The 57671-nt window shown below is 62.5% G+C and carries 46 protein-coding genes and 1 pseudogene (1 of these 47 cut by a window edge); 29 read left to right on the top strand and 18 right to left on the bottom strand.

Translation table 11 applies throughout. The features are described 5' to 3' along the window. The 3 genes from BB029_RS18400 to BB029_RS18390 all read left to right on the top strand — a co-directional run. Nucleotides 1–1001: the 3' portion of a sensor histidine kinase gene (locus BB029_RS18400; protein ID WP_065940264.1), read on the top strand. 343 nt of this gene lie to the left of the window's left edge; only the last 1001 of its 1344 coding nucleotides appear in the window; its start codon lies beyond the left edge, outside the window; its stop codon occupies nt 999–1001. A gap of 97 nt (nt 1002–1098) precedes the next feature. Then, nucleotides 1099–3324 carry a TonB-dependent siderophore receptor gene (locus BB029_RS18395; protein ID WP_065940263.1) on the top strand — a complete coding sequence of 742 codons (2226 nt, stop codon included), beginning with the start codon at nt 1099–1101 and terminating at the stop codon, nt 3322–3324. After that, entirely contained in the window at nt 3324–4187 is an 864-nt protein-coding gene (locus BB029_RS18390) for an alpha/beta hydrolase (protein ID WP_065940262.1), read from the top strand. Before BB029_RS18395 ends, BB029_RS18390 begins: the two co-directional genes overlap by 1 nt. A 6-nt stretch (nt 4188–4193) precedes the next feature. On the opposite strand, the gene BB029_RS18385 is transcribed toward BB029_RS18390, so the two are convergent. The 9 genes from BB029_RS18385 to BB029_RS18345 form a co-directional block, all read right to left on the bottom strand. Beyond that, nucleotides 4194–6707, bottom strand: coding sequence for a fimbria/pilus outer membrane usher protein (locus tag BB029_RS18385; RefSeq protein ID WP_065940261.1), 2514 nt, complete (start codon nt 6705–6707; stop codon nt 4194–4196). Between the two features lie 85 nt (nt 6708–6792). Next, a complete protein-coding gene (locus tag BB029_RS18380; protein WP_065940260.1) occupies nt 6793–7533 on the bottom strand; it encodes a molecular chaperone in 741 nt (246 codons plus the stop codon). A 77-nt stretch (nt 7534–7610) separates the two neighbouring features. Continuing rightward, on the bottom strand, nt 7611–8216 hold the full coding sequence (locus BB029_RS18375) for a fimbrial protein (RefSeq protein ID WP_065940259.1): 606 nt from the start codon (nt 8214–8216) through the stop codon (nt 7611–7613). 196 nt (nt 8217–8412) lie between these two features. Continuing rightward, a complete protein-coding gene (locus tag BB029_RS18370; protein WP_065940258.1) occupies nt 8413–9060 on the bottom strand; it encodes a response regulator in 648 nt (215 codons plus the stop codon). A 23-nt stretch (nt 9061–9083) separates the two neighbouring features. Beyond that, nucleotides 9084–12257 carry a hybrid sensor histidine kinase/response regulator gene (locus tag BB029_RS18365; protein WP_065940257.1) on the bottom strand — a complete coding sequence of 1058 codons (3174 nt, stop codon included), beginning with the start codon at nt 12255–12257 and terminating at the stop codon, nt 9084–9086. A gap of 83 nt (nt 12258–12340) precedes the next feature. Then, entirely contained in the window at nt 12341–13534 is a 1194-nt protein-coding gene (locus BB029_RS18360; protein ID WP_027607483.1) for an EAL domain-containing protein, read from the bottom strand. Beyond that, the gene (locus BB029_RS18355; protein WP_065940256.1) at nt 13521–16319 is read right to left on the bottom strand and encodes an ATP-binding protein; all 2799 of its coding nucleotides are present in this window, start codon (nt 16317–16319) and stop codon (nt 13521–13523) included. Before BB029_RS18355 ends, BB029_RS18360 begins: the two co-directional genes overlap by 14 nt. A 57-nt stretch (nt 16320–16376) precedes the next feature. Then, a complete protein-coding gene (locus BB029_RS18350; protein WP_027607485.1) occupies nt 16377–17360 on the bottom strand; it encodes a fimbrial protein in 984 nt (327 codons plus the stop codon). A 23-nt stretch (nt 17361–17383) separates the two neighbouring features. Beyond that, nucleotides 17384–18070, bottom strand: coding sequence for a molecular chaperone (locus tag BB029_RS18345; protein WP_227451420.1), 687 nt, complete (start codon nt 18068–18070; stop codon nt 17384–17386). A 203-nt stretch (nt 18071–18273) separates the two neighbouring features. Here BB029_RS18345 and BB029_RS18340 point away from each other — a divergent pair, with 203 nt between their 5' ends. Beyond that, nucleotides 18274–18810, top strand: a complete 537-nt coding sequence (locus BB029_RS18340; RefSeq protein WP_065940255.1) for a chemotaxis protein CheY — start codon at nt 18274–18276, stop codon at nt 18808–18810. A 10-nt stretch (nt 18811–18820) separates the two neighbouring features. Here BB029_RS18340 and BB029_RS18335 read toward each other — a convergent pair whose 3' ends face one another. From BB029_RS18335 to BB029_RS18325, 3 genes are all read right to left on the bottom strand, one after another. Beyond that, on the bottom strand, nt 18821–20152 hold the full coding sequence (locus BB029_RS18335) for an OprD family porin (RefSeq protein ID WP_065940254.1): 1332 nt from the start codon (nt 20150–20152) through the stop codon (nt 18821–18823). 63 nt (nt 20153–20215) lie between these two features. Continuing rightward, nucleotides 20216–21766, bottom strand: coding sequence for an MFS transporter (locus tag BB029_RS18330; protein ID WP_065940253.1), 1551 nt, complete (start codon nt 21764–21766; stop codon nt 20216–20218). A gap of 9 nt (nt 21767–21775) precedes the next feature. Beyond that, nucleotides 21776–22984: an aspartate transaminase gene (locus BB029_RS18325; protein ID WP_065940252.1), complete on the bottom strand. Its 1209-nt coding sequence runs from the start codon at nt 22982–22984 to the stop codon at nt 21776–21778. Nucleotides 22985–23363: 379 nt separating this feature from the next. On the opposite strand from BB029_RS18325, the gene nac reads away from it, so the two are divergent. The 12 genes from nac to BB029_RS18265 all read left to right on the top strand — a co-directional run bounded on the left by nac (nt 23364) and on the right by BB029_RS18265 (nt 33018). Then, nucleotides 23364–24269: a nitrogen assimilation transcriptional regulator NAC gene (nac, locus tag BB029_RS18320; RefSeq protein WP_027608096.1), complete on the top strand. Its 906-nt coding sequence runs from the start codon at nt 23364–23366 to the stop codon at nt 24267–24269. Between the two features lie 114 nt (nt 24270–24383). Next, entirely contained in the window at nt 24384–24797 is a 414-nt protein-coding gene (locus BB029_RS18315; protein WP_065940251.1) for an acetyl-CoA carboxylase biotin carboxyl carrier protein subunit, read from the top strand. Nucleotides 24798–24830: 33 nt separating this feature from the next. Next, nucleotides 24831–26183 (top strand): acetyl-CoA carboxylase biotin carboxylase subunit, encoded by a 1353-nt coding sequence (accC, locus tag BB029_RS18310; RefSeq protein WP_065940250.1) that lies wholly within the window; start codon nt 24831–24833, stop codon nt 26181–26183. Continuing rightward, nucleotides 26180–26836, top strand: a complete 657-nt coding sequence (gene pxpB / locus BB029_RS18305) for a 5-oxoprolinase subunit PxpB (protein ID WP_065940249.1) — start codon at nt 26180–26182, stop codon at nt 26834–26836. Before accC ends, pxpB begins: the two co-directional genes overlap by 4 nt. Then, complete coding sequence (locus BB029_RS18300; RefSeq protein ID WP_065940248.1) at nt 26833–27807, top strand: biotin-dependent carboxyltransferase family protein; 975 nt, start codon at nt 26833–26835, stop codon at nt 27805–27807. Before pxpB ends, BB029_RS18300 begins: the two co-directional genes overlap by 4 nt. After that, nucleotides 27804–28196 (top strand): hypothetical protein, encoded by a 393-nt coding sequence (locus tag BB029_RS18295; RefSeq protein ID WP_065940247.1) that lies wholly within the window; start codon nt 27804–27806, stop codon nt 28194–28196. The genes BB029_RS18300 and BB029_RS18295 overlap by 4 nt, the downstream gene beginning before the upstream one ends. Continuing rightward, entirely contained in the window at nt 28193–28966 is a 774-nt protein-coding gene (locus BB029_RS18290; protein WP_065940246.1) for a LamB/YcsF family protein, read from the top strand. Before BB029_RS18295 ends, BB029_RS18290 begins: the two co-directional genes overlap by 4 nt. A gap of 93 nt (nt 28967–29059) precedes the next feature. After that, on the top strand, nt 29060–29812 hold the full coding sequence (locus BB029_RS18285; protein ID WP_053138772.1) for an SDR family oxidoreductase: 753 nt from the start codon (nt 29060–29062) through the stop codon (nt 29810–29812). Nucleotides 29813–29921: 109 nt separating this feature from the next. Then, nucleotides 29922–30623, top strand: coding sequence for an amino acid ABC transporter permease (locus BB029_RS18280; protein WP_065940245.1), 702 nt, complete (start codon nt 29922–29924; stop codon nt 30621–30623). Between the two features lie 6 nt (nt 30624–30629). Continuing rightward, nucleotides 30630–31373: an amino acid ABC transporter permease gene (locus tag BB029_RS18275; protein ID WP_053138766.1), complete on the top strand. Its 744-nt coding sequence runs from the start codon at nt 30630–30632 to the stop codon at nt 31371–31373. Nucleotides 31374–31396: 23 nt separating this feature from the next. Beyond that, complete coding sequence (locus tag BB029_RS18270) at nt 31397–32125, top strand: amino acid ABC transporter ATP-binding protein (RefSeq protein ID WP_169899070.1); 729 nt, start codon at nt 31397–31399, stop codon at nt 32123–32125. 59 nt (nt 32126–32184) lie between these two features. After that, on the top strand, nt 32185–33018 hold the full coding sequence (locus BB029_RS18265; RefSeq protein WP_065940244.1) for an ABC transporter substrate-binding protein: 834 nt from the start codon (nt 32185–32187) through the stop codon (nt 33016–33018). Between the two features lie 54 nt (nt 33019–33072). Here the strand turns inward: BB029_RS18265 and BB029_RS18260 are convergent, their stop codons facing one another. Both BB029_RS18260 and BB029_RS18255 read right to left on the bottom strand, forming a co-directional pair. Next, nucleotides 33073–34281: a DUF1835 domain-containing protein gene (locus tag BB029_RS18260; protein WP_065940243.1), complete on the bottom strand. Its 1209-nt coding sequence runs from the start codon at nt 34279–34281 to the stop codon at nt 33073–33075. Nucleotides 34282–34591: 310 nt separating this feature from the next. Further along, a complete protein-coding gene (locus BB029_RS18255; RefSeq protein ID WP_027606138.1) occupies nt 34592–35668 on the bottom strand; it encodes an aldo/keto reductase in 1077 nt (358 codons plus the stop codon). 131 nt (nt 35669–35799) lie between these two features. Here BB029_RS18255 and BB029_RS18250 point away from each other — a divergent pair, with 131 nt between their 5' ends. The 6 genes and pseudogenes from BB029_RS18250 to BB029_RS18225 all read left to right on the top strand — a co-directional run bounded on the left by BB029_RS18250 (nt 35800) and on the right by BB029_RS18225 (nt 41320). Then, nucleotides 35800–36477, top strand: a complete 678-nt coding sequence (locus BB029_RS18250; protein WP_065940242.1) for an ATP-binding cassette domain-containing protein — start codon at nt 35800–35802, stop codon at nt 36475–36477. Then, on the top strand, nt 36474–37268 hold the full coding sequence (fetB, locus tag BB029_RS18245) for an iron export ABC transporter permease subunit FetB (protein WP_065940241.1): 795 nt from the start codon (nt 36474–36476) through the stop codon (nt 37266–37268). The genes BB029_RS18250 and fetB overlap by 4 nt, the downstream gene beginning before the upstream one ends. A gap of 327 nt (nt 37269–37595) precedes the next feature. Beyond that, nucleotides 37596–38579, top strand: a pseudogene (locus BB029_RS18240) (cysteine synthase family protein). After that, nucleotides 38566–39132 (top strand): phosphoribosyltransferase family protein, encoded by a 567-nt coding sequence (locus BB029_RS18235; RefSeq protein WP_065940240.1) that lies wholly within the window; start codon nt 38566–38568, stop codon nt 39130–39132. The pseudogene BB029_RS18240 and the gene BB029_RS18235 overlap by 14 nt, the downstream one beginning before the upstream one ends. A gap of 65 nt (nt 39133–39197) precedes the next feature. Beyond that, on the top strand, nt 39198–40070 hold the full coding sequence (locus BB029_RS18230) for an EamA family transporter (RefSeq protein ID WP_256558397.1): 873 nt from the start codon (nt 39198–39200) through the stop codon (nt 40068–40070). Then, on the top strand, nt 40067–41320 hold the full coding sequence (locus BB029_RS18225) for an ATP-grasp domain-containing protein (protein ID WP_053138743.1): 1254 nt from the start codon (nt 40067–40069) through the stop codon (nt 41318–41320). Before BB029_RS18230 ends, BB029_RS18225 begins: the two co-directional genes overlap by 4 nt. Nucleotides 41321–41323: 3 nt before the next feature. Here the strand turns inward: BB029_RS18225 and BB029_RS18220 are convergent, their stop codons facing one another. Beyond that, nucleotides 41324–42376, bottom strand: coding sequence for an L-idonate 5-dehydrogenase (locus tag BB029_RS18220; RefSeq protein ID WP_065940238.1), 1053 nt, complete (start codon nt 42374–42376; stop codon nt 41324–41326). Nucleotides 42377–42390: 14 nt separating this feature from the next. Then, nucleotides 42391–43164, bottom strand: a complete 774-nt coding sequence (locus tag BB029_RS18215) for a glucose 1-dehydrogenase (RefSeq protein ID WP_065940237.1) — start codon at nt 43162–43164, stop codon at nt 42391–42393. 135 nt (nt 43165–43299) lie between these two features. On the opposite strand from BB029_RS18215, the gene BB029_RS18210 reads away from it, so the two are divergent. The 6 genes from BB029_RS18210 (at nt 43300) to BB029_RS18185 (ending at nt 48459) form a co-directional block, all read left to right on the top strand. Beyond that, on the top strand, nt 43300–44172 hold the full coding sequence (locus BB029_RS18210) for a LysR family transcriptional regulator (RefSeq protein ID WP_065940236.1): 873 nt from the start codon (nt 43300–43302) through the stop codon (nt 44170–44172). Between the two features lie 104 nt (nt 44173–44276). Next, nucleotides 44277–44909: a glutathione S-transferase family protein gene (locus BB029_RS18205; RefSeq protein WP_065940235.1), complete on the top strand. Its 633-nt coding sequence runs from the start codon at nt 44277–44279 to the stop codon at nt 44907–44909. 18 nt (nt 44910–44927) lie between these two features. After that, a complete protein-coding gene (locus BB029_RS18200; protein WP_065940234.1) occupies nt 44928–45848 on the top strand; it encodes a LysR family transcriptional regulator in 921 nt (306 codons plus the stop codon). Then, nucleotides 45848–46732, top strand: coding sequence for a LysR family transcriptional regulator (locus BB029_RS18195; protein WP_065940233.1), 885 nt, complete (start codon nt 45848–45850; stop codon nt 46730–46732). Before BB029_RS18200 ends, BB029_RS18195 begins: the two co-directional genes overlap by 1 nt. 79 nt (nt 46733–46811) lie before the next feature. Next, nucleotides 46812–47744 (top strand): pyridoxamine 5'-phosphate oxidase family protein, encoded by a 933-nt coding sequence (locus BB029_RS18190; RefSeq protein WP_065940232.1) that lies wholly within the window; start codon nt 46812–46814, stop codon nt 47742–47744. A gap of 310 nt (nt 47745–48054) precedes the next feature. Beyond that, the gene (locus BB029_RS18185; RefSeq protein ID WP_065940231.1) at nt 48055–48459 is read left to right on the top strand and encodes a RidA family protein; all 405 of its coding nucleotides are present in this window, start codon (nt 48055–48057) and stop codon (nt 48457–48459) included. A 57-nt stretch (nt 48460–48516) separates the two neighbouring features. Here the strand turns inward: BB029_RS18185 and BB029_RS18180 are convergent, their stop codons facing one another. After that, a complete protein-coding gene (locus BB029_RS18180; RefSeq protein WP_065940230.1) occupies nt 48517–49938 on the bottom strand; it encodes an efflux transporter outer membrane subunit in 1422 nt (473 codons plus the stop codon). Next, nucleotides 49938–50732 (bottom strand): helix-turn-helix transcriptional regulator, encoded by a 795-nt coding sequence (locus BB029_RS18175; RefSeq protein ID WP_065940229.1) that lies wholly within the window; start codon nt 50730–50732, stop codon nt 49938–49940. Before BB029_RS18175 ends, BB029_RS18180 begins: the two co-directional genes overlap by 1 nt. A 489-nt stretch (nt 50733–51221) precedes the next feature. Between BB029_RS18175 and BB029_RS18170 the strand changes: the two genes are divergently transcribed. Continuing rightward, nucleotides 51222–57485 carry a non-ribosomal peptide synthetase gene (locus tag BB029_RS18170; RefSeq protein ID WP_065940228.1) on the top strand — a complete coding sequence of 2088 codons (6264 nt, stop codon included), beginning with the start codon at nt 51222–51224 and terminating at the stop codon, nt 57483–57485. The last annotated feature ends 186 nt before the right edge of the window (nt 57486–57671 follow it).

Genomic DNA, 57671 nt, shown 5'->3' with positions numbered 1-57671 from the left:
TGAGCAAGCGCCTGGACGATGAATTGCCATACGTCAGCATCGCCTTCCCCCAGCACCCCGAGCGCGGGCGGCTGGTGATGCAATTGCCGGAGCGCCTGTTGCCACCGGGCCTGACGCCCTGGACCCATGTGTTGAGCCACGGCGTGGTACCGGTGCTGTTGGCGCTGGGCCTGGGGTTGCTGCTGTATCGCCATTTGGTACAGCCGTTGAACGAACTGCGTGAGCGCGCCAACGCCTTGAGTGCCGGCGACCTCGAGCCCCTGGCCAGCAGCCGCGTGACCCAGCGCCCGGACGAATTGGGCGAGCTGGCACGCGCCTACGAACACATGGCGGGGCGCCTGCGCCAGAGCCTGCACCAGCAACGGCAATTGCTGCGCACCCTGTCCCATGAAATCCGCACACCGTTGGCACGCTTGAAGATCGCCAGTGAAAGCGGCCTGTCGCCGGCTCAGCTGGAGCAGCGCCTGGGACGGGAAGTGGAGGAGATGCGCCGGCTGGTGGACGACTCCCTCAACCTGGCCTGGCTCGACACCGAAAAACCGCGCCTGGAAGCTGAAACGGTGGTGGTGGCCTCGGTGTGGGAAGCGCTGGTGCAGGACGCGCATTTCGAAACCGGCTGGCCCCTGGATGCGCTGGTCTGCGAGCTGGACAGCGCCTGCCAGGTGCACGTGCACCTCAACAGCTTTGCCCAGGCTCTGGAAAATATCCTGCGCAATGCCATCCGCCACTCACCGCAACACGCCGTGGTGCGCTTGAGCGGCGAGCGTGACGGCGACAGCTGGTGGCTGGTGATCGAAGACCAGGGGCCGGGTGTGGCCGAAGGCGATCTTGAGCGCATCTTCGAAGCCTACCTGCGCCTGGATGGCACGGTGGGCAGCGGTTTCGGCCTGGGCCTGAGCATCGCCCGGCGCGCCATCGAACTGCAGCACGGCCGGCTGTGGGCCAGCCAGGGCACTCAAGGTCTGCGCATGAACCTGCGCCTGCCCGCGGCGAATGTTTAGAAAGTTAATGTTCTTTACTCGCAATTGCATCTGATTATCATCGGCGATCTTTGATGGCCCACCGCTATCGGTCGGGCTGACGTTTGGAGATCCGCGCATGTTCCGCTTGTCCCTGCTTGCCGTGAGTATTTGCAGCCTGTTGCCCGCCAGCAGTTTCGCGGTTGAAACCGAAGCCCCCGCGCAGATGGAGCTGCCGACCCAGACGGTACTGGGCACCGCACAGGAAGAGATCAAGCAGATGCCCGGCGTGTCGATCATCACCGCCGAAGACATCAAGAAACGCCCCCCGGCCAATGACCTCTCGGAGATCATCCGCACCATGCCTGGCGTCAACCTCACCGGTAACTCCAGCAGCGGCCAGCGCGGCAACAACCGCCAGATCGACATCCGCGGCATGGGCCCGGAAAACACCCTGATCCTGGTGGACGGCAAGCCGGTCAGCAGCCGTAACTCGGTGCGTTACGGCTGGCGTGGCGAGCGCGACAGCCGTGGTGACAGCAACTGGGTGCCGGCTGACCAGATCGAGCGCATCGAAGTCATCCGTGGTCCGGCGGCGGCGCGTTACGGCAACGGCGCGGCAGGCGGCGTGGTGAATATCATCACCCGGCAACCGGGCAGCGAAACCCACGGCTCGGCGACGATCTACCACAACTTCGCCCAGCACACGGCCGAGGGTGAGACCGAGCGCATGAACTTCGGCCTCAACGGCCCGCTGACCGACACCCTCAGCTACCGCGTGTACGGCAACATCGCCAAGACCAATGCCGACGATGCCGATATCAACAGCGGCCATGAGTCCGTGCGCACCGGTAACCAGGTCGGCACCTTGCCGGCGGGGCGCGAAGGTGTACGCAACAAGGACGTCAACGGGCTGCTGAGCTGGCAGTTCACCCCCGAGCAGACGCTCGACCTGGAAGCGGGGTTCAGCCGCCAGGGCAATATCTATACCGGCGATACCCAGAACACCAACAGCAATGCGAATGTGAAGAGCATGCTGGGCCATGAGACCAACATCCTCTACCGTGAAACCTATTCGGCCACCCACCGTGGCGAGTGGGATTTCGGCAGCAGCCTGGCCTACCTGCAATACGAAAAGACCCGCAACAGCCGCATCAACGAAGGCCTGGCGGGCGGCACCGAAGGCATCTTCGCCAACACCGATTTCTACACCACTGTGCTGCGCGACCTGACCGCCCACGGCGAGGTCAACCTGCCGCTGCACGCCGGTTTCGAACAGGTGCTGACCCTGGGCACCGAGTGGGTCGAGTCGCGGCTCGACGACCCGAGCGCCAACACCCAGACCACCACTGCCGGCGGCAGTGTCGCAGGGCTGACCAGCACCAACCGCAGCAGTACCTCGTCGTCACGCATCTTCTCGGTGTTCGCCGAAGACAATATCGAGCTGCGCCCCGGTACGCGCCTGACGCCGGGCCTGCGCCTGGACCACCACGACATTGTCGGCGACAACTGGAGCCCCTCGCTGAACCTGTCCCAGGTGCTCACCGACACGCTGACCTTGAAGGCCGGCATTGCCCGTTCGTACAAGGCGCCGAACCTCTACCAGCTCAACCCCAACTACCTGCTGTACAGCAATGGCCAGGGTTGCTATGGCTCGACCAAGAGCTGCTACCTGCAAGGCAATGCCGATCTCGAGGCCGAAACCAGCGTCAACAAGGAGCTGGGGATCGAGTACCGCAATACTGCCGGGGTGGTCGCCGGCCTGACGTATTTTCGCAACGACTACAAGAACAAGATCGAGTCCGGCCTGACGCCGGTGGGCACCGCTTCGGGCGGTTCTGGCACCACGGCCAACGCCAATATCTTCCAATGGGAAAACGTGCCCAAGGCACTGGTTGAAGGGCTCGAAGGCAACCTCACGTTGCCGTTGGCCGAGTCGCTGACCTGGACCAACAACTTCACCTACATGCTGCAATCGAAAAACAAACAGACCGGCGATGTGCTCTCGGTCACGCCCAAGTACACCCTCAACTCCATGCTCGATTGGCAAGCCACCGAGGCTCTGTCCCTGCAGGCCAGCGTGGCCTGGTACGGCAAGCAGACCCCGAAAAAGTACGATTACCACGGCAACCGTGTCACCGGCACCGGCAACAATCAACTGTCGCCCTATGCCATTGCCGGTGTGAGCGGCACCTACGCCATCAGCCAGCATCTGAGCGTTACCGCTGGCGTCGATAACGTTTTCGACAAACGCCTGTGGCGCGAGGGCAACGCCCAGGGGGTGAACAACATCGAAGGCGCGGGGGCGGCGACCTATAACCAGTCCGGCCGCACCCTGTACACCAGCCTGACGGCGTCGTTCTGATGGGGCGCGCGATCTTCCTTGCCTTGCTTGTCGCCCAGGGCGCCCATGCCAGGCCGGCACCGGACCAGTTGATGGACGCGCCGGTATTGCGCGAAGCCAGCGCCTATCGTTTCAGCACCCTGGAACTGGACTCCGCCGATGGTGCGCGGCACTACCGCATCTGGCTGGGGCAACCGCCCAAGGTCAGTGCCGCCAACCCTGTGGCGTACCTGCTGGATGGCAACGCGGCGATGGCGGCATTGGATACCGAGCTGTTGAATCGCCTGTCCCACCACCCGACGCCACCGGTGCTGGTGGCGGTGGGGTACGCCACGCCACTGCGCATCGAACGCAATGCCCGCACCTTCGATTACACACCGCAGGTGGGCGAAGGCATGCAACGCGATCCACTGACGAATGTGCCCAGCGGTGGGGCCGATCAGTTCCTCGACCTGCTCACCCGGCAGATCCGGCCCTTGATCAACCAGCGCCTCGCCGTGCAGCCTGCGCGCCAAGTGCTGTGGGGGCATTCCTATGGTGGGCTGCTGGTGCTGCATACCCTGCTGACACGCCCGCAGGCCTTTGATGAGTATGCCGCCGCCAGCCCCTCGCTGTGGTGGAACAGTGGGGTGATCGAGGCCGAAGGGCTGGGCTTGCAACAACGGCTGCAGGGCCGGCGGCCGAGGCTGTTGCTGATGCGTGGCGACGCAGAACCCGCCGGTCCGACGAGGTCGGCCACGCCGCAGGATGATGCTGCGGCCAAGCGCTTGCTGGTCAGGCTGCAAAGCGTCGAGGGGCTGACTACCCGCTACCAGACCTTTCCCGGCCTTGGCCATGGCCCGATGTTACCCGCGTCGTTGCGCTATACCCTCGAACACCTGTAGGCGTCATCAATCGGGTTGGCACACCAACGGCTGTCGCTCGTAGTTCAACGCCTTGTTCTGTGGCGCCAGCACATAGCTCGCACGGCAACGCTGTTCGCCCCACTTGATGGTCAGGGTGCCCCGGTCCTGCTCAACCAGCGCCAGGGCATTGCCGTTCGGGTCGGCAATTGCCAGTTGCTTGCCGTTGGCATCTTCCAATGAGGCACCAAACGACAGCGGCTTTCGTTGCGCATCAAACAACTCGAACAACACTCGCCGTCCGGTGGTGCCACTGTAATGCGCGACGACCACGGCCCCCCGGCGCGGTACCAGTTGCTGGGTGGCGTTGGTGATCTCCACGTTGCCCCCCAGGTCGCGGGTGTCGAGGCTGATCCAGTTCACCCGATAAGGTTGCGCCGTCGGGATCACCGCATAGCCGTTGGATCCGGTTTCCACACCGCTGTAACTGCTGATCTTCGCCCCGGAGATGCCCGGCACTTGAGCCAGTGCGAAGGTCTCGCTGACCGTTTGCCCCAGGTTGATACCGCCGGCATGGGCCACCACCGAACCTGCGAGGTTGACGTTCTGCGAGGTGTAGCCCTGGCCCTGGCTGTAGCCGAGGCTGACGTCGGCCACGGCGGTACGGCTGTTGATATTCACCGAGCCGGAATCGCCGCTGGTATCGCTGTGGCCCGCCTGCACCGAATAGAACGTGTCGCTGGTGTCGGCGACATAGCCGTTGATCCCCGCCTGGGTGGTGGTGTCGCCGTGTTGCCGGCTGGTGGTGACAAAGGCGCGTGGCGCGCGCGCCTGGCTGCCCAGCGGGAATGAGACGGACAGGTTCAACTGCGTGTCGCTGCTGGGTTCGCCCCAGGTGACAATCTGCTTGGTGCGCGTCACGCCCAGGTTGTAGCTCAGGTCGCCCCAGTGGCTGGTGTAGCCGGCGGAAAAACTCTGCGAGCCGCCGCGATTCCAGTAGCGCTGGTCGCTGGCATTCACGTACAGGCTGCCGAACGCACTGTTGCGTCCCAGGCTCTGGTTGATGGTCAGGTCGGTGCGGGTTTTTGAATGCCCGGTGCGAACGCGCACGTCTTCGCTGATGTCCTCCACGTGGTCGGTGAGGGTGCGGTAGCCCTCGGTGGAGTAGCGGTAGGCGGCCAGGGTGAAGTTGGTGTCGGTGCCGGCGAAGGTCTTGGCATATAGCGCGCGCACGCTGCTGCCCTGGGTGGTTTGCCCGCGTGCCTTGCTGGACGAGTGGGTGGCGTCCAGGGAGAACGCGCCCAGTGAGGTGTTCTTGCCGGCGCCGACCGACACGGCGTTGTAGTCCTCGCTGGCCTGCAAACCGACGATGCCGCTGAGGTTGCTGGTCAAGCCGTACGCCAGCGTGCCACTGAGAAAACGCGGGGTCGCCAGGCCGTCGGCGTTGCTCTTGAAGGTGCCCGCCGAAACGCTGTATTTGACTTGGCCTTCACGCACCATGATCGGCAGGCTGGAGAACGCCTGCATCGTCACGCGGCGGCTGCCGTCGGCTTCGGTCACGGTGATTTGCAGGTCGCCGTTGGAGCCGCTGGGGTAGATGTCGTTGATCTCGAACGGCCCTGGCGCGACGTTGGCGGTGTAGAGGATGTAGTCGTTCTGGCGAATTTCCACGGTCGCGTTGGTTTGCGCCACACCCCGGATCACGGGCGCATAGCCGCGTTCGCTGTCGGCGCGCATGCCTTCATCGGAGGCCAGTTTCAGGCCGCGATAGCGCACGCTGTCAAACAGGTCGGTGTCGGAGAAAATTTCACCGGCGCTGAACTGACCCTTGATCGCCGTCACATCATGCTGCAGGTAGGTGCGGTTGCTGGTGTAGGTGTTCGAGCGCCCGGTACCGCCACTCAGGTTCGATTCGTTGCGCAGACGCCAGGCGCCGAGGTTGATGCCGTTGCGCAGGCCGAGGTTATTGGCGATGCGGGTGTCGTAGTCGCCCGCAGTACGACTGCTGTTGAGCTGGTAGTTGATGAAGGCGGCGGGGACGCCTTCGTCCCACAGCTGCGGGTCGACATAGCCGCGCAAGCCACGTTGCATGGCCACTTGCGGAATGCTCGCCAGCAGGCGCAGGCGGCTGCTGTCATAGCGCACGTTGGCCTCTTCGATTATCTCGGCCAGGGCGTAGCAGTCCTGCGGGTGCTGCGGGTCGAGTTTGCCCTCGGCCTGCAAGCGGGCCAGGTCGATGCCCAATTGCTTGAGCAGGTCGAGGTTCAGGCAGGCTTCGACCCGACCGTTGTGGGGGTTGCGCTTGAAGTCGATATCGCGCCGGCCCACCAGCACCTCGTTGCTGTACAGGTCGACGCGGTAATTGCCCGGCAACACGCTGTTCGCGGAGAGCAACTGCTGCAGGTCGACGGTGGACTGTGCACCTTGCAGGAACGTGGTGTTGAAGCGCTCCGCAGGCTCATCGGCCATTGCCCAGGTCGGCAGGCAGGCGGCCATCGCGAGCGACAGTGTCTTCAACGTCAGTGCGCCGTGCGCGGGCCTGTTGCTGGAAAAAAAAGACATGCGAAGACCTGTGACATCCCGGGTTGGCGAACAGGCGGGCACGCAAACACGCACGCGAGGTGAGCCTGTGGATTAGAAAAGGGGCTTAGGGTTTGCGGCGTGATTCCGTGGCGTGCGCGGGGGCGGCAGCACCGACGGCCAGGGGCGCGGTGTATGCGTTCTGTGCACCGTAGTCATTGATGCTGGAAAACGACAACTGCACCGGCCCGCTGGCGGGCGTGGCGCCGAGGGGAAACTGTTTCTCCTCGCCGGGCGCGATCATGGTGGAGTCGCTGGCCAGTTGCGCCTGCACTTTGATGTCGGCCATGGACACGTGGTAGAGCGTCGGGTTTTTCACCCGCAGCAGGGTCTGCGCGCCATGTCTGGCCAGGCGCCACTCGAGCTGCGCTGGGGCCTGCAACGCACTGCCTGCGAGGCCGGCAGGGCGGTAGAAAATCTTGATGCGTTGGCGGATTGCCAGTTGCAGGGTGTTCTCGGCCTCGCTGGCCTTGGGGATCTCCTGCACGTTGAGCCACACCACCGACTCGCGGTCCGTGGGCATGCCGGCGCCCTCATACAGGATGCGCAGCAGTTGCTGTTCCTTGGCGAACACCCGCGCCAATGGTGGGGTGACGGCAAACGGTGCGCGGCTGCCGCTGGCATCGTTCATGTCGACCCAGGATTGCACCAACACGTCCTGGTTACCGTTGCGCACGGTGATATTGGCTTCCCTGTGGTCGCCATCGAATACGATACGGGTGGCATTCAGTGAAATGCTGGCGGCGGCCTGGGTAGCCATAAGCATGCCCAGCAGCACCAGGCTCATGGCGATAGAACGAGGCGGCATGAGGGGTATCCGGTGTCATCAAAAAGGGAATGGCGAGGCCGCATGGCCTCGCGCGTTCGGTGCACGGGGCGCCGGGGTTATTCGTATTGCAGGATGAACGGCAGGGTTGCATCACCGCGACCGGCGGTGGACGCACCGGCGGCACCGGTGGTGACGTAGGCCGCCGCGAAGCTCAGGGTGGCGTCGCCGCCTTCAGTGCCTTGACCGTGCATGGTGCTTTCGATGCGTGCGGTGGCTGGCGAGCTCAGATCGATCAGCGTGCCTTTGCTGTCCAGGAGGGCGATACCGACGTTTTGCGCGGTGGCCGAACCCGGGTTCAGGGCCAGTACGTTCTTGCCGGTCACCAGGCCCGAACCGCCGTTGTTGGCGTCAAAGATCATCGCCACCTTGGTGCCCTGGTTGCAGTTGACGTTCAGGTTGAAGTCTTTGGCGGTAACGCGACCTGCGGTTGGGTTTTCCGCGGTGCCCATGTCCTTGATCGAGACGTTGCCCATGTCGACCGAGATGGTGCGGTCGGAGTTGGCGCCGTCCACCGAGCAGGCGTCGTTGTTGATCACGCCGGTGAAGGTGATTTTGCCGCTGCCGCCCAGGGTAGGAGTAGGCGCTGCCGTATCGTCGGCGAACGCACTGCCGGATGCGGCGATAATGGCCGAGGCGATAACAGCCAGGGAAAACTTCTTCATGATGATGTCCGTTAGTGTTAGTTGGAGAATGTAAGTACTGAATTGCCAGGAAAGAGTAAAAGGCGAGGTCGTTAACCAGAATAAGACGATTCTTATAAGTCGAAACTCAGGCGCGCTGCTTACGCGTCAAGAACAGGCGAGGAGTCTGAAAATAAAGGGCGAAGCCATTGTCGGCGAATGGCTTGCGAGTGGTTCTTTAGTTGAAAATGTTACGCGCCAGGCAATAAGCGAGCAGGTCTTGGTCGCTGTTAACTTCAAGTTTGCGCATGGCCGATATCTTTTGTGCGCTGATGGTTTTTGAACTTCGATTCTGGCTGCGTGCAATATCACTGACACTCATGCCGGAGATAAACAAGCGCAGGATCTCGAACTCTTTGGGCGACAAGCTGGTAAAGCGCTCGTCGAAGTCGGTGAGGGTTTCGATCACTGATGTCTTGGGCGGTTCCAGGCTGCGATAGGCGCTCTGTTGGGCAATGGCCTGGAGTGCCAGTTGAATCTCGGTGTGCAACTGGCTTTTCTGGATGATGCCGACCACACCCAGCTCTTGCAGGCGGGTGAGAATCAGGTGGTTGGAAATCATCGTGAGGATCAGGACCTGCACCTGTGGGAAATGCCGTTTCAGGTATTCCACCAACTTCAGGCCATCGCCGTAGGGCGAGTCGCCCGGCATGTTGTAGTCGGTGATCACGATGTCGGCGCCCTGGCACTGCAGCAAATCGATCAGCCCGGCCGAACACACGGCCTCGCCGACCACTCGAAAGCGCGTGTCGCGTTCCACCAGCTCGCGAACGCCCAGCAACACGATCGGGTGATCGTCCGCGATTACCACGTTGAATTTTTTCATAAGGGGCCGTCCGTAGTACCGGTTCAAGTGAGTGAAGAGTGCCCGGGCTGGAGAGTCTCCAGGACGGCCGACAGTCGCTGCATGACCGCTTTCACCTTGAGCGTAAGGGCAGTGTCGAGGCTGCCACGGTTAAGTGCGCTTTCCAGTTCGATGCAGGCGTGGGCCAGGTCGAGCGCCTGGACGGCCCCCAGGGCGCCGGCCAGCGAATGCAGGCGTTGGCCAAGACCGTGGGCGTCGCGCTGGGCCAGGGCGGCGTCGATACCTTGCAAGTCCTGCTCCACGCTGCTGATGAACAGCGGGCGCATCTTCTCCGATAACTGCACGCTGTCGTTGAATGACGCGTTGGCTGGCGCAACCGGCGGCTTGACCTTGCACAGCTTGATCAACTGGCCACGCAAGGTTTGCAGGCTCAAGGGCTTGACGATCCAGGCGTTCATGCCCACCGCCAGGCAGCGCACGCCTTCCTCACGCATCGCATTGGCGGTCACGCCGATGATCGGCAACTGCGGGTCGTGCTCGCGCAGGGCCCTGGCCAGGTCATAGCCATTCATCAACGGCATATTCACGTCGGTCAGCACCAGGTCAAAGGCGTGCGGTTGCCACAAGTGCAGGGCCTGCTCGCCATTGGCGGCCAAGGACACCGAGCAACCGAGTGCTTCCAGCTGTTCCTTGATAATCGCCTGGTTGACCGGGTTGTCCTCGGCCACCAGGATATGCAACCCCAACTGCCCGGCACTTTGCAGGCGCGTCGCAGGCGGTTGCTCATGCTTGCCGTGTTGTGCCAGCGAGACCGTGGCGGCGATGGCACGTACATCGTACATATCCACCCTCCAACCCTGGGCCGTGTGCAGCGGCGGGCTGTGCGCACCTGGCAGGCACAGCACGCGCTGGCCGACCCAGGGCCGCGCGGGGTCGCTGGCGAACAGGTCCACCAGCACCGCGTGGCGGTTGTCCTGTTCCTGGGTGGGCGCCGCCAGCGCCGCCGCAATGCCCAGGCGGTTGAGCCAGTCACTCATTGACTGTGCCAGCTCGCGCACCGGTGCCTGCACATACACCGGCGTCGGGCTGGGCTCGATCAGCGGCAGGTTGGTCAAGGCACCGCCACACAGCGGCAGGCGCATTTTCAATGTGAAGCTGCTGCCCAGGCCCGGCTCGCTGACCACCCTGATCTCGCCGTCCATCATCTGTGCCAGCCACCGGCAGATCGGTAATCCCAGCCCTGCGCCGCCTTCGCTGGCGGTGTCCGGTGCCTGGTAAAACAGATCGAACAGCTTGGCCTGCTGCGCCTCGGGGATGCCCACGCCGGAGTCGGTGACTTGCCATTCCAGGTCAACGTGGTTGGCGTCCTGTGCCGTGACCCGGGCGCGGATGACCACGCGGCCGATGTCGGTGAACTTGATGGCGTTGCTCACCAGGTTATTGAGAATCTGGCGAATCCGCATCGGATCGCCCATGACGCAGTCCGGCAGTTGCGGGTCTATACAGCTGTAGAGCTGCAAACCCTTGCGCTGGGCGAAGGCGGCGTAGGTGTGCAGGGTGTCTTCGAGCATGTCCAGCGGGCAGAAATCCACGGCTTCTATCGCCATTTGCCCGGATTCGATTTTCGACACATCGAGCACATCGCTGATCAGTTGGAACAGCGTGCCGGATGAGCGCTGGATGGTCTGCAGGTAGGTTTTCTGGTGCGGGTCCAGGTCTGTCAGCCCGAGCAGTTCAAGGGTACCGAGCACGCCATACAGCGGTGTGCGGATTTCATGGCTCATGGTTGCCAGGAACAGGGTCTTGGCCTCGTTGGCCGCATCGGCGGCGCGGCGGGCGTCCTCCAGGGCCTGGGCGTCATCGATATGACGGGTGATGTCGTTGAACGCATACAGGCGCACGTCTTCGGCCTGGTAGCGGGTCGACACGAAGCCGATCTGCAGGTGCCGGCCTTCGATCTCCAGGTGCGTCTCGCCGCTCTCGGCGCCCTCAGGTGTACCGGCCATGGCCGCTACCAGGCGTGCGGTGCCCGGCCATTGCTGGGCGCGCTGGTTTTCGATAAGCACCTTGCCGTCGCTGCGGCGCACCACGCATAGGCCGGTGGGTGCGGTGTCGATGATCACGCGGCTGAACGCCACGCTTTCGGCAATGCGCTCGTGGGCCAGGCGCGCCGGGTTGATTACCTGGCGCCGATACCAGCGGCTGCCGCCCCAGCCGAGGGTGATCAGGCCGCCGAGAAACAACGCCAGGCTGCTCAGCGGCCACAGCGCAGAGTGGAAGAAGTGCGCGTAGTTCAGGCCATAGACCGCGCTCCAGGGCCGGTCACCGGCCTGGGTCATCTTGAATTCGAAGCCATCGGCGTTGAAGTGCACGCCATCGCTGAGCGATGCGTCGATGTCGGGCCCGGCCAGCCGCTGGCCGTCGGGGCCCATCAACGTGAGGCGATCGAATGCCGAGTGATCCAGGGCGCGCTGTACATCGTCGACCCGCGACAGGTCGAGCAAGGTGCCGACTACCGCCTGTTCCTGACCGCCAAGTGGCAGGCCGATATACGCCAGCAAATGTTCGGCGGCGGGACCGGCTTGCCAATACACACGGTTTTGTTCCAGGGGCTGGGGCGTCTGCTCCAGGCGTTGTTGCACTGCGTTGACCAGCGCCACCAGGTTGCCCGTGTCCTCTGTGCTTTCGCGGCGTTGGTAGCCCACGGACGGCACGGTAATGGTGTAGTTCGCCTGACGATTGAACAGGAAGGTTTGTGGTGCCTCGTAGGGCGAGGAGGACCAGAAGGCGCTGTAGTAGCTGGTCAGGTGGGCGCCCAGCGCGAAAATCTGCGGCCGGGCAGCGACATTGACCTGTTGCTCATCGAACTTGGCGCTGAAGGGCACCGAAAACGAATACTTCTGGCCTTCGTACAGCGTGCGGTGGTTGTCGACCATGCGGCTTTTCAGGCTGACCTGCACATGGGTGGCACGCAACAGTTCGGCCTGGATGCCCGGGTGGGTCAGGCTCTTGAGATAGGACTCCTGCTCCTGCAGGTTTTCCATCAGCCGCGCGAAGTGAAAGCGCGTGGCGCCGTAGCGGGTTTCGATCCCGCGTTGCAGTGACCAGTAGTTGGTCAGGACCAGCAGCAACGCGATGCCAATCAGCACCATCAGGCCTTTGTTCAGGCGCAATGAGCTGCGGGTGAAAGCTTCGAGGATCGCGTTGTTGTGCTTCATCAAGGGTTTCCGCGGTCGCAGGATAAATCGGCACTGGATGGAGCTTACTCCTTAATACGGGGTAAATAATCCGGGGCCGGCTGCTAGTGAGATGTCGCAGGGCCATCATTGTTCAGTAGTTGTTGAAATTGATCCGGCGACACCGCGTGGGAGATCAGAAAACCTTGCACCTGGTTGCAGTCGATCTTGCGCAGGAGCGCCAGTTGCTGGGGCGTCTCCACCCCTTCGGCGACCACGGTCAGGCCGAGTTTGCGGCCCAGCGCGATGATGCTCGCCAACGCCTGGGCAATGCCTTCGTTGTCATGGCTGCCCTGGACCAGCGCCTGGTCGATCTTGAGTTCGGTAAACGGCGTGGACACCAGGTTCAGGTACGAGCTGTAGCCCTTGCCGAAATCATCCTGGGACAGCCCGAACCCCTTGATGCGCAGGCGGCAGGCACCGGCATAGAAGTTACTGATGTCCTGCGGCACCGAGCACTCCATCAACTCGAAGCAGATCATCCCCGGGATGCCATCGTGGTGCAGCACGAACTCCAGCAAACGGTCCGCCAGGTCGTGGCTGTTGAGCAGGTGGGTGGGCAGGTTGATCGACACCGGGATTTCATAGCCACGCTGGCGCCAGTGTTCCTGGGCGTGGATCGCCTGCTTGAGCACCAGCCACAGTAGTCGTTCCTCCAGTTCGAAGGCCTTGATCGCCGGCAGGAAGGCACCCGGCAGCATCACGCCTTGCTCGGGGTGCATCCAGCGCACCAACGCTTCGGCGGCGACGATACGGCCGTTGGCCAGGGATTTTTTCGGTTGGAACCAGGCCTGGAACTGGCCGGCGCTCATGGCCTGGATCAGGCTGTGACGGTCGATGTCCACGTGCTCGGGCATTGCGGGGGAGGGCTTGCACACCCTGTTCCTGAGTTGTTCCACCAGGCTGCGCAATGCATCGGCGGCAACCGGTTTCGAGATCAGCCCGATCACCTCCACATCGAGGTTTTTTGCCACCAGGCTGGCCGCCATCAACATGCGTCGCGACGCAGCGCTCATGATCGCCAGCGCCGGCTTGCAGCGCAGGCTGGCCAGGCACTGGATAAACTGCACGCCGTCCATGCCGGGCATCAGCAGGTCGGTCAGTACCAGGTCGAAATCCCGCTGGCGCAGCTGCTCCAGCGCTTCTTTGCCATCCGCGGCGGTTTCGAGCATGAACTCCCCCAACTCACTGAGCAGGTGCTGCAGGTAGATGTGCTGCAGGGGATGATCCTCAACAATCAAAATACTAAGGGGCTTCATGGGTGATCCGTGCATAAGGCGCCAGGGAGTTGAATAGAGCCCGCAACGCAAAGGGTTTGACCAGGCAGTGGTTCATGCCGGCGGCCAGGCACAGGTCGGCCTCGCCGCGCATGGCGTTGGCGGTGGCCCCGATAATCGGCAACGGGCAGCCCTGGCGGCGCAGTTCGCGCGCCAATTCATAGCCGTTGATATGGGGCATGTTCACGTCCGTCAACACCACGTCGAAGTTGCCGGCGGTGTACAGCTGCAACGCTTCCTGACCATCGGCCGCCAGCTCCACGGTACAGCCGAGCTCTTCGAGTTGGTCACGCAGTATCAGCTGGTTGATGATGTTGTCCTCGGCCACCAGCAGGTGCAGGTTGAGTTTATTCAGGTCACGCTGGCGCGTGTGCTCATCGGCGCGGGCCACCCACAGCCCTTGCGCCTGGCTGACGGCCTGATGAATAGCACCCAGGTGGTTGAGGTTGACGTGCCAGGCACCGGCGTCGGCCTCCAGGGCCGTGCAGGCGTTGCTGCTGACGTGAATCACCGGGCCCGGCCACTCGGGCACCAGCAACGGGTCGATGCTGCCGGGGTGCACTTGCAGCAGCAGATGATTGTCCGCCAGGGTCGGCAGGCCGGTCTGGGCCCTGGCGCCCCAGCGACGCAGCCAGCCACTGACCGAGTTGGCCAACTCCGAAATCGGCGAGGCCACGTAGATAGTCTCGGCCAATAGGGGGGGCATGGGCGGGGTGGGAGCCTCTTCCAGCGGCAGGATCAGACTGAAACTGCTGCCCAGGCCGAGTTCGCTGACCATGCGGATATTGCCGTTCATCAACTCCGTCAGGCGTTGGCAGATCGGCAGGCCCAGGCCGGTGCCGGCGACCACATTGGTGTTGCCTTCACTCTGGTAGAACGGTTCGAAAATCATCGCCTGGTCTTCCTGAGCGATGCCTTTGCCGGTGTCCGAGACTTGCCACAACAGGCTGGAACGCTCGCCGTCGCGGCCCAGTACTTTGACCCGCAGCACCACGCGCCCGTAGTCGGTGAACTTCACCGCGTTGTTGAGCAGGTTGTTGAGTATCTGACGGATGCGCGTCACGTCGCCGATCAAGCGTTCCGGCAGCGTGGGATCAAAGCAGGCGTACAGTTGCAGGCCCTTGCCCTGGGCGGCTGCGGCGTAGCCCTGGATGATTTCGTGGACCAGGTCCAGGGGCGAGAATTCGCTCAACTCCAGGGCCAGTTGCCCGGCCTCGATCTTCGACACATCCAGCACGTCGCAGATCAACTGCAGCAGCGTCGAGGAGGAGCCTTCGATGGCATGCAGGTAGTCCTTCTGCTGGGCGTCCAGTTGCGTGCGCGCCAGCAATTCCAGGGTGCCGAGCACGCCATACAACGGTGTGCGGATTTCATGGCTCATGGTTGCCAGGAACAGGGTTTTGGCGGCGTTGGCGGCATCCGCCGATTGACGTGCTTCTTCCAGCGCCGCCTCGACTTGCTTGCGTGCGCTGATATCGCTGAACGCGCAAAACAGCACGTCCTCGCCGCGATAGCGGGTGGGGGCGCTGCTCAGGTACAGGTGGCGGCCGTCGATGGTTTCGAAGTAGTCACTGTGTTCGCTCGGTTCGCAGGCAAAGGCCTGCTCGATCCAGCCGGCGCGCAACGCCTCACGCTCCGGGCCGTGGCCCAGCCACTGTTGGGCCAGGGTGTTTTCCAGCACCACCTGGCCATCGGTGCGGCGCAGCACGCAGAGGGCAACGGGCGCGGTCTGGATCACGTCGCGGCCGAACGCCTCGCTTTCGATCAAGGCCTGGATGCGATGGATCGAAGGGATGATGAAGCGCTGGTCGACGCGGCGCATCACCAGCCAGATCAACGTCAGGCTGAACAGGCAGAACAGCAGCGAGCCGAGCAACTGTTTCCACAGGCCGGTGACCACCGCGCGCAGGTCGATGGAGTACATCAGTTGCCAGTCCGAGGACTTCAGATGCTTGCGGATCACCAGGTGGTCGGGCAGGAAACCACTGCCGACAAACCCGAAAAAATTGTCTTCCCTGGGCTTGAGGCGTTGCTGGCTCAGCTGTGAGTCGTGACTGTTGGTGAAGACCAGCATGCCCTGGGAGTTGAGCATCATGAATTCGCCGGCGCTCTGGTCGCTGAGGGTCTGGGACACTTCGCGGCTTTCCATTTCCAGGCCCAGCCAGCCGGAGCGGGGGTCGCGCTCATCCAGGCGAATGAAGATGTAGAGGTGCGAGTGCTGCTCGGTCTTGTCGCTGAGCCACAGCTCCTTGAGTGTGCCCGGGTCGCTGTTTTGCAGGGCCTTGAGGCGGTTGAGCATGCATTTGGAAATCGGCAGCACCTGCGCAGTGGAGTCGTACAGCCGCGTCACCTGTGGGGTCGGGCCGGTGTTCACGTAGAGCAGGTTGACCTGCTTGGCCTTGAGGTAATCGCGCATGCGCGTGGTCAGCCAGATGCTCCACTGGTTGCCTGGCGTGTCACCCAGTTGCAGGTGTTGTTCCTCCTCCGAGGGTGGATAGATCCTTGCCTGCTTGCGCACCGCGGACAGGCTGAGGCTTTCGAGCAGGGCCTCGCGGTTGGTGAAAAAAGTGTGGGCTTCGGCGATGGCGCTGCTCATGTAGCCGCGGCGCTGGGAGATGTCGTTGTTGAACGTCGACAGTAGAAAGGTATAGACCCCGCTCAGGATGCCGATCAGCAGTACGGTCGCAAAAATACGAAGCAGCCTTCTGGCTGCTTCGGGTCGGGAGAGGACGGGGTTGATCTGGAGCAGATAACTTTTCAATCGCATCGACGCACTTTAAACAGCACGGTGCACCGGGGGTATAAGACGATCCTTAAAACGGGCCTACTTGTAGTACATATCCACCACCACGGCGGCGTCGAAGGCACCCGGGATCGGTAAGGTGCGCCATTTCAGGTCGGCGCGGAATTCATCGTGGCTCTGGCCCAGCCCCATCAACTCTTGCAGCGTGAACCAGTTATTGAACGGCAATTGCTGTTGGCTCTCGGCGCGGGACAGCGCGATGCCCACCGAGCTGTTGTTATCCGGCACCAGCAAGCCATTGATCACACTGCCGCCCCCCGCCGTGCTGGCGAAGCGTGCGCTGATGGTGTAGGGCGTGTCGCAGCCCTTGCGCAGGTTCAGGCTGAAGTTGGCGCTGCTGGCCACTTCACCGATGGCAGCCTTGCGCGACGGTGTTGGGAAGTTGACCACGCTGGGGGTGATGGTCAACTCGGGGGTACAGGGCACGAAGCGGATATCGTTCATGCCGGTGACCACGTAGTTGAAATTGCTGTTGGGCCGCGAGTTGAGCCCGCGCACGCCGTCGAGCTGGAATACCCGGTAGGAGGTCAACGTACTGGCTTGCCCGCTGGGTGGCGTGGGGTCGTATTTCTCGATGAACACGCTGAAGTTGAGGGTAAAGCGCGCCTTGTCCCAGCCGACGCAATTGGCCAAGTTGCAGCCTCGATCGGAATAGAAGCCGGTACCGACCTTGCCGGTGCTTTGGGTAATCGGCTGGTTGTTGTAGCGAATGCCCACGCGAATACCCGTGCCGATACTCACGCCGGCCGGGTTGACGTAGAAATACACTTCTTCGCGGCCATGGCCGTAGTCGTCCTTGCAGATTACATCGGTCGAGCGCGGGCCCGACTCCCAGATGATGGTGCCGTTGGGCGCATCGGCGGCCACCGCCAGTGCAGTACCCAGTGCCTCCTGGGTGATGATCGAGTTGGTGCCGTCCTCACGGCAGGCCAGCGCGTGGCTGGTAGCCGGCAGGACCGCACAGGCCCACAGCAGCATCGGTAAGCAGTGTTTGGTGAGTGACATGGGGGCAGATACTCCGCGATCTATCACTTGAGCGCCGCGCTATGGCGGGCCTGCAAGCCGATATCGGTGATTTCGGTGAAGTGAAGGGAAGTGCCTTTGGCCAGACGTCTCGGTGCGGTGAGGGTTTTGCTCTCATGGGGTTTGAGCAGCAGGTAATCGCTGAGCGCCAGGCTGTCGGTCTGTACATTGACCAGCGACAGGTGAAACGCGCTGGGGTTACTGACGGTGATGGTCGGCCCGTCGTCGCTGCGCCATGACAATTGCCGCACCGCCTCGGCCGAGCCACCCTTGAGCGCGGGCGGCCGATAGAACAGCTTGAGCCGTTGGCGTATTGCGAACTGCACGCTGTTGGCGTCTTGCGCCTTGAGCGGAATTTCCATGACGTTGAGCCAGAACAACGACTCGCGATCGGCGGGCAAGCCTTCCCCGGCATACAGGATGCGCAGCCGGTGATGTTCCCCGGCGCCCAGTCGCACCAGCGGTTCAGGGGTGGCAAACGGCACGGGGCCTGCGGCTGAATCGTCCTCGCCGGTGACCCAGGTTTGCACCACGACGTCACGCGGTGCCTGATTGACCACGCTGATACTGGCGGCCTTGTCCTGGCCGAAGTAGATCAGGCGCGTGCCTTCGATCTTCAACGCAGCACGGGCGGGTGGCGGTGCGAGAGCCAGCAGCGCACAGGCCAGCATCGCCATTCTGAGTAGAAACATGAGCACAATTGAAATCCATGGGAGCGTGGGGACGCAGTCCATGGTAGGGAGAGGTGCGCACGGGGGCTTTCAGGCGATTCTTAAAAGTGTGCCGGTGTACCGGCTTAGCGTTTCAGAATCGCCTTAAAGTCAGGTTTGCCGCCCGACGGTTAACGTAGCGGCGTTGAATGATCGACGCTGATGCCCAACTGTCAGGTTTACCTATGTCCAATAAAGCGTTACGCCTTCTGATTGCCGATGCAGACCTTCTGCAACGGATCAAGATCGAGAAAATGCTCAACCAGATGGGCTATCACCGTATCGCCCCGATTGGTTCGTTCGACGAACTGCTGGCGTTGACGCGTTCCCCCGGCGTGGCATTCGACCTGTTGATCATCAACATGGCGCTGGTGCATACACGGGAGGTGAACCTGTTGAAGTACTGCCATGACAACCCGCTGATCCGCCACACACTGGCGTATGACGGCCAATATGCGCAGAGTTCAATGGTGTCGGTGTCGGTAAGCCAGACCTTGCATTTGTCGCTGTCGCAATCGCCGGACTTCAACTCGCTGCGCCGTTGCATGGAGATGGTCGATCCCTTGCACACGCCACAGTCACTGGAGCGCCCGACGCTGCGCGCAGTAGACACGGAGCGCATGGCGCCCCGGGGCAGTAAGGGTTCAATAGGCACGCGTGCGTTTTGCCCCGGCGACCCGGCGGTGGTCGCGTGTGCGATCGGGTTGTCGCCCAAGCGCTAGGGGGCTGGCGTTACAAAATGCTCAACGGGTAACTGATGATCACCCGATGCTCATCGCTGTCACGCTGGGTGGTGACTTCGGTGCGCAATGAGGCATGGCGCAAGGCGATGCTCAGGTTCTTCAGCGGGCCTTGCTGGAACACATAGCTCACCGTCAGGTTGCGTTCCCACTCGCTTTTGTCGCCCGTGGGGGTGCGGATGTTCGAGCCGCTTTCGTACATGCCCACAAAGCTCAGGCCTGGCACGCCGACCGTGGCGAAGTCATAGCCGTAACGCACCTGCCAGGTGGTTTCCCCGGCGCGCTGGAATTTGCCGATCATCGACTCGGTCATGAAGTAGGCCGTGGAGCCGTCCCCCTGGTTCAGCCACACCGCATCGCTGTCGCCGCTGACCTGTTGCAGGCCGGCGGCAATCGTATGGCCGTCGACCAGGTAAGTGAACAGGGCGCTGCTCAGGCGGCTGTCGACCTTGCCCTTGGTCACGCCGTCGCCGTAGTAGCCGAAGGTGTAGAACGCCGGGTCGTTGCCGTTGGCGCCGTCGGAGCGGTTGTCGAAGTGGCGCAGGTCGGTGCGCAGGGTGCCCGGGCCGATCTGCCAGTCGTACTTGAGGCCCAGGAAGTTCTGCTTGTAGAAGTCCTGCAGGTTGCCGTAGTAATACTGCAACGTCAGGTCTTTGGTGGGTTTGTAGTCGACACCGCCGTAGTAGAACTTGTTGACGAACTCGCCGCTGACCGCGTTGTTGGCGCCCGGGATCGACATGCCCATCTGGTTGCTCGAACCACGGCCTTTCACGTGTTCCAATTGGCCGAGGGTGAAGGTGAAATGGTCCAGGTCCTTGGACTGCACCTGTCCGCCGTTGAAGGTCTGTTGCAGCATGCGGTCGGTGGACATCACCACCGGCAGCATCGGCACCAGGGTCCCGTATTTCAGCTCGGTCCGGGCAAAGCGCGCCTTGGCGGTCAGGCCCAGGCTGCCGAACTGGTCCACCGCGCGACCATCGTGATCGGTGGGGAACATGTTGCCGTTGAATGCGGTGCTTTGCGGGTTGTAGTGACGGCCCTTGCCGGAGTCCAGGCGCACACCGAACATGCCGATGGCGTCGATGCCGAAGCCCACCGTGCCCTGGGTGAAACCCGACTCGAAGTTGGCGATAAAGCCCTGGCCCCATTCCTGGGTGTAGTTGGGATCGGCCGCGCCGCTGCGGTTGTCGGCGTTACTGAAGAAGTTGCGGGCCAGCACGTTGAGCTTGCTGTCTTCCACCAGGCCGGCGGCGTAGCCCTGTTGGGCGATCAGCAGGCCACAAAGGCCAGCGAGTACTGTCGGTGCGCGATTGAAAAGCTCCATCGGTGTCATCCCCATGTGTGTTTGGTTTTTTTGAGGGCAGTCAAAAGCGGCAGTGAAGGTTTTCTATTTGTTTTCAGGAGCAGGTTTTTCAGGAGCAACGGTGGCCGGCACGACATGCAGTCGCACCGGCGGCAAGCGGTACAGGATGAACAGCGCCAGCACGCCGATCCCGGCGCACAGCAACAGGCCGACGCCAACGGACTGCGCCAGGGCATCGCGGGCCAGGTTCAGCCACGGCGAGGCGTCGATGCTGGCATGCAACAGCGTTTGCGGGTCGGCATACACGGCAATGCCCTCGGCGTGATTTGCCGCGAGAAACACCCGCTGCACGTTGGCGCTGTACAGCAGGTTGACCAGCACCCCCATGCCTGCGGTGCCGAGCAACCCGCCGACCAGGCGCAGGGACTGGGTCAGCGCCGTGGCAATCCCCAGGAACTGCCGTTCGGCCAGGGTCTGGGTGAAGACCGTGAGGTTGAGCAGGATAAATCCCAGCCCCAGGCCGGCCAGCAGGATCAAACCGAGCAACTGGTTGAACGCGGCCCCGCGCCCGACCACCGCCAGGCCCAGGCACGCCAGCAGCAGTGCGACAAAGCCTGCCAGCGGCAAATGGTTGGGGTTGCGCAAACGGGTCACGATGCGGCTGTTGACGATGGCCCCCAAGGTGATGCTCAACGCCAGCGGCGTGATCAACAGGCCGGCGTCCTGGGGCGAGTAGCCGTAGGCGCCTTGCAGCAACAGCGGCAGGTAGAACAGCAGCGAAAACATGATCGCGCCGGCCGCCACCGACAGTACGAACAACAATCGCAGGCTCGGCAAACTGAACAGCGCCGCCGGCAACAGCGCATGCGGGCAACGCCGCTCCCAATGCCACAGCGCGATGATCGCGGCCATGCAGCCCAGGCCCAGGGCGGCGCTCAACGCGAGGCTCGAATGCCCCAGCCACTCCACAAATAGCTGCAGGCTGCCCAGGGCCAGCGCGATCAATAGCGCGCCAGGCCAGTCCAGGCGAATGCCGCTGCGCTGCTGCGGGCGGTACCAGGGCAGAAAGCGCCAGGCGATCAACAGCGCCAGGCACCCCAGGGGCAGGTTGAGGTAGAACACCGAGCGCCAGCCAAAGGCGCCGGTCAGGTAACCCCCCAGGCCCGGGCCGATGGCATTGACCACGCTGAACAGCGCACTCAAGAGCATTTGCCAGCGCAGGCGTTGACGGGTATCGGGAAACAGCTCGGGAATGCAGGCGAACGCGGTGCCGATCAGCATGCCGCCGCCCACGCCTTGCAAGGCGCGGCCGATCACCAGCACCAGCATGTCATTGGCCACGGCGCAGGCCAGGGAGGCCAGGGTGAAAATCAACGTGGCGGCGAGCACGAACGGCTTGCGCCCGTAGTAATCCCCCAGCCGTCCGAAAATCGGAATGGTGACGATGGACGCCAACAGGTAGCCGGTGGCAACCCACGCGTAGAGTTCAAAGCCATTGAGCTCGGCGACGATGCTCGGCAAGGCGTTGCCGATCACCGTCTGGTCGAGTGCCGAGAGCATCAGCACCAGGGAGATGCCGAGCATGGCCAGCAAGGCCTGCTGGAAACTCAGGGGCGGGTGGGCTGCCACGGTCATGGTCGGCCCTCAGCGCAACGCGGCGACGGCGGCTTTGATGCGCGCACAGCCTTGGTCGAGGGTGGTGATCGCGGTAGCGATCGACATGCGGAAAAACGGCGCCAGGCCATACGCCGTGCCCGCCACCACTGCCACGCCCTGGCTTTCCAGCAGGTACATCACGACGTCGCTGTCGGTGTGCAGCACTTTGCCCTCGGGCGTGGTTTTACCCAGCAGGCCAGCGCAATTCACATACAGGTAGAACGCGCCATCGGGCTTGCGGCAACTGAGGCCGGGAATGGCATTGAGCAGCTCCAGGCAGCGGTCGCGGCGTTGCTGGTAGACCAACACGCTTTGCTGGACGAAGTGCTGGTCGCCGTTGAGCGCTTCCACCGCCGCTGCCTGGCTGATCGAGCAGGCGTTGCTGGTGGACTGCGATTGCAGGGTGGCCATGGCGCCGATCAGGTCGGCGGGGCCGGCGGCGTAACCGATGCGCCAGCCGGTCATGGCGTAGGTCTTGGACACGCCGTTGACCACCAGGCTGCGCTCGCTCAAGGCCGGCTCGATGGCGAGGATATGCGGGTTGTCCAGGCCGTCGAAACGGATGTGCTCGTAGATGTCATCGGTCATCAGCAGCACATGCGGATAGTCCAGCAGCACATCGGCCAGTGCGCGCAATTCGCTGTGGCTGTAGCTGGCGCCGGTGGGGTTGCTGGGGGAGTTGAGCAGCAGCCAGCGGGTACGCGGGGTGATCGCCGCGCGCAGCTGGCCTGGGGTCAGCTTGAAGCCGTTGTGTTCAGGGCAGGCGAGGGTCACGGGCTCGCCTTCGCAGGCCAGCACCATGTCCGGGTACGACACCCAGTACGGCGCCGGGATCAGCACCTCATCGCCGGCGCCGAGGGTGGCGGCGAAGGCGTTGAAGATCGCGCTCTTGGCGCCGCTGGTCACCAGCACTTGCTGGGCGGTGTAGATCAGGGCGTTTTCCCGTGCCAGCTTGTCGACGATGGCCTGGCGCAGCTCTGGAGTACCGGCGTTCTGGGTGTAGCGGGTTTCACCGCGCTCAATGGCGGCACTGGCGGCCTGGCGAATATTGGGTGGCGTATCGAAATCCGGCTCGCCCACCACCAGGTTGATGATGGACTGGCCCTGGCGACGCAGCTCGTTGGCGCGGTCGGACGCGGCGCTGCTGGGCGATGGTTTGATGCGTTGCACACGGGCGGCGATGCGGGAGGCAGTCACGGGCGTTCCTCGTTGATGGTGTTGACGGGGGTCACAGTACGAGGGGTGGGGGAGGGCGCCATAAGATGAGTTTGTTCTGGTTTGATAGGCAGTGCTTATGGCTGGCGCTGCGCTGTTGTGGTGCGTCCAGTCCTGGCTGCTCCGGGCGGGTGCTTTGGATGGAGGATCAGGGGCACCCATAGCAAAGCCTTATGGCTGGTTATACGGATGGCCTGTCTTTTGCAAACCTGCCAGGTGTATGCAAAACCAAATGTGGGAGGGGGCTTGCTCCCGATAGCAGTATGTCAGTCACAGATGCATCAACTGACACTGCCTCATCGGGAGCAAGCCCCCTCCCACATTTAAGGCATCACTTGTCCATTACATGAGCATCGCCATTTTGAACCTGCGCCGCCTGAAGTATTTCGTGAAACTGGTCGACATCGGCAGCATGACCCAGGCCGCCGATGTACTGCATGTGGCGCAACCGGCGTTGAGCCAACAACTGGCAACCCTGGAAGCCGAGCTGCAACAGCAGCTGTTGATTCGCACCAAGCGTGGCGTCACGCCGACCGAGGCGGGCAAGGTGTTGTATGGGCATGCGCAGATTATTTTGCGTCAGTGCGAGCAGGCCCAGAGCGATATCAATGCCACCGGCCAGGCGTTGTCCGGGCAGGTGTCGGTGGGGCTGGCGCCGGGTACTGCGGCGTCGGCGCTGTCGTTGCCGTTGCTGCGCACCGTGCGTGAGCGCCACCCTGGCATCCTGCTGTACCTCAATGAAAACTTCGGCACCACCTTGAGCGAGCTGATCATGAACGGCCGCATGGACATGGCCGTGCTGTATGGCGGGCGCGAGGTGCATGGCCTGAGTTTTGTCTCGCTGTTGCGCGAGCCGCTGTACCTGGTGAGTGCCGACCCGGCGATTGCCACGCGTGAAGAAGTGCCCCTGGCCGAACTGGCCGACATGGACATGCTGCTGCCGCGCCCCTACAACGTGATGCGTCGGTTGGTGGATGAAGCCTTCCTGCGCATCGGCCTGAGTGCGCGGGTGGTGGCCGAAATTGAATCCTCGACCACGCTGACCGCCGCCGTGGCCGACCATTTCGGCTCGACCATCCTGCCGGAGTCGTCGGCGCGGGTGATGGTGGCGGCCACTTCGGTGCACATGTGCCGCATCGTCGAACCCGAGGTGGAGGCGCCGCTGGCGCTGTGCCTGTCGGGGCATCTGCCGTTGTCGGTGCCGGCCCAGGCGGTCAAGGCGATCCTGCTGGAGCTGGTGGCGAAGATGCGTGGCAGCCTGATTTGAGCGGTCATAAGGTCGGCTTATCACCCCAAAGCCAAAGCGTCTTGGCCGCTTTTCGAGGGGCTCGGTAGATTGGGCCCATCCACTCAAGACACGCTCGACAGGCAGGGGCCATACATGGATTCAGCACGTATCAAGGGGTTGATGGATTTGCTGGCCGAATCCGATCTGCTGGAACTGAGCCTGACCGAAGGCGACAGCACGCTGCGGCTGTTCAAGCAGGCAGGTCAGGTGATCACCAGCGTCGTGCCGGCCGTGAACGCAGCGCCAACACCCGCAACCCCCGTGGCCAGCTTCGCCGTGGAGATCAAGGCCAGCCTCTATGGCGTCTTGCACCTGACGCCCGCCGTCGGTGAAGCGCCGTTCGTCACCGTGGGCCAAGCCATCGAAGCCGGCCAGACCGTGGCGGTGATCGAGGCGATGAAGATGTTCCATCCGGTCAAGGCCAAGGTTGCCGGCAAGTTGGTTGAGATTCTTGCCCAGGCCGGCGTCGAAGTCGAAGCGGGCCAGGTCCTGTTCCGGCTCGGTTGACCCCCACGCGTATTCGTTATTCAGGTGAATTCAATGTTCGACAAAGTGCTGATCGCCAACCGTGGCGAAATCGCCCTGCGCATTCAGCGTGCCTGCCATGGCCTGGGCATCAAGACCGTGGCGGTGCACTCCGAAGCGGACCGTCATGCGCAGTATGTGCAAAACGCCGATGAGTCGCTGTGCATCGGCCCGGCCGCACCGGGCCTGAGCTACTTGAACCAGACGGCGCTGCTGTTTGCTGCCAAGGTCAGTGGTGCCCAGGCGATCCACCCCGGTTACGGGTTCCTGTCGGAAAACGCCGGGTTTGCCGAGCGCATCGAAGCGGCCGGGTTGACCTTTATCGGGCCGAGCGCCGCATGCATTCGCACCATGGGCGACAAGGTGGCAGCCAAGCGTGCCATGCGTGAAGCCGGTGTGCCGTGCGTGCCGGGGCCGGATTCGAGCATGCCGAGCGACGATGCGAGCATCCTCGCCATCGCCGCCGAAATCGGTTACCCGGTGATCGTCAAGGCCGCCGGTGGCGGCGGCGGTCGCGGCATGCGCGTGGTGCAGGCAGAGGCCGAGTTGTTGGCCGCCATCGGTCTCACTCGCGAAGAAGCGCGGTTGGCGTTCGGCAACCCTGAACTGTATATCGAGAAATTCCTCGGCCACCCCCGGCACGTGGAAATCCAGGTGCTGTGTGATGCCCATGGCCATGCGATCTGGCTCGGCTGCCGCGACTGTTCCCTGCAACGCCGCCACCAGAAAGTCCTGGAAGAAGCGCCGGCGCCGGGCATCGATCCCGCGCTGATCGCCACGGTCGGCGAACGCTGCGCCGAGGCCTGCCGCCGCATCGGCTATCGCGGCGTGGGCACTTTCGAGTTTCTGTATGAGGACGGCGAGTTCTTCTTCATCGAGATGAACACGCGCCTGCAAGTGGAGCATCCGGTCACCGAGATGACCACCGGCATCGACATCGTCCAGCAGCAACTGCGCATGGCCCGCGGTGAAGTGCTCAGCGTGCGCCAGGAGGACGTTCAACTGAACGGCCACTCCCTGGAGTGCCGCATCAACGCCGAGGACCCGCTGACCTTTATGCCGACCCCCGGCCTGATCCAGCGTTGGGAAGTGCCCGGCGGCTTTGGTGTGCGGGTCGATTCCCATGTCACCACCGGCTACCGCGTGCCGCCGTACTACGACTCGATGGTGGCCAAGGTCATCACCCACGGCGCCACGCGTGAAGAAGCCATGGCACGCATGCGCCTGGCGCTGAGCGAGATGATTGTGGACGGCATCAGCACCAACATTTCGTTGCACCGCGACATTCTTGATGACCCCGCCTTTTGCGAAGGCGGCGTCGATATTCATCACCTGGAGCGCTGGTTGCAGCAAAGGAGTCCGACATGAACACCGCCCCTGTCATCAGCCTGCTGGGCTCCAGCGCCTTGCTGTTCGAGGCGCCGGGCGAACTGGACCTGGCCCCGCAGCAGCGTATCTGGCGCCTGGCCCTGCAAGCCGGCGAATGGCCCGAGATCCACGAAGCCGTGCCCGGCATGAACAACCTGATGCTCACCTTCCTCACGCCGCCGCGTGAACTGAACGGCCTGTGCCAGCGCCTGCTGGAGGCCTGGGAGCAGAGCCAGCCGATGCCCCTGGAGGGGCGCATCGTCGAATTGCCGGTGGTGTACGGCGGCGAGTTCGGCCCGCACATGGCGGATGTGATTGCCCACACCGGACTGGATATCGAGACCATCGCCAACCTGCACTGCGAACCGCTGTACCCGGTGTACGCCCTGGGCAGCCACCCCGGTTATTGCTACCTCGGTGGCATGGACCCGCGCCTGGCCACGCCTCGGCGCCAGGTGCCGGTGCTGAATATCGGGGCGGGCTCGGTGTCCATCGGCGGGGTGCAGACCGGGGTGTCCGCCTCGGCCGGCCCCAGCGGCTGGAACACCATCGGCCGCACTGAAATGGCGTTTTTCGACCCCGCCCAAACCCCGCCCGCGATCTTGCGGCCGGGTGATTTCCTGCGCTTGCGCATCGAGAGGATCATTCGATGATCGAGATTTTATCGGCCACCGCCCTGGCCACCGTGCAGGACTTCGGCCGCTTCGGCAGCCTGGGTTATGGCGTGGGCACATCGGGCGCCATGGACCACCTGGCCCTGGCCCTGGGCAACCTGTTGCTGGGCAATCCCGAAGACGCCGCCGCGATTGAAATACCGCTGTTCCCGTTCGAGGTACGGCTGCTGCAGGACTGTGCCTTTGCGGTGACCGGCGCCGCTTGCGACGCCACCCTGGACGCCCAGCCCTTGCCACCGAACTGGGTGTGCCAGGGCCGCGAAGGCCAGGTCTTGAGCCTGGGCTATCCGACGTCTGGCAGCCGTGCCTATCTGTGTTTGGCGGGCGGGGTGGATGTGCCGTCGGTGCTGGGTTCACGCAGCACTCAATTGCGCGGCGAGTTCGGCGGCCTCGACGGCCGCGCCCTGCAACAGGGTGATCGGCTGGGGGCACTGCGCCCCTGTATCAGCCCGTTGCCGCTGGATGTTGGGGTGTTGGCGCCAAGCCTGGCGCTGCCGTTGCAGGTTGATGGGGTGCCTGCCATGCGCGTGTTGCCCGCCGCCGAATACGAGCGCTTCCAGGAGGCTTCCCGCGCAGCGTTCTGGGCCGGTGAATGGAAGATCACCACCCAGAGCAATCGCTACGGCTACCGGATGGAAGGCCAGCCCCTGCTGCCCATTGCACCGATGGAAATTCGCTCCCACGGCATCGTGCCGGGGGTGATCCAGGTACCCCACGGCGGCCAGCCCATCATCCAGATGCGTGACGCCCAGCCGAGCGGCGGCTACCCCAAGTTCGGCAGTGTGATCGAGGCCGACCTTTGGCGCCTGGGCCAGGCGCCCATCGGCGGCAAGGTGCGCTTTATCGAGTGCAGCTACCTGGAGGCCGTCGAGGCCCTGGAAACCAATCGCGCGTATCTGCGTGAAGTCAGCCGCCTGCTGGAACTGCACCGTGAAGGAGTGAAAGCATGACCCTTGAGGAAATTCGCCAATTGGCGCTGTGGCTCAAGGAGCACCACCTGGCCGGTGCCGAAATGAGCCGCCCCGGTGTGCACTTGACGCTCAAGCGCGTTGCCTCGGGCGCTGCTGTTGCGGCGCCTGCCGTTGCCATGGTTGAAGACCAGGTGCTGCGCACCACCGGCCTGGGGCGCTTGCTGCTGACCCATCCCCAACTGGATCAACCGTTCGTGGCGGTGGGCGATCAGCTCAGCGCCGGGCAACTGGTCGCGCTGCTGCAAGTGGGTGAGTTGCTGTTGCCCTTGCGCGCGCCCCGCGCCGCACGGGTCGTCGATGTGCGCGTGCCGTGCGGCACCACCGTCGGCTACGGCGAAGCGTTCCTTGGTGTGGAGTACCCCGCATGAAGATTGATTTGAACGCCGACCTCGGCGAAGGCTTCGGCCCGTGGCGCATGGGCGAGGATGAAGCGCTGATGCGCCTGATTTCATCGGCCAATGTCGCCTGCGGTTTCCATGCCGGCGACCCGCTGATCATGGACAACACGGTGCGCCTGGCCAAGGCCGGTGGCATTGACCTGGGGGCGCATGTGGGCTTCCCGGACCTGATGGGCTTTGGCCGTCGGCAGATGAACATCGAGATCAAGGAGCTCGCCACCCATGTGATCTACCAGCTCGGCGCGCTCGCCGGGATCGCGGCGGTCAACGGCCATCCCATGACCCACATGAGCTTCCACGGCGCCCTGGGCAATATGGCCGCCGCCGATGCGGCGTTGGCCGAGCCGTTGGTGCGGGCGGTGGCGGCGTTTGACCCGACGCTGATCATCAGCTCCTCCAGCAGCCGCGCTATCGAGTGCGCTGCCGAGAAGTGCGGCCTGCGCGTCGCCACCACGTTTCTCGCCGACCGTGCCTATGACGATGATTGCCTGCTGGTGCCGCGCAAGGTCGACGGTTCGGTGATCAAGGCGCCGGCAGCGGTGCTGCGCCGGGTGCGGCAGTTGCTGGAGGAGGGCACCGTGACCGCCCTCAGCGGCAAGGTGCTGCGAGTGCCGGCCCATTCGATCCTGCTGCATGGCGACACCCCCGGCGCGGTCGAACTGGCGCGCACCATTCGCGCCGAAATCGAGCAACTGGGCGGCCGCATCACGCCGATTTCCCAGCTGCTGGCCGCGTCATAAGCAGGCCTTATCGCCACACAATCATTGCGTCTTGGTCCAGCGCCCGAAGGCTGGATAGAGTCGAACCATAACCCGTAGCACAAGGACCACCCCATGCCATTTTCCGACTACAAAACCGCTCTGGTCACCGGGGCTTCCTCCGGCATCGGCGCCGCCGTTGTCGAGCGTCTGTGCCAGGAAGGCGTGCAGGTGCATGCCCTGGCCCGCAGCGCCGACAAGTTGCAGGAACTGGCGGCCAGGACCGGCTGCATCGCCCACGCCATCGACGTGACCGACCTTGCCGGGTTGACCCAATTGTTCGCCGAAAACACCTTCGACATCCTGGTCAACAACGCCGGCGTCGACAAACCCGGTTCCCTGCTCAAGGCCGACGCCGACGGCATCGACCTGCTGATCGACGTCAACCTGCGCGCCGTGCTGCACCTGGCACGGCTGGCGCTGCCGGGCATGGTCGAGCGCGACTGCGGGCACATCATCAACATCAGTTCGATCGCGGCGGCCTACAACTTTGGCGGCAACTCCACCTACCACGCGACCAAGGCCGCCGTGAGCATGCTTTCGCGCCAGTTGCGCATCGATGCGTTCGGCAAGCGCGTGCGAGTCACCGAGATCTGCCCGGGTCGGGTCGCCACGGATATTTTTGCCCACGTGCACGGCGATTCCGAAGCCACCTACAAGCGCTTCGTCGAGGGCTTTGAATTGCCCCAGGCCGAGGACATCGCCAATGCCATCGCCTTCGCGATTGCCGCGCCGATTGCGGTCAACATCGGGCACATGGAAATCACCCCGACCTTGCAGGTGCCGGGCGGGCTTTCCACCGCGCGGCCCCAGGACTACCAGGGCTGAATCCGAGCCCCAGCAAAAGAACGGATCGATCCGTCAGCGCTGCATCCCGCCACGGCCACGCCGGGTGATTTTGATTTCTGCCCTAGCCCAATGCCGATAGGGATTGACCATGAAGCAAGACTTCGATTTGGCCGCGATTCTGCAAGGCGAGTACGCCGAGCTGATCGTCAAGGGCATCGAAATGACCTTGCAGCTGGCGCTGTTCGCCTGGCTGCTGGCGATGCTGCTGGCGCTGACACTGGTCACGGTGCGCCTGACCGGTAACAAGCTGGCCGACCGCCTGGTGGCGGGGTATGTGTCGTACCACCGCAATGTGCCGACCCTGGTGCAACTGATGCTGTGGTACTTCGGCGTGCCGACGCTGCTTGGCGAGTCCACGCAACTGTGGCTGGCCAACCACAACACCGAATACCTGTTCTCGGTGATCGCCCTGGGCCTGTGTCAGGCTGCGTATTTCTGTGAAGACATGCGCAGCGGCCTGCGCGCCATTCCCGCCGGGCAGACCGAAGCGTCCAGGGCCCTGGGCCTGGGCTACGTGCGTTCGATGCGCTACGTGATCCTGCCCCAGGGCGTGCGTAACTGCCTGCCGTCGCTGATCAACCACACCGTGCTGCTGTTCAAGAACACCAGCCTGGCGATGGCGATCGGCGTGATGGAACTGACCTACGCCAGCCGCGAAGTGGAGAACTACACGTTCCGCACCTTTGAGTCGTACCTGGTGGCCACGGTTTTCTACCTGGTGTTTTCACTGCTGCTGATGGGGGCCGGGGCATTGCTCGCCCGCCACTTCAGCAAAGCCCTGGCGAGGTAGACCGCGATGTTCGATATGTTTTCAATCGTGCAGCAGAACTGGACGCTGTTCCTGATCGGCCAATACCCCCACGGCCCGCTGGGCGGCCTGGCGAGTACCCTGATCCTGGCGGCGCTGGCGTTGCTGCTGGCGTTCCCGTTCGGCCTGCTGCTGGCCTTGGCGCGGGTGTCGCCGTGGAAGGGGTTGTACTGGGTTGCGACAGTGTGGGTCTACGTGCTGCGTGGCATCCCGTTGCTGATGGTGATCTTCTGGACCTACTTCCTGGTGCCGTTGCTGATCGGCCATAACATCACCGGCTTCATGACCATGCTCTGCACCCTGGTGATCTACCAGAGCGCCTACCTGTGCGAAATCATTCGCGGCGGCATCCAGGCGCTGCCGGCCGGGCAGTACGAGGCGTCCCGCGCCCTGGGCCTGGGGTATGTGCGCACCACGGTCTGGGTGATCCTGCCCCAGGCGCTGTACAACGCGCTGCCGAGCCTGATCAGCCAGTTCATCTCGATCATCAAGGAAACCTCCCTGGGCTACGTGATCAACGTGCAGGAAGTGACCTTCGCCGCCAACCAGGTCAATAACCAGCTGCTGACCAAGCCGTTCCAGGTGTTTTTCATCCTGGCGATCATCTACTACCTGCTGTGTTTCGGCCTGACCCGCCTGGCCGGTTGGGTGGAGCAACGCATTGCCCGCAAGCGCCTGGGCGATGGCGGGCAAACCGTGGCGGGCGGTCCGTTGCTGACCACCGATAATTGAAGAGGGCTGCGCTCATGCATCCAATGATCATGTTTTCGAAAATCAATAAATGGTACGGCGAGTACCAGGCGCTCACCGACATCACCGCCGAGGTGCAACCCGGTGAAGTGGTGGTGCTGTGCGGCCCCTCGGGTTCTGGCAAGTCGACGCTGATCCGCACGGTCAACCGCCTGGAAGACATCCAGGCCGGCCAGATCCTGTTCGACGGGCAGGACGTGCACGGCACCGACGCGCAGATCAACCGCCTGCGCAGCCGCGTGGGGTTTGTGTTCCAGAGCTTCAACCTGTTCCCGCACCTGTCGGTGCTGGAAAACATCACCCTGGCGCCGAACAAGCTGCGCAACCTCAAGGGCGCCGCTGCCAAACAGAAGGCCATGGAATTGCTCGACCGCGTCGGCCTGGCCCATAAGGCCGGTGCTTACCCGGCGCAGTTGTCCGGCGGCCAACAGCAGCGCGTGGCGATTGCCCGGGCATTGGCGATGGAACCGCCGGTGATGCTGTTCGACGAGCCCACCAGCGCCCTCGACCCGGAAATGGTCGGTGAAGTGCTGAGCGTGATGAAGGGCCTGGCCAAGGACGGCATGACCATGATGTGCGTGACCCACGAGATGAACTTCGCCCGCGAAGTGGCCGACACCATCTGGTTTATGGACGCTGGGCAGATTCTGGAAAAGAGCAGCCCCGATGCGTTCTTCACCCAGCCTTCGCACCCGCGAGCGCAACGTTTTATCGCCGACCTGCGGGCCCATTGAGCTGCGGCGGCTTTGCTCCCTCTGCCATTTTTGCTGGTCCAACTTTCTGGAGATTTCCCATGGGTATGAAGCATCTGTTTACCGCACTGGCATTGGGGCCATTGGCGATCGCCGTCGCACAGGCCGACCAGTTGAGCGACATTATGACCAAGCAGTCCCTGAGCTGCGGCGTCTACGCCGACGTGCCGCCATTCTCCGCGCCGGACCCGAAAACCCGCGAGCTGGTGGGCATGGACGTGGACCTGTGCAAGGCCCTGGCCAAGACCATGGGCGTGGCCCTGGAACTCAAGCCTCTGTCGGTTGAAGCGCGGATTCCTGAAGTGAAAATGGGCCGCGTCGACGTGATCTTCGCCAACCTGGCCTACACCAAGACCCGCGCCGAACAGATCCAGTTCAGCGACCCGTACTACATCGCCAAGGAAACCCTGGTGGTGCGCGCGGCGAATGCCGACCAGCCGAAAAGCTTCTTCAAGGACAAGCGCATCAGCTCTACCAAGGGCTCCACCTCCGAGCAGTCTATCCGCCTTGCCGGGGCCACCCCGGTGACCTTCCAGGACACCGGCTCGGCCTACATGGCGTTGCAACAGAACAAGGTGGTGGGCCTGGTGACCAACACCATGACCGCGCTGAAACTGGTCAACCAGGCCAAGGCCAGTGGTGTCGAACTGGCCCTGGCCAAGGAGCCGATGGCCCTCGAACCGATCGGCGCCGGCATGCGCCGCGATGAGCCGGCGTTTCTGGCCAAGGTCAACGAGTCGTTGATGACGATGGAGAAGGCAGGGGAGATCGATGCGATCTGGGACCGCTGGATCGGCCCGAACACCGAATACAAGATGGTCCGCGAGGACAAGGTGCAGAGCTTGAGCGCCTTGAAGTTCGAGCCGTTGCCGTAAGCGCTGGCGGTTGTAAAAAAGCCCGCCGTGGGTGATGCACGGCGGGCTGTTTTTTTACGGTGTTCTGTACTGGGGGCGCAGGGCCTCATCAATCATCCAGTGCGGTTGGCCGGGCCTGATGCACGTTCCGCCCACCCAGCGTTCGTGGCTGGCATAGTCGAGCCAGTACGCCTGTCCGTTGAGCACGCTATGGCCCAAGGGGGTCAGCGACAGCGGGCGGCGGGGCCAGTCCAGATGCGTCTCGGTTTCCGTCAGCAATGGCTGCTCGCCATCGATCAACGGCCGCAACAGCGCATGAAACATCATGTCCCCCAGGAACGGCAACGGGTCGCGACTCGCCATCAGTTCGGCGAACACACGGCCAAATGGCAGCGGCCCGGCTTCGGCGAGGTAGGTCAGGGCCAGGCGTTCGGTCAGCGACAGGCCATCGTGTGTTCCCGGCAACTCCTGTAATTGACGCAACAGCGCCGGCGCCAGCAAGGGCAGGGCCGGGTGTTTGCCATGGGCAAGCTCGGCCAGCCGGGTCGGTGAGCTGTCGCAATAGGCCGACCACGCCTGTTTGGCCAACTGCACGGCATCGTCACCGATCAACCGCCGCTGGGGCCAGAGCCACGCCAATACATCGGGCGCCAGTTGGCCGATGCCGATAAAACGCTCGACGCCGGGAATGCGATCCACCTCGATCAGCTCCAGCTTGGGCGGCGCCTGTTCAAGGCCGGCCAGTGCGCGGGTCAGGAACAACTGGTCATAGGCATCCGCCTCGCACCACAGCACGCTGTGCTCGGCACTGGCCAAGGTGTGGAGCTGAGCGTATTCATCGTCGACGCGGCGCGTGACGTCCGCTAAGGGCATGGCAAAGGCCTGGCTGATGAACGCGCTGCGCAGGGCGCGGAACTCTGCGGCGGGGACGTCGCGCACCGGGCCCATGCACAGCGGGTCGGTGAGCATCTGGAAGCGGCCCTTGAACCCGGCCACCTGAAGGCTGTGGGCAATGTCATTGCCGCAGCGCCAGTGGGTGGTGCGCGCTTCGTCGCTGGCGGCAAAGTCGGGATGGCGGGCGGCGAAGTCAATGGCGTCGACATGGGCCTTGAGTTTGGGCCAACTGCTGAAGCCCAGTTGCCTGGCGATCTGCCATTGGGCTTGGGACAGGGTGGCGCCGGGGTCCTGGGCTTTCAGCTGGCGCAACAGTTCCTTGGCGCGCTTGCGCTGCTGCTCAAGGTTGAGACGGCCATCGGTGTTGGAGGATACAGGGCGTTGCGACATACGATCTCCTTGCACAAACCTTTTCCGCTTTAAGGTTGGGAGTCGTAGAAATGAGGTAGAGCTTCAATGTCCTGGGCGCAGCCCTTTCCGCGGAAGGTGGCGTAGAGAGCGCCAGGCGGAAAATATAGGCATTGCGGCGTTTGATTGCAAATCGGACTTGGGATCGAGGCCGTACTCTTTTTGGGGTTTGTACGGGATTACATGTGCGAGGGGGATTTGCCCTCATGCCAGTCAGTGAAGACGTAGAAAGGGCCAAAAGTAACCTGTGGTGAGGGAACAAGCTCCCTCGCCACAGGTACGCTGTTCTGGATTATTTGTCCTTGCGTGCATCCATGGTTTTCTGGTGCTCGGCCAGGAACGGCTGTTCTGCCGGATCGAAGCGATCAATCCCGGCAGTAAAACGATGCCAGTACGGATACAACGGTTGGCGCCGTGTCACCGCTTCAATACGCGAGAACTGTTCATCGGTGAGTTTCAATTCTGTGGCCGCCAGGTTGTCACGCAGATGCGCTTCCGTGCGGGCGCCGACGATCAGCGAGGTAATTCCCGGACGGTCCTTGAGCCAGGCCAGGCAGGTGCGCGCCACCGACACGCCCTGTTCATCGCCCACGGCGGCGAGGGTCTCGATGATGTCCAGCGCACGTTCCTGGTCATGCACGTAGGGTTCGGGCCAGCCGCTGCCCTGGCGGGTATTGGCCGGTGGCTGCTGCCCGCGCCGGGTGGAACCGGTCAGCAGGCCTTCGCCCATCGGCCCCCACACCAGCGTCCCTACGTGCTGGTCCAGGGCCAGGGGCAGTAACTCGTACTCGGCCTCGCGGGATTCCGGGGTGTAGTAGATCTGCTGGGTGATGGGCTTGAGCATGCCGTGCAATTCGGCCTTGCCGAGGGTTTTCATCATCTGCCAGGCGGTGAAGTTGCTGGTGCCAAAGTAGCGGATCTTGCCTGAGCCAACCAACAGCCGCAGGGCTTCGAGGGTTTCCTCGATGGGGGTCATGCCGTCCCAATTGTGCAATTGGTAGAGGTCGATATGGTCGGTGCCCAGGCGCTTCAAGCTCGCTTCGCACGCACGAATCAGGTGGTAGCGCGACGAGCCTGAGTTGTTCGGGTTGTTGTCCACGGGGCTACGGCCCTTGGTGGCCAGCAGGATATCGTTGCGTTTGTCGCCCAAGGCTTTGCCGACCACTTCTTCGGCCAGTCCGTGGGAGTAGAGGTCGGCGGTGTCGACCATATTCACCCCGGCGTCGAACGCGATATCGAACATGCGCCTGGCCTGGGGCACGTCTACCGATCCGCATTTTTCAAACTCGGCGCGACCGCCAAAGGGCACGGTGCCGAGGATGATTTCGGATACCAGCAGGCCCGAATGGCCCAGTTGTCGGTATTGCATGTCGTCTCCTACTTAACGTTGAACCTGAAGTTCTGAACGACGTGGGTGGCGATAGTTTGAATTTTTTCATGAAAACTTCCCGCGCCTGCCGCACCATTGCGCCCAACAGGTTTAAGAGGAATACCGCGTCCATGAGTGCACTGATCGAAACCCGCGCCCTCACGCGCATGGACGAACGCCGGCAGGTACCGTTGCTACAGCCCACGGATTTCACCTTGAACCGCGCCGACCGCGTGTCGATCACCGGCGCTTCCGGTTCCGGCAAAAGCGTATTGCTGCGTGCATTGGCGCTGCTGGATGCACCCACCAGCGGGCAGGTCCTGTGGAACGGCCAGCCGATTGCCAATGCCGAGATTCCCCATTACCGCAGCCATATCAGCTACCTCTCCCAACGCCCCGCGCTGCTCGAAGGCACGGTAGAGGACAACCTGCGTTTTCCCTTCAGCCTCAAGACCCTGCGCCAGCGCCGCTTCGACCCGCAAGCGGTGACCGCGTTGCTGGGGCATGCCGGCAAGGCAGCGACTTTTTTGACCAAGAGCGCATTGGACCTCTCGGGTGGCGAGGCCCAGGTGGTCTCGCTGATCCGCACCCTGCAACTCAATCCCGAGGTGTTGCTGCTGGACGAGCCCACCGCCGCCCTCGACCCCACCTCATCCGGCGATGTGGAAGCGTTGATCAGTGCCTGGTTTGCCGGCGACAACGCCCGCGCCTATGTCTGGGTGTCCCACGACCTCGACCAGGCGCGGCGCATGAGCGACATCCACTGGCAGATGAGTGCCGGGGTATTGAGCGAGGCGACCCAGCCATGAACTATCAAAACCTCACCGCTCTGGACATGGGCATCGCCGCTTCGCTGATTCTGGTCAACGGTGCGCTCTCCCTGCTGCTGCGCCTGGGCCTGGGCCGCCAGTTGCTGTGGGCGGCGGTGCGCACCGTGGTGCAACTGTTGGCCATCGGTTACCTGCTGGGCTGGGTGTTCGCGTTCGCCTACTGGTATGTGGTGCTGCCGTTGATGGGCGCAATGACCCTGATCGCCGGGCTGTCGGCGGCGGGGCGCGGGCGCAGGACGTACCGTGGGCAAAGGGTCGACAGCATCCTGTCGGTGTGGGGCAGTTCGTGGCTGGTGACGGCAGTGGGCTTGTTTGCGGTGATCCGCATCCACCCGTGGTACGAGCCGCAGTACGCGATCCCGATCCTCGGCATGATCCTCGGTAATACCCTGACCGGTGTGTCCCTGGGGATCGAACGCATGACCCAGGAACTGACCTCGGGGCGCAACACCATCGAGATGATCCTGGCCCTCGGCGGCTCACGCTGGGAGGCCGCCCAGGAAGCGATCCGCCAGGCGGTACGCGCGGGGATGATCCCGACCCTGAACCAGATGACCGTGGTCGGTATCGTCAGCCTGCCCGGCATGATGACCGGCCAGGTGCTGGCGGGGGAAAGCCCGGTGGACGCAGTGCGCTATCAGATCGTGATCATGTTCCTGATTGCCGCGTCGTCGGCGTTGGGTACGGTGGGGGCGGTGTTGCTGACCTATCGGCGGTTGTTTTCCAGGAGCCACCGGTTTTTGCGTGAGCGCTTGCAAGAGCGCGTCTGAGCCTCAGGTGTTCCAACCCTTAGCAATCGAATCTTCATCGCAGATGTGCGGCCGCGACGGTTCGAGGTTGCACTCGAGCTTGTTGCGGGCAATGTTAAAGCGATACTGCGCGCCATTCTAGAAACCGCGCGACCGGTCCGATCGCTGATAAGCAGAGACTGTAAGTCACTGGTGGGCGTGCTTGATTGTTTTTTTGTATGTGTTAGTTCTTGCAGGGATTGCTTGCAGAAAAATCCTACACTCAGGTCGCTACTTCGAGTTTGAAACTACCTATCCGTTCGGCTAGCTATTTGTCTAGGAAGTAATCTGTTAGCGTTCAAGTATTCTATGTCGAGGAAAGGGGGCTTCAGAATGGAGCTCGCAGATATCGGTGGTACGCCACTTGTAGAGTTGAAAACACTCTCGATAAATGGCAACAAAGTTTTTTCTAAGTGTGAGTTTTTGAATCCCTCAGGAAGTCACAAGGACAGGACTTATCTAAATATTGTTAGCCGATTGGAGGAGGCCGGCGTCATTTGGCCGGGCATGACCTTGATAGATTGTTCTACCGGGAATGGTGGAGCAGCACTTGCGTGGATCGGAAGGCTAAAAGGCTATAAGGTGAAAATCTTTATGCCGGAAGGTATGACTGAGGAGCGGAAAGTTTAAATACGCTCTTATGGGGCTGAAATAGTTGAAACGCCAAGAGAAGGTTTTTTATCAGAAGCCGTACTCCGAGCGAAACGTTATCAAGCGGAGAACTCGGCGAGAGAAAGTTATTTTCTGGACCAGTCCAGCAATTTATTGAACAGGCAAAGTTGGGAGGTCTGTGGTGAAGAAATAGTACGGGACCTGAAGGTGCAGGGCGTAGTGCCTGATTTTTTTGTTTGCTCAATAGGCACGGGTGGAACGTTTTCTGGTATTGCTGAGGTATTGAAGCGAGAGTACAGCGAAATTAGAACCGTAGGGGTTGAAGTCAATAATTCTGCTCCATTGTTTGCAGAAAGGCATCACTTGGCTTTTGAACATCGCCCTCATAATTTAATGGGACTCGGTGCCGGAATCTTGTCAGCTAATACAATCTCTGAACTCGTTGATGAGGTCCGAGTGATTAAAGGCTCAGACGCATGGGCTCGAATGAAGCTTTTTATTGACGAAGAAAAAATCCCAATTGGCCCGACCTGCGGTGCTAACTTGCTGGTCTGCGATGAGTTTGCGCGAACATTCCACAAAAAAAATATAGTCACCTTGTTTTTTGATAGTTCATGGAAGTACGCAAGTCGCTGGGATGGTGTTTATCCAGAATACAGTGAGGTGAATGATGTTACTTGAAGAGGTTTATAGGAATGCCAGAGTTGTGAACTCTGGTGCAGCATTGACTGCCGTAAACGAGTTTACTGATCAAATTCCGGCATTAAGGCCGGAGGTATTAATGGAGGTGGCTCAAAAAATCGTTAGGCTCATGGATTTTAATATTTCAAAAATTGTAACTGAAGAGGATAAAGGTGCTGCACTTGCTACGACGGTTTCTTTGCTTACAGGTATTCCTATGGCAATGGCTAGATGGTATTCCTACAGTCTGGGGGGTATCAATGAGCAGGTGGTTAATGTGCAGTCAGAGTATTTTCAAGGAGATATGTATCTTAATGGCGTTAATGCGGGTGATCGCGTAACTGTTATTGATGATACGTTGAGTACTGGTGGCGCAGTGATTGCGCTGGTCAATGCAGTGAAAGGTGCTGGTGGCGAATTAGTGGACGTTATTTGTGCCGTTGAAAAGGTGGAGAATAATGGCGCTGAAAAGGTTAAAAAACAAACGGGTATTGATGTGAAAACCATTATGAAAATAGTGGTTAGAGACGAAGGTGTGAACGTGATTTCATAGGTCGGTATTTTTTTCGGTTGATAGATATGCTTAGACTGGGCGTAATAATTGGCTTGGTTTTTTGCTTGCTCAGTGCAGCATTCGATGTGTATGTCGCTTATGTTACGCAATCGATCAATACGCTGATCGTTGTTTTTTATTGTTTTGCAACGTCGGCAGTGTTTTTTATCGTGTGCGCGCTGTATCGCGATGCAGGTTCTTTGGTTTCAAAGTTTAGATCCTGTTGGCCGTTTGTCTTCATCGTAAATATTGCAGTTCTACTCAACTGGGGAGGCCTGTTTTATGCGTTGCGTTATTTAGAGCCAGCAGTGGTCGGAGTCGCCTCAGTAGCCTGCGGCCCAGCCTTCACCTTGATTATCTCGCTGCTGAATAAACGCGGTGCTAAGGTTGCCTTCGCAGATACGCTGGTTTCATGTCTGGTGCTCACGTCGGTAGGGATCATGTTGTTCAATTCCTTTGCCGGTGACAGCGGTGTGGTCGCTACTACCGTGGAGGAGCGGCTGTTTGGTATTGGCAGCGTCATGGTTTGCGCGTTGGGTACCGTCATTTACACGATTTTCTCCAAGGAGATGTTCGCTCGCCATTGGTCTACCCATGAAATACTGGCTGTCAGGAGCGTGGCGATGATTGGTGTCTGCGTCATCACAATTCCTGTTTCCGAGGTGAGTTTTTCGCTCGACCGCGAATTGATTCTGCCGATGGTGGTCTTGGTTGTGATCGGGCATTTGTTGCCGATTTACCTGATTCAGAAAACCATCTACTACCTCACACCGATTCATGTCTCCCTGGTTTTGCTGACACTTCCTGTCTTTGTACTGTTACTCCAATACCTGGATACCAGAGTGGAGTTTTCCATGGCCAGTGTGGTGGCGGTCAGCGTCATTGTGTTGTTGCTTTTGGGGCGGGCGATGTATGCAATCAGGAAGGAGGCAACATGATTAGAGTGGTCGTGGTTGATGGTTTTTCTTCGGGAAAATTTGTGGCGAAGCGGTTGAGTGAAAAGGGTTGTGTGCTCATGCATGTGGCGTCAACGGGAGCCTTGGACAGTTACTACTACAAGGGCTTCGATCATTCGATTTATGAGCAGATGATTGTCAATGGCTCTATGACGACTACCTTGGCGGGCGTCGAATGCTTCAAGCCTGACTTCATCATCGCCGGTGCCGAAACCGGTGTGCTTCTGGCTGACCTGTTAAACGAACGACTGCAACTGCCCTATCGTAATGACTTCGACAAGACCAATGCCCGCCGAAACAAGTACGACATGATTCAATGTGTTGCCCAGGCTCAGTTGCCCGCACCCCGACAGTTCGTTGCAGGCAGTTGGGCGTTGGCCGACGGCTGGATCAAAGACCATGGGCACTTTCCTCTCGTGGTAAAACCCCTCGACAGCGCAGGCGCCGACGGTGTGTTTATCTGCGCGGACAGGCAGGCCTGCGAGACTGCGGTGGGCAAGCTGTTGGGAGCAACGAATAAGTTGAACCTGCCTAATACGCAGGTGCTGATTCAGGAGTACCTGGCGGGGACGGAATATGTGGTGAATATGGTTTCACTCAATGGTCAACAGCTCGTTACCGAGGTCGTGAGGTACCAAAAACAGCGCACAAAAGAGGGTGGCGTACTCTATGACATCGATGAGTTGATTGGACCTGACTCATCGGTTTACCCGCTGCTGGTGGATTACACTCGGGCAGTGGTACGGTGTCTGGGTATTCGCAACGGCCCCAGTCATGCAGAAGTCATGTTCACCGCAGAGGGGCCGAAACTGGTAGAAGTTGCTGCGCGAACCGACGGTATTCTGCGTCCCGGTGTATCCAGGCAAACCACCGGTCTGGGGCAGATTGAAGCTGTGGCTTTATCCATCGCCGAGCCGGAGTTTTTTGCACAATTGCTGGCAAGGGAGGCCGACTCTCCACTGTTGCAACATACCTATAATGTCTGCCTGATCAACCGTTCAAATGGCTGTTTCGATAAGGATCTATTTTTGAAAGAGCTGCTCAAACTTGAGTCTTTCTTCGATGCAGTTTTCTACGTCGAGAATGGACAACAAATTGGTGCGACGCAGGACGTGTTCAGTCAACCGGGGACGGTGTATCTGGTTCATGTCGATCCTAAGGTGATCGCCGCAGATTACCTTAGGATTCGCGCACTTGAGGTCGAGGGGGGGTATCTGACCGAAAGCGGGTAGGCCTTACTCCACGTCCGCCACGCCAAAATCCAGCACCACCTTCATCGCCTGGGTCTTGTCCGCTGCCAGTTCAAACGCCTGCACCGCCTGCTCGAACGGCACCGTGTGGGAGATCACCGGGCGCACGTCGATGACCTGGCGATTGAGCAAGTCCACCGCCTGGGCAAACTCGCTGTGGAAGCGGAAGGTGCCGCGCAGGTCGATCTCGCGGCTGACCAGCAGGTTCAGCGGCAGCGACACCTCACCGCCCAAGCCGACCGTGACCAGCACGCCGCGTGGGGCGATGCAGTCCAGGCCGTTACGCAGGGCCTGGGCGCTGCCGGAGACTTCGAACATCACCTCGAAGTAACCCTTCTCGGCGGTGTAGCGCTTGAGCGCGTCGATGCCGTCGGCAATGTTGTGGGTGCGCGTGGCGCCCATTTTTTCCGCGCAGGCCAGGGCGCTGGCGGACAGGTCCACCGCGACGATTTCAGCCGCACCGGCGGCGCGCAGGCCGGCGATCAGCAGGTTGCCGATGGGGCCGCAACCGGTCACCAGCACGCGCTTGCCGAATACTGCGCCGGCCCGTTGGATCGCATGCAACCCCACCGACAGCGGCTCGGCCAATGCACCTTCGGCGAGGCTGACGTGATCGGCCAAAAGATGTGCCTGATGCGTCTCGATCACCAGGCTCTGGCGGAACGCGCCCTGGATATGCGGGAAGGGCATCGCGCTGCCGTAGAAGCGCATGTCCAGGCAGTGGTTGGGCAGGCCTTGATGGCAATAGCGGCAAGCGCCGCAGGGACGCGACGGCGATACGGCGATGCGCTGGCCGACCTTGAACCGGCCGGCGTCGGAGCCCACGGCGTCGATCACTGCCGACACTTCATGGCCGAGCACCATCGGCTCGCGCAGGCGCACGGTGCCGAAGCCGCCGTGCTGGTAGTAGTGCAAGTCCGAGCCGCAGATGCCGCCGCGGGCGATGCGCACGCGCAGTTGCTCGGGGCCCAGGCTATGGGGTTCGTCCTGGGGGCTGACCCGCAGGTCTTTTGAGGCGTGGCAGACAATGGCGTGCATAAGGTTCTCCAGGGTTACAGCGACGCGGTGATGCCACCGTCGACATAGAGGATATGACCGTTGACGAAACTCGCGGCATCGCTGGCCAGGAACACTGCCGCACCGGCCAACTCAGCAACGTCGCCCCAGCGTCGGCTTGGTGTGCGCTGCACCAGCCAGTCGCTGAATTCGGGGTTGGCCACCAGGTTGGCGTTCAACTCGGTCTTGAAGTAGCCGGGGCCGATACCGTTGACTGTCAGCCCGTGGGGGCCCCAGTCGATGGCCATGCCCTTGGTGAGCATCTTCAACGCACCTTTGCTCGCTGCATACGGCGCGATGCCCGGGCGGCCCAATTCACTTTGCACCGAACAGATATTGATGATGCGCCCACGCTTGCGCGGGATCATCGCCCGCGCCACGGCCTGACCCACCAGGAAGGCGCTGTCGAGGTTGGTGCTGATCAGTTCGCGCCAATGCTGCTCGCTGTAGTCTTCCAGCGGCCCACGGCGCTGCATGCCGGCGTTGTTGACCAGGATGTCCAAGGGCCCGATGCGTTCTTCGATAGCGGCCACGCCGGCCTGGATCGCCGCGCTGTCGGTCACATCGAACGCTTGGGTGTGCACCTCCAGGCCTTCAAGGGTCAGCAGCGCGGCGGCATCGCGCAGGGTGCTGCGGTTACGCCCGTTGAGCACCACCCGCGCACCGGCCTGGGCCAGGCCTCGGGCGATGGCCAGGCCGATACCGGCACTGGAGCCGGTGACCAGCGCCAGCCGGCCATCGAGGCGAAAGGTGTCTAGAACGCTTTGCATGGGCAGGTTTCTCCGGACGCGCTTGTGATAATCAAACCATTGGCTGATGGGCTTAACTTCACTCCGGTGTAGGGCGCAGGTCCAATGTTCATTTATGATCGGCTGATCAATATTGGTGATAACCGGGGAGGCTCAATGGAACTCAAGCACTTGCGCGCCTTTGTGGTACTGGCCCAGGAGCTGCATTTCGGCCGGGCGGCGGCGCAGTTGTCGATTGTGCAACCGGCCCTGAGCATGCAGATCAAGCTGCTCGAAACTGGCCTGGGCGTACGCCTGCTGGACCGCAATCGCCACTCGGTGACCTTGACCGATGCCGGTCGGGTGTTCCTGCCCGAAGCCCAGGCGACCCTGCACCAGGCCGCGCGGGCGGCGGAGGCGGCGCGGGCGTCCAACCGAGGGGAAATCGGCCGGGTGCGCCTGGGCTTTGTGTCGTCGGTATTGCCGCACCTGTTACCCGAGTTGATCCGCACGGTGCATCAGCGCTACCCGCGTATCGAGCTGGAACTCAAGGACATGCCCGGCCCCGATCAAGCCGCCGCGCTGAAGAATGATCGCCTGGATTTCGGCCTGATGCGCCTGCCCGCCGCCTACCCTGGGGTGCAAACCCGCGTGGTGCTGCGCGAGCCGTTCTGCGTGGCCCTGCCGATGGATCATCCGTTGGCCACGCAGGATTCGATCCAGCCCGGCGACCTGCTCGACGTGCCGGTGTACATCCTCGCGCGGCGCTATGCGCCGGGGTTCTACGACGAATTTATCCAGGCCGTGGGCATTCCTTTGCAGATCGCGTCCGAACTGGGCGAGTTCACCACCATGCTCGCGCTGGTCTGCGCCGGGTTGGGCGTCGGCGTCTTGCCGCAGCAGGCCGCGCGGGCGTTGCCGGCCAATTGCGTGTCGCGGCCACTGGCGTTGGGGGCGTTCCAGGCGCGCACGGGGTTGGCCTGGACCACGTTGGACAGTGCGGTAAAGACCACGTTGTTTGCGTTGATCGTCGAACTGTTTGGCGAGTGATTGTTTCACCCGCTGAAATGCTGGATTGTAAAAGCTGGTGATTCCAGTGGTCGGCGCAGCGGTGGAACATGCCGGTGTCAAAACCCCACCCTTTGGAGCCTTACATGTCCCAGCCTGCGATCAAACTCTATGGTTTCCCCTTGTCCGGCCATTCCCATCGGGCCGAGCTGATGCTGTCCCTGCTGGGGTTGCCCAGCGAGTTCATCCTGGTGGACCTCAAGCAAGGCGCGCATAAAAGCGCTGACTTCACTGCGACCATCAACCGTTTCGGCCAGGTCCCGGCGATTGACGACAACGGCACCGTACTGGCGGACTCCAACGCGATCCTGGTCTACCTCGCCACGAAATACGGCAAGGGCCAATGGTTGCCAAGCGACCCGGTGGGGCAGGCGCGCGTACAGCGCTGGCTGTCGGCCGCCGCCGGCCAGTTGCACGCCGTGCCGGCCACCGCACGGCTGGCCTTGGTGTTCGGTGCCGATGTGGATGCGGCGGCGGCGATCAGCCGTGCCCATGCCTTGTTGGCACTGGTGGAGCAGCAACTGAGCGAAACCCGCTTCCTGGCGGGGGAGCAAGCGAGCATCGCCGATATTGCGTTCTACACCTATGTGGCCCATGCGCCGGAAGGCAATGTGTCGCTGGCCGACTACCCTAAGGTGCGCGCCTGGCTTGCCAGCATCGAGGCCTTGCCGGGATTTGTGGGCATGCCGCGTACGGCGGTAGGGTTGCAATCACATTAACGTTGCTGAGGCGCATCGATGGACCGATTTCACGAAATGCAGGTGTTCCTGGCGGTGGCCGAGGAGGAGGGCTTTGCCGCCGCAGCGCGCCGCCTGAACACCTCGCCCCCCAGCGTGACCCGGGCCATCGCCGCCATGGAAGCGCGCATCGGTACCCAGCTGCTGGCGCGCACCACCCGCAGCCTGCACCTGACCGAGGCCGGCCAGCGTTATCTCGAAGATTGCCGGCGCATCCTCGCCGAGCTGGACGAAGCCGAAGAAGCGGCGGCGGGCAGTTATTCGATCCCCTGCGGCCACCTCACGGTGACCGCACCGGTACTGTTTGGCGAGTTGTATGTGGCGCCGGTGCTGGGCGAGTACCTCGACCGTTTTCCGCTGGTGAATATCAATGCCTTGCTGGTGGATCGGGTGGTCAACCTGACCGACGAGGGTATCGATGTGGCTGTGCGCATCGGCCATCTGCATGAGCCGGGGCAACAGACGATCAAGGTGGGTGAGGTACGCCGGGTGGTCTGCGCCTCGCCCGGCTATCTCGACCAGCACGGCCGCCCCCTGCACCCCGGGCAGTTGGGTGCGGCGCAGGTCGTCGGCCTGTCCTCCAGCCGATTGGTGAGTGAGTGGGCGTTTGTCGACGCCGGCCAGCCGTTGACGGTGCCCATCGAACCGCGCCTGGTGGTCTCGGCGAACAATGCAGCGATCAACCTGGCGCGCCTGGGCTGGGGGTTGACGCGGGTGCTGTCCTATCAGGTCGCGGCGGCGGTGGCGGCCGGTGAGCTGGAAATCGTCCTCGAGAACTTCGAGCCGGCCCCGTTGCCGATCCAGGTGGTGTTCCAGAAAAGCGCGCGCGTGCCGGCCAAGATCCACACCTTTGTGGATTTCCTCAGCCATCGCCTGGGCCAGGACACGGCCTTGAATCCGGCGATGAAGCGGCGCGGTTGATGGAGCGTTATCGCGATATGCAGCTGTTTGCCGCGCTCGCCGAGCAACCGAGCCTGGCCTCGGCCGCACGGGCAGCCCAGGTCTCGGCGCCGACGTTGATGCGTGCGATTGCCCGCTTGGAAGCACGCCTGCGCGTACCGCTGCTGCAACGCAGCACGCGGGGTGTCAGCCTTACCGACACGGGCCGTGCCTACATGGCCGACTGCGTGCGGCTGCTGGCCGCCGTGGACGCCGCCGAAGCCTCGGCCAAGGGCTTGCATGTACAGGTCCAGGGCAATCTGCGGGTGTTCATGCCGTTGCTGTTCAGCCGCTATGTGATGGCGCCGCTGTTGGCCAGCTACATGGATCGTTACCCTGCGGTGCAGCTCACCGCCCACTACCATGACTATTACCCCAATCTTCACGAAGAGGGGCTGGACGTGGCGATCCTGGTCGGCGAGTTGCCCAGCTCCTCACTGATCGCGCGGCCGGTCGGGCACGTGCGGCAGATCCTCTGCGCCAGTCCCGCTTACCTCGCGGCGCACGGCGAACCCCGACACCCGGACGACCTCAAGCGGCATCGCCTGATCGCCACTGCCGACCCGGTGCATTGGGCGTTCCAGGGTTGCCAGCTCAAGGCCCGCGCGCGGCTGAGTTGCGCCACGGTGCAAGGCACGATCAATGCGGCGGTGCAGGGCGCGGGGCTGGTGCGTTGCTTGAGCTATCCGCTGCATGAGCATCTGCTCAGCGGCCAGTTATGCCGCGTCCTGCAGGGCTATGAGCCAGCGCCCCTGCCGGTGCATGTGGTGTACGGCGAAGGGCGCCATGGGCCGATGCGTGTGCGCAGTTTTGTCGATCATTGCGTGGCGGCGCTGCGTGAGCATCCGGCATTTCAGTTGGCGTAACAGTGGATTGCCTGGGCTGGGTATTCTGCGTTTGGCTGGCGGGGCGCAGCATGGGGGCAACCCACTGGAGGTGATCACCATGAACCCTATTGAACAATCCCCCTGGCATGCCGGCGAACGGCAGTTACAAGCAGCGGTCGGCGTGGCCGAGCGCATGGCGGTGGTCGGGCCCAAGGTGATACGCGATCACCTGCCGGAGCAGCATCGGGATTTTTATCCACTGTTGCCCTACCTGATGCTTGGCGTGGTGGATGAACAGGGGATTCCCTGGGCGACCCTGATTGAAGGCGCGCCGGGGTTCGTCCACTCTCCCGACCCTTATACGTTGCAGATTGACAGCCTGCCCTCTGCCAGCGACCCGGCCCGCGCCGCCTTGCACAAGGGCGCTGCCGTGGGCCTGCTGGGTATCGACCTCAACACCCGGCGGCGCAACCGCATGAATGGGCGTATCGGCGCGCTCGATCACGAGGGGCTGTCGGTCGACGTGGTGCAGACCTACGGCAATTGCCCCAAATACATCCAGCTGCGGCCGGTCGATGGGATTGCGCGTAAACCCGGCACCCAGGTCGAGCGTCTTGACGGCCTGGACGCCGCTGCCGAAAGCATGATCCGCAACGCCGATACCTTCTTCGTCGCCAGCTACGTGGAGGTCGACGGCGAACGCTCGGTGGACGTCTCCCATCGCGGCGGCAATACCGGCTTCGTGCGCGTGGAGTGCGACGTGCTGACCATCCCCGATTTTGCCGGCAACCTGTTCTTCAACACCTTGGGCAACCTGGCGGCTAATCCGGTGGCGGGGCTGTTGTTTATCGACTTTGCAACGGGGGATGTGCTGCAGATCGCGGGGCATACCTCGCTGATCCTCGACGGCCCTGAAGTCGCCCGCTTCGAGGGCGCGCAGCGGCTCTGGACGGTGACCGTGGACCACGTGGTTCGCCGCCCGGCGGCGTTGGCCTTGCGCTGGCAGTTCGAGGCGTTTTCGCCGTTCAGCCTGGCGATGGGCGGTTGGTAGCGTCAGCGTATTTATCACGGCCTGTTGAAGAGCAAATGGGGGAACTCCCTCTGTGGTGAGGGGCTTGTCTCGCGTTGGGCTGCGCAGCGGCCCTAATCACTTCCACATGATGGGAGTTCGGGCTTCCACACCCGTTCTCTGAATGTGCAGCGACTCGCGAAGGGTGGCGGCGAGGTTGATCAGACGCAACCCGAAAGCTGCGTAAGAGCGGTCCGATGGACCTGCTCATCTTCATCACCCAAAGTCCTCTCCTGGAGACGTAAGACTTTTAACGTTAGCCTTTCACTCCTACCGACAACAAGGACTCGTCATGCAACCCAAGGTCATCAATCCCAAGAGCGTATTCAACTCCTTGCAATACGGCTTCAGCCAAGCCATCGAAGTGCCTGATGGCCGGCGTATTCTGCTTTCCGGCCAGGTAGGTGTGGATGCCCAGGAGCGTACGGTCGGTCCAGGCATTGCCGAGCAAACCGATACGGCGTTGGACAATATCGAAAAAATCCTGGCCGAGGTCGAGGGTGACTTGTCCCATGTGGTAATGCTGCGGCTGTATATCGTCGAGTCCGCACGTGATCGGCAGGAACTCATCGCCCAGGCGCTGCGTGAGCGCTTCCCCCATAACCCGCCGCCGTCGTCCTGGATTATTGTCAGTGGGCTTTCGTTGCCGGAGTGGTTGATCGAAATCGAGGCGGAGGCGGTGATTGCGCTGAAATAAGCGCCTCATCTCACGGGTCTGTGGCGAGCGAGCTCGCCACGGAACGAGCAAACCGGCTTACCACGATGCCAGCGCCGGCATTTGCGCCCACGCCCCACCCAGCGCCGTATACAGGTTCACCTCCGCCACCAGTTGCGCCAGTCGGTCCACGATCAGCGCCTGTTGCGCACTGAACAGCGAGCGCTGGGCATCGAGGAAGGTGAGGTTGCTGTCCACCCCGCTGCGGTAGCGGTGCTGGGCCAGGTCGTAATACGCCTGGTTGGCGGCGACGAAGTCGCGTTGGGCGTTGAGCTGGTCGGTAAACGTCTGGCGTGCGGCCAGGCCGTCGGCGACTTCCTGGAAGGCCGTCTGGATGGACTTTTCATACTGGGCGACGCTGATGTCTTTTTGCAGGCTGGCGTAGTCCAGGCTGGCGCGCAGGCTGCCGGCGTTGAAGATCGGCAGGTTGATCTGCGGCTGGAAGGTCCAGGTGCCGGTGCCGCCCTTGAACAGGTCCGACAGTTCGGTGCTGGTGCTGCCGGCATTGGCGGTAAGGCTGACTGACGGGAAAAACGCCGCGCGCGCCGCGCCGATGTTGGCGTTGGCGGCGCGCAGTTGGTACTCGGCCTGGAGGATATCCGGGCGGCGTTGCAGCAGGGCCGATGGCAAGCCGGCCGGTAGCCGCGCCACCAGGTCGTCAGCCAACGGGCGCGCTGGCAGGCTTTGATCCACCGGGCCGCCCACCAGCAGGGTGAGATTGTTGAGGTCCTGGGCCACCTGGCGTGCATAGCGGGCCACGCTGGCGCGGGTACTTTCGACGCTGGTGCGCGCCTGCACCACGTCCAGGGCCGAGGCTTTGCCGGCGGTTTTGCTGCGGCGGGTCAGGTGCAGGCTGTGGTCGTTGGCGGCCAGGGTCTGTTGGGCCAGGGCCAGCAGTTCCTGGTCGGCGCGCCAGGTCAGGTAGGCGTTGGCGACGTTGGCCACCAGGCTCAGTTGTGTGCTGCGCCGGGCCTCTTCCGTGCCGAGGTAGGTGAGCATCGCCTGTTCACTGAGGCTGCGCACGCGGCCAAACAGGTCCAGCTCATACGCGCTGAGCCCCAGGGTGGCGGAGTAACTGGAGGTGATCGCGGACTTGCCCGTGCCGGTGACATCCCCCGGCAGCTTCTGGCGTTTGCCGGCCCCCGTGGCGGACACCGCCGGGAACAGGTCGGCACGCTGGATGCGGTACTGCGCCTGAAACGCTTCGACATTCAGCGCAGCCACCCGCAGGTCGCGGTTATTGACCAGGGCATCGCGAATCAGCTGTTGCAGCGCCGGGTCGTGGAACTGCTGCTGCCAGTCCGACGCCGGATCGCTGTTGCCGGCCTGGGCGAGGCGGTAGACCCCACTCTGGGGATACTGCGCGGGCATTGGCGCCTCGGGCCGCTGGTACTCGGGGATCAGCGAGCAGCCCCCGAGCATGCAGGCCATACCGATGCTGGCGACGGTGCGTGTGTCCATCAGGCCCCCACCATCCATTTAGCCAGGCCATGCCGGCCACTCACGCCCAGCTTGGCGGCGGCGCGCTTGAGGTAGGTTTCGATGGAGCTGTTTTTCACGCTGAGTTTTTCCGCGATCTGCGGCACAGTGCCGCCGGTCAACAGGCCGAGGCACACTTCCTGTTCGCGGGCCGAAAGGCTGATCTCGCCGAGGGACAGGCGCTTGTGGAACTCGCGCTGCAAGCGTGATTGCTCAAGCAGCGTATGGGCCGGCTCCGCCTGGGCATGTGGCGCATGGCGCAGGACGTGCGCGTGGCGCTCGATCAGCGGCAACAGGGTGTCCGACAGGCACTTGAGAAACGATAACTCGGCCAGGGAAAAAACGCGCTGGGTCGGCGGTCGGTAGCATGAAATCACGCAGCGCCGGTTGCCCTGGCGTGACACCAGATTGCACTGGTGCGAGGTACCCCGAGGATGGGCGCTGTCGGGTTTGGCATTCATCTGGATCAGCAGCGGGTCTTGCATGCCGAGCATTTCCCGCAGCAACGGGTGGTCATCCGGCGGGCGCAGGGCCAGGGGCGGCGGCAGGTCCTGTTTTTGGCCAGCACTGCCCAGAAGCTTGATATCGAGTACGCGGTCGCGCGGCTCGTCGAGGGTCCATTCACTGAGGTCCACCAGGTGGATCGGCACCCATTTGCAGACCAGATGCAACATGTGGGCGGCGAATTCCTCATGGCCGCTGTGTGCAATCAGCTCGCCCATTTCGGCGTAGAAATTCGGGCTCTGCGTGTTATCCATGCTGCGTTTCAAACTCATAGCCATCTCATCCTTGATGTCGAAAACCGTCAACGAACTCCCTGGGCCTGTGGGGGGCGATTCGTTCCTCATGAACGAGAGTCGGCACTCTAGATTTCATTTGGCCAGGGGATCTGTCCTACGTATGTAGCGGAAACGAGGGACACAAACTGCCATAAAAACAACGTCATTAATTCGACGTTTCTGAGAGGTGATTCCGCCTACGAAAAGCGATGGAAAATATTTATTAGTTATTAAGTTATTGATATTTAAAATAAATATTTATTAATGAAGCGACGTCTGAAAAGCTGGTAGCGAGTAGATGTAGCCAATTTCCTACAGGGCTTTAATCGTTTCAGCAGTGAACCTTCAGCCAACCCGGATCTATCCGTTTGGGTGTCCGGGTTTAGGGTGACAGACAGCTCGCGACCTCCAATGCTCAAATCCGGCAATTTCGCCGTAAAGGGGCTCCCCGCGCGGCCAGTGCCTGATACCCATGAGAAGGATCTTATGCAGCATTTTCCCAGCCTGCCGGCCAGCTTTCCCCTCACCGCGGCCCAACAGGACATCTGGCTCGACCAACTGCGGGCGGGCGATTCGCCGCTGTATAACATCGGCGGTTACGTCGACTTCGAAGGCCCGGTGGACCGTGAATTGATTCAGCGTGCTGTCGAGCAACTGGTGGCCAGGCACGATGCGCTGCGCACCCAGTTGCACAGTGACGCCAACGGCTTGCCTCGACAAACCTTTACCCCTGGGTTGTCGACGAAAGTGGCACTGCACGATTTCAGCGCGCTGCCCGATCCCGAGGCCGCGAGCCAGGCCTTGATGCACGCGCAGATGGCCCGGCCTTATCAGATGGAGGGCGCGCCGCTGTTCCGTTTCTTCCTGGTCAAACTCGACGACAACCACTACCGCCTCGGCACCCAGGCCCATCATGTGATCCTCGACGGCTGGGGCTTTGGCCAGATGCTGCAATCCCTGGCGCACCTGTACACCGCGCTGGAGCAAGGCCGGCCACCGGAGCCGCCGGCACCGTCCTATGTCGAATTCATCGACGCCGACCAGCGCTATCACGCCTCGGCACGCTTCGCCCGCGACCGCGCCTATTGGTTGGACAGATACCCGGTATTACCGGAGCCGCTGCTCACGCCCCGGCACAACGCCAAGGCCGGCAGCAACACCCTGGTGCAAGGCTTTCCCATGGCCTTGCTCACCCGCATGGAACAGGTGGGCAACCGTTACCAGGCCTCGGCGTTTCATGTGCTGCTGGCGGCGCTGTATGTGTATTTCACCCGCACCGCCCAGCGTCAGGATTGGGTGGTGGGCCTGCCGATACTCAACCGCTCCAACGCGCGGTTTCGGGCGACTGTGGGGCTGTTTGCCCAGGTCAGTGCCGTGCAGTTGCAGTTCGATGAACAGTTGCCGTTCGGTGCCTTGGTGCGCGGGGTGCGCGACCGGCTCAAGGAGGATATGCGCCACCAGCGTTTCCCCTTGAGCGAGATGAACCGTGAACTGGGCTTGCACCGTTCGCAGCGCGGCCAACTCTTTGACGTGTCGGTGTCCTTCGAGCAGGACGACCATGAGCTGCGCTACGGCGCCATCCAGGCCCGTGCAATCAAAGTCTCCAACCTCCACGAACCGCTGCCATTGGCCATCCACCTGCGCAGTAACCGTCACCAGGGCACCGCGTGCCTGCATTGCGTGTACAACGAGGCATACTTCCAGCACGACGACGTGCGCGCATTGGCGCAGCGGCTGAGCGGATTGCTGGAGCAGGGGCTGGAGAATAGCGCGTTGCAGATTGGCGCGTTCTCCCTGGTCACGCCTGCCGAACAGGCCCGGTTGCAACAGTGGAACGCGACCGTCCAGCCCAACGCACAGCCACACACCCTGCACGGGCGGATCGAAGCCCAGGCACTACGCACGCCGGATGCGGTCGCTGCGATTTACCAGAATCGCCAGCTGACTTACGCCCAGCTCAACCAGCAGGCCAATGCCCTGGCCCATCAACTGATCGAGCACGGTGTTCGCCCGGATGATCGCGTGGCTGTACTGGCCCGGCGCGGGTTGGAGACCCTGGCAGGGCTGCTGGGGATTCTCAAGTCCGGCGCCTGCTATGTGCCGATCGACCCGGCCCATCCCGACGAACGCTTGAACTACCTGCTGCAGGACAGCGCGCCGGTGGCGGTGTTGACCCAGCAGGCGCTGTTGCCACGCCTGCCGGCGTTGGCGATACCGGTGATTGCGCTGGATCGGCCGGTTGTTCGCCCTGGCAACAACCCTGGCGTGAGGGTCGAACCGTCGAACCTCGCCTACGTGATTTACACCTCCGGCTCCACCGGCTTGCCTAAAGGTGTGATGGTCGAGCACCACAGCGTCGTCAACCTGGTGGATTGGCACTGCCAGGCCTTTAACCTGCACGCGGGCAGCCACACCGCCAGCGTTGCCGGATTTGGCTTTGACGCGATGGCCTGGGAGGTCTGGCCGGCGTTATGCGTGGGCGCGACCTTGCACCTGCCACCGGCTCACGACGGCGCGGAAGACATTGATGCGCTGCTCGGTTGGTGGCGCGCGCAGCCGTTGGATGTGTGCTTCCTGCCGACGCCCGTGGCCGAATACGCCTTCAGCCAGGACCTGGTTCACCCCACCCTGCATACCTTGCTGATCGGCGGTGACCGTCTGCGCAGCTTCACCCGTGCGCAACCCTTTGCGGTGATCAACAACTACGGCCCCACCGAAGCCACGGTAGTCGCCACCTCCGGCCGCGTCGACGTGGGCCGGCCGTTGCACATCGGCGCGCCCGTCGCAAATACCACGGTGTACCTGTTGGATGCGCAGCAACGGCCGGTGCCCATCGGCGTGGTGGGGGAGGTGTACGTTGGCGGCAAAGGTGTGGCACGGGGTTACCTGAACCGCCCGGACCTGAGCGCCGAACGCTTTCTCGACAACCCCTTCGCGCCGGGGCGCATGTACCGCACCGGCGACCTGGCGCGCTGGTTGCCCGAGGGCCAGCTTGAGTATCTGGGCCGCAATGATGACCAGGTCAAAATCCGCGGTGTGCGCATCGAATTGGGTGAAATCGAAGCCGCCCTGGCCACCCACCCGGACGTTCAGGAGGCCGTGGTGCTGTCTCGCCAGGGGCAATTGTTCGCCTGGTTCATTCCACGCCAGGCCGTGGCCATCGAGACCCTGCGCACCCATCTGCAAGCCTCGTTGCCCGACTACATGCTGCCAGCGGCGTACATGCCACTGCAGGCGTGGCCCCTGACTGCCAACGGCAAGCTCGACCGCAAGGCCCTGCCGGCGCCGACCCAGGCGGCGTTCGTGACGCGCGTGTTCGAAGCGCCGCGAGAGGGGGCGGAAACGCTGCTGGCGCAGATCTGGGCCGAGCTGTTGCAGGTGAAGCAAGTGGGGCGCCACGATCATTTCTTCGAACTGGGCGGGCATTCCTTATTGGCGGTGCACCTGGTGCAGCGCATGCGCCAGACCGGCCTGCACGCAGATGTGCAGGTGCTGTTCGGCCAGCCGACACTGGCGGCCCTGGCCGCGGTGAGTACCGGCAGCGACATAGACGTGCCGGCCAATCGCATACCGGCGCAGTGCAGCCATATCACCCCGGACCTGCTGGCCCTGGCCGAGCTGGATCAGGCCGGCATTGATCGCATCGTTGCCGACATTCCCGGCGGTGCGGCCAATGTGCAGGAGATCTACCCCCTGGCGCCGTTGCAGGAAGGCTTGCTCTACCACCATCTCACCGACGACCACGACCCGTACCAGCAACAGGCGCTGTTCAGCTTCGAACAGCGCGAGCAACTGGACGCCTTTGCCCATGCCCTGCAACAGGTGATCGACCGCCACGACATCCTGCGCACCAGCCTGGCCTGGGAGGCGTTGGAGCAGCCAATGCAGGTGGTGTGGCGCGAGGCGCGCCTGCCCGTGCTTCCCTGGAACGAAGGCGCTGCGCCGCTGGATCTGCGCCAGGCACCGTTGATGGCGCTGGAGTATGCCGAAGAACCCACGCGATGGGTCGCCCGGCTGCGCTTTCATCACCTGGTGAACGACGCGACGTCAACCACGATTCTGATGCAGGAAATCCGCGCTCATCTGCTCGGCCAACAGGGGCAATTACCGGCGCCGGTGCCTTACCGCAATGCGCTGGCGCAGTCTCGTTCAACGACACGTCAGGCCGCCCACGAGGCGTTTTTTCGCGAGCAGTTGGGGGATGTCGACGAGCCGACCCTGGCCTTCGGCGTGCAGGCGCGCCAGGCCAACCGGGCGGACACCGAAGAAGCGGTCCGCACCCTGAACGCCGCCCTCACGCTGCGCCTGCGTGCCCAGGCGCGTGGCGTGGGCGTCAGCGCCGCCAGCCTGTTTCACCTGGCCTGGGCCCAGGTCCTCAGCCGCGTGGCGGGCCGCGATGACGGGGTGTTCGGCACCGTCCTGCTCGGCCGTTTGCAGGCCGGCGAGGGCGCCGACCGCGCCTTGGGCATGTTCATCAACACCCTGCCACTGCGCCTGCACCTGGCCGGACGCAACGTGGCCGATGCGCTGCGCGACACCCATGCCCGTCTCAGCGCGTTGCTCGCCCATGAGCAGGCGTCGCTGGCTTTGGCGCAGCGCTGCTGCAGCGTGGCGCCGCTGTTCAACAGCCTGTTGAATTACCGGCACACCGACGCCGAGCGTGACTTCAACCTGGTGCCGGGCATTGCTCTGGTCAGCGCCGAAGACGTCCTCAGTTATCCGTTGATGCTCACCGTGGACGACAGCCCCGGTGCTTTTCAGCTCAAGGCCAAGGCCCCGCGCAAGGTAGGCGCCGAGCGCGTGCTGGACTACCTGGAAACCACCCTGGTCAACCTGGCGGATGGGTTGGAAAACGCCCCGCACATGCCGTTGCGTGAGGTGCAGGTGCTGCCCGCCAGCGAACTGCACACCCTGCTGCAGGCTTTCAACGCCACCGCAATTGATTACCCCGCAAGCCTCACCGTCCAGGCGCTCTTTGAGGCCCAGGCGCGGCGCGTTCCCCATGGCGTGGCCGTGCAGGCCGGGGCGGTGCAGCTGACTTACCAGGAACTGAACGAGCGCGCCAACCGGCTGGCTTACCACCTGCGCGAACGCGGTGTGCAGCCGGACGCTCGCGTGGCGCTGTGCGTCGAACGCGGCCTGGACCTGGTGGTGGGATTGTTGGCCATCCTCAAGGCGGGCGGCGCCTATGTGCCGTTGGACCCCGGCTACCCCCGCGAACGCCTCGCGTACATGCTTCAGGACAGCCAACCTGTCGCGCTGCTGGTTCATGCGGCCACCCGCGACTTGCCGGGGGAGGTGGCAATTCCGGTGATCGACTTCGACCACTGCGCCTGGCATCACGCGCCGGATGGCAACCCGTCGGTGCCGGGGCTGACCGTCGCCAACCTGGCCTACGTGATGTACACCTCCGGCTCCACCGGTAGGCCCAAAGGCGTGATGATCGAGCATCGTGGCCTGGGCAACCTCATGCACTGGGGCTCTCGGCTGTGCCCCAACGCCGAGGGCGGTGCGCTGTTGCAACGGGCGCCGTTCAGCTTCGACGGCTCGGTCTGGGAGCTGTTCTGGCCGCTCGCCAGCGGCATGCGCCTGGTTCTTGCGCGGCCTGATGGGCATCGCGAGCCGGCTTACCTGGCTCAAGTGATTCGCGAGCAACAGATCAGCGTGATCAAATTCGTGCCGGCGATGTTGCAGCAGTTCCTCGAACTGCCAGAGTCCGCCCTGTGCACCAGCCTCACCGACGTGCTGTGCGGCGGCGGCGAACTCACCGAGGCCCTGGCCCGTGGCGTGCAGGCGCGCTTGCCCAAGGTGCGCCTGCATAACGTCTACGGCCCCACTGAAGCCACGGTGGACAGCAGCGCCTGGACCCTGGAACCGGGCGCACCGGTGCCCGCGTTGCAACTGCCGATTGGCCGGGCGATCAACAACACCCGCCTGTATGTGTTGGACGAACACGATGCGCCGGTGCCCATGGGCGTCAGCGGCCAGCTGCATATCGGCGGTGTCGGCGTGGCCCGGGGCTATCTGGGATTGCCGCAGATGACGGCCGAGCGCTTTATCGACAGCCCGTTCGTGACCGGCGACCGGCTGTATCGCACGGGGGATCTGGTGCGCTACCTGCCGGACGGCAACCTGGAGTTCCTCGGGCGCAACGACTTCCAGGTCAAATTGCGCGGCGTGCGCCTGGAACTGGGAGAAATTGAATCACGCCTGCTCGCGCATCCGGCCTTGCGTGAGGTGGCGGTGCTGATCCGCGATGAGCGTCTGCTCGCGTACTTCACCCTTCGCGGCCCGGCGCCGAGCCTCGAAGACCTGCGTGCGCACGTGCTGGAGCAGTTGCCGGAATACATGGTGCCGGCAGCCTTCGTGCAGTTGGAGGTGTTGCCCCTCAATCCTGCCGGCAAACTCGACCGCAAGGCATTGCCGGAGCCGGGGCTGGCGGCGGTGCTTAGCCGTGGCTACGAAGCGCCGGTCGGCGAAGTGGAAACATTGATGGCCGGTATTTGGGCGGAGGTCTTGAGGCTGGAACGGGTAGGACGCCACGACCACTTCTTCGAATTGGGCGGGCATTCCCTGCTGGCGGTGAACCTGGTGGCGCGAATGCGCAAGGCCGGGCTGGAGGTGGACGCGCGCAGCGTGTTCAGCCACCCGACGTTGGCCCAGCTTGCGGTGCGTACAGTGACGCAGGTGAAGCGGGTGGACGTGCCCGACACTGCGATCCCTCAACTTAATCGCCGCCGGCGGATTTGAAAGCGGCAATGCGGTCATTGCAGGAACTGGCTGTCAGCAGGTCGATTACCGATTGGAAGAGGAAGGGGACTGTCTTCGTCTGGGCGATCCAGCCTACGACGTACTGGAAGGTCCTCATCGAAGCAGTGAACGTCAATCTCACCTGTTACGGAACCATTTCTTTGCGTTCACCAATAAGGTGCCGTG

Source organism: Pseudomonas sp. S3E12 (assembly GCF_001702295.1).
In the GTDB taxonomy this organism is placed as follows: Bacteria; Pseudomonadota; Gammaproteobacteria; order Pseudomonadales; family Pseudomonadaceae; genus Aquipseudomonas; species Aquipseudomonas marginalis.
Note: the sequence above shows the minus strand (reverse complement) of the source record. Positions and strands in the feature narration are given on the sequence as shown.

Excerpts from the sequence above, each read along its gene's own strand:
- BB029_RS18395 (WP_065940263.1), top strand. The coding sequence starts at position 1,099 with ATGTTCCGCTTGTCCCTGCTTGCCGTGAGTATTTGCAGCCTGTTGCCC.
- BB029_RS18390 (WP_065940262.1), top strand. The coding sequence starts at position 3,324 with ATGGGGCGCGCGATCTTCCTTGCCTTGCTTGTCGCCCAGGGCGCCCAT.
- BB029_RS18385 (WP_065940261.1), bottom strand. The coding sequence starts at position 6,707 with ATGTCTTTTTTTTCCAGCAACAGGCCCGCGCACGGCGCACTGACGTTG.
- BB029_RS18380 (WP_065940260.1), bottom strand. The coding sequence starts at position 7,533 with ATGCCGCCTCGTTCTATCGCCATGAGCCTGGTGCTGCTGGGCATGCTT.
- BB029_RS18375 (WP_065940259.1), bottom strand. The coding sequence starts at position 8,216 with ATGAAGAAGTTTTCCCTGGCTGTTATCGCCTCGGCCATTATCGCCGCA.
- BB029_RS18370 (WP_065940258.1), bottom strand. The coding sequence starts at position 9,060 with ATGAAAAAATTCAACGTGGTAATCGCGGACGATCACCCGATCGTGTTG.
- BB029_RS18365 (WP_065940257.1), bottom strand. The coding sequence starts at position 12,257 with ATGAAGCACAACAACGCGATCCTCGAAGCTTTCACCCGCAGCTCATTG.
- BB029_RS18360 (WP_027607483.1), bottom strand. The coding sequence starts at position 13,534 with ATGAAGCCCCTTAGTATTTTGATTGTTGAGGATCATCCCCTGCAGCAC.
- BB029_RS18355 (WP_065940256.1), bottom strand. The coding sequence starts at position 16,319 with ATGCGATTGAAAAGTTATCTGCTCCAGATCAACCCCGTCCTCTCCCGA.
- BB029_RS18350 (WP_027607485.1), bottom strand. The coding sequence starts at position 17,360 with ATGTCACTCACCAAACACTGCTTACCGATGCTGCTGTGGGCCTGTGCG.
- BB029_RS18345 (WP_227451420.1), bottom strand. The coding sequence starts at position 18,070 with ATGTTTCTACTCAGAATGGCGATGCTGGCCTGTGCGCTGCTGGCTCTC.
- BB029_RS18340 (WP_065940255.1), top strand. The coding sequence starts at position 18,274 with ATGTCCAATAAAGCGTTACGCCTTCTGATTGCCGATGCAGACCTTCTG.
- BB029_RS18335 (WP_065940254.1), bottom strand. The coding sequence starts at position 20,152 with ATGGAGCTTTTCAATCGCGCACCGACAGTACTCGCTGGCCTTTGTGGC.
- BB029_RS18330 (WP_065940253.1), bottom strand. The coding sequence starts at position 21,766 with ATGACCGTGGCAGCCCACCCGCCCCTGAGTTTCCAGCAGGCCTTGCTG.
- BB029_RS18315 (WP_065940251.1), top strand. The coding sequence starts at position 24,384 with ATGGATTCAGCACGTATCAAGGGGTTGATGGATTTGCTGGCCGAATCC.
- accC (WP_065940250.1), top strand. The coding sequence starts at position 24,831 with ATGTTCGACAAAGTGCTGATCGCCAACCGTGGCGAAATCGCCCTGCGC.
- pxpB (WP_065940249.1), top strand. The coding sequence starts at position 26,180 with ATGAACACCGCCCCTGTCATCAGCCTGCTGGGCTCCAGCGCCTTGCTG.
- BB029_RS18300 (WP_065940248.1), top strand. The coding sequence starts at position 26,833 with ATGATCGAGATTTTATCGGCCACCGCCCTGGCCACCGTGCAGGACTTC.
- BB029_RS18295 (WP_065940247.1), top strand. The coding sequence starts at position 27,804 with ATGACCCTTGAGGAAATTCGCCAATTGGCGCTGTGGCTCAAGGAGCAC.
- BB029_RS18290 (WP_065940246.1), top strand. The coding sequence starts at position 28,193 with ATGAAGATTGATTTGAACGCCGACCTCGGCGAAGGCTTCGGCCCGTGG.
- BB029_RS18285 (WP_053138772.1), top strand. The coding sequence starts at position 29,060 with ATGCCATTTTCCGACTACAAAACCGCTCTGGTCACCGGGGCTTCCTCC.
- BB029_RS18280 (WP_065940245.1), top strand. The coding sequence starts at position 29,922 with ATGAAGCAAGACTTCGATTTGGCCGCGATTCTGCAAGGCGAGTACGCC.
- BB029_RS18275 (WP_053138766.1), top strand. The coding sequence starts at position 30,630 with ATGTTCGATATGTTTTCAATCGTGCAGCAGAACTGGACGCTGTTCCTG.
- BB029_RS18270 (WP_169899070.1), top strand. The coding sequence starts at position 31,397 with ATGATCATGTTTTCGAAAATCAATAAATGGTACGGCGAGTACCAGGCG.
- BB029_RS18265 (WP_065940244.1), top strand. The coding sequence starts at position 32,185 with ATGGGTATGAAGCATCTGTTTACCGCACTGGCATTGGGGCCATTGGCG.
- BB029_RS18260 (WP_065940243.1), bottom strand. The coding sequence starts at position 34,281 with ATGTCGCAACGCCCTGTATCCTCCAACACCGATGGCCGTCTCAACCTT.
- BB029_RS18255 (WP_027606138.1), bottom strand. The coding sequence starts at position 35,668 with ATGCAATACCGACAACTGGGCCATTCGGGCCTGCTGGTATCCGAAATC.
- BB029_RS18250 (WP_065940242.1), top strand. The coding sequence starts at position 35,800 with ATGAGTGCACTGATCGAAACCCGCGCCCTCACGCGCATGGACGAACGC.
- fetB (WP_065940241.1), top strand. The coding sequence starts at position 36,474 with ATGAACTATCAAAACCTCACCGCTCTGGACATGGGCATCGCCGCTTCG.
- BB029_RS18235 (WP_065940240.1), top strand. The coding sequence starts at position 38,566 with ATGATGTTACTTGAAGAGGTTTATAGGAATGCCAGAGTTGTGAACTCT.
- BB029_RS18225 (WP_053138743.1), top strand. The coding sequence starts at position 40,067 with ATGATTAGAGTGGTCGTGGTTGATGGTTTTTCTTCGGGAAAATTTGTG.
- BB029_RS18220 (WP_065940238.1), bottom strand. The coding sequence starts at position 42,376 with ATGCACGCCATTGTCTGCCACGCCTCAAAAGACCTGCGGGTCAGCCCC.
- BB029_RS18215 (WP_065940237.1), bottom strand. The coding sequence starts at position 43,164 with ATGCAAAGCGTTCTAGACACCTTTCGCCTCGATGGCCGGCTGGCGCTG.
- BB029_RS18210 (WP_065940236.1), top strand. The coding sequence starts at position 43,300 with ATGGAACTCAAGCACTTGCGCGCCTTTGTGGTACTGGCCCAGGAGCTG.
- BB029_RS18205 (WP_065940235.1), top strand. The coding sequence starts at position 44,277 with ATGTCCCAGCCTGCGATCAAACTCTATGGTTTCCCCTTGTCCGGCCAT.
- BB029_RS18200 (WP_065940234.1), top strand. The coding sequence starts at position 44,928 with ATGGACCGATTTCACGAAATGCAGGTGTTCCTGGCGGTGGCCGAGGAG.
- BB029_RS18195 (WP_065940233.1), top strand. The coding sequence starts at position 45,848 with ATGGAGCGTTATCGCGATATGCAGCTGTTTGCCGCGCTCGCCGAGCAA.
- BB029_RS18190 (WP_065940232.1), top strand. The coding sequence starts at position 46,812 with ATGAACCCTATTGAACAATCCCCCTGGCATGCCGGCGAACGGCAGTTA.
- BB029_RS18185 (WP_065940231.1), top strand. The coding sequence starts at position 48,055 with ATGCAACCCAAGGTCATCAATCCCAAGAGCGTATTCAACTCCTTGCAA.
- BB029_RS18180 (WP_065940230.1), bottom strand. The coding sequence starts at position 49,938 with ATGGACACACGCACCGTCGCCAGCATCGGTATGGCCTGCATGCTCGGG.
- BB029_RS18175 (WP_065940229.1), bottom strand. The coding sequence starts at position 50,732 with ATGAGTTTGAAACGCAGCATGGATAACACGCAGAGCCCGAATTTCTAC.
- BB029_RS18170 (WP_065940228.1), top strand. The coding sequence starts at position 51,222 with ATGCAGCATTTTCCCAGCCTGCCGGCCAGCTTTCCCCTCACCGCGGCC.